Below are 57,671 nucleotides of genomic sequence, written 5' to 3' on the forward strand. Positions count from 1 at the left end.
GAGATGACCAAATGGTTCGACACCAATTATCACTTTCTGGTGCCCGAACTACATGCCGGGCAGAAACTTGCGCTCGGCCGGCTGACGATCGTCGATGCCTGGCGCGAGGCGAAGGCGCAGGGGTTCGAAACCCGGCCGGTGATCGTCGGGCCGGTGACCTGGCTCAGCCTGGCCAAGGGACAGGATGTCGATCCGTTCGATTATCTGGACGAAGTGCTTGGGCTGTATTCGGTAATCCTTGGCCATCTGCGCGAAGCCGGCGCTGAATGGGTGCAGATCGACGAGCCTATCCTTGTCACCGACCTGTCCGATCAGCAGCGCAGCGCGCTTACCCGTGCCTATGCCCGGCTTTCGCGCTCGGGGCCGAAATTGATGCTGACCACCTATTTCGGCGGACTGGGCGATAATCTGTCGTTTGCCGCATCGCTTCCCGTGGCGGGCCTGCACATTGATTGCGTCCGCGCGCCCGAACAGCTCGACCGGCTGCTGAAGGTCGCGCCCAAATCGCTGCTGCTGTCGCTGGGCGTGGTCGACGGGCGCAATATCTGGCGCGCCGACCTTGAAGCGTTGCTCGACCGGCTCGAACCGGTGGCGGCGCTTCGCGATCTCGTGCTCGCCCCGTCCTGTTCGCTGCTCCATGTGCCGGTCGATCTCGATCTTGAACGCAAGCTCGATGGCGAGGTGAAGCAGTGGCTCGCCTTCGCGGTGCAGAAAATCGCCGAACTGACGACGCTGAAGGTCGCGCTCAACCACGGCGGCGATTCGGTGCGCGAGGAACTGGCCGCTTCGGCGAAAGCGGTCGCTTCGCGCAAGCATTCGCCGCGAATCCACGATCCGAAGGTTGCCGAACGGGTCCGGGCGGTGACCGACGATATGCGCCGCCGCAAATCGGGGCATGCCGAGCGCAGCCGCGTGCAAGCCGACGCGTTGGACCTGCCGTTGTTCCCCACCACCACCATCGGTTCGTTTCCGCAGACCGAGGCGATCCGGAAAGCGCGCGCGGCGCATAATCGCGGTGATATGTGCGCATCGACCTATGACGCGTTTCTGCGCGCCGAAACCGAACGCGCGATCCGCTGGCAGGAAGCGGCGGGCCTCGACATGCTGGTCCATGGCGAATTCGAACGCAACGACATGGTACAGTATTTCGGCGAACAGCTTTCGGGATTCGCGTTCACCACCACCGGCTGGGTGCAATCCTATGGTTCGCGCTGCGTGCGTCCGCCGATCCTGTTCGGCGACGTTTCGCGGCCCGCGCCGATGACGGTCGAATGGTGGCGCTATGCCCAGTCGCTGACGGAAAAGCCGGTAAAGGGCATGCTCACCGGCCCGGTTACGATCCTCAACTGGAGCTTCGTTCGCGACGACCAGCCGCGCGAGGACAGCTGCCGCCAGATCGCGCTCGCCATCCGCGACGAAGTGCAGGACCTGGAGGAAGCCGGGTGCAGGGCGATCCAGATCGACGAGGCGGCGCTTCGCGAAGGCCTGCCGCTGCGGCGTGCCGACTGGCAGCCGTATCTGGACTGGGCGGTCGATTGCTTCCGTCTCGCCGCGAGCGGGGTGGAGGACGCGACGCAGATACACACCCATATGTGCTATTCGGAATTCAACGACATCCTTGCCGATATCGGCGCGATGGATGCCGACGTGATCTCGATCGAAACCGCCCGTTCGCAGATGGAACTGCTCGAAGGCTTTGCCCGCTATGAATATCCCGCCGCGATCGGGCCGGGCGTCTATGACATCCACACCCCGCGCGTGCCCGATGAAGCGGAAATGGTGAACCTGATACGACTGGCGCAGCTCCACCTTTCGCCCAAGCAACTGTGGGTCAATCCCGATTGCGGGCTGAAGACGCGCAAATGGGAAGAGGTAAAGCCGTCGATCAATGCGATGGTCGCGGCGGCGCAAACGCTTCGCGCCGAACATATGGCAGAGGCCTGACGCGATGACGACGAAGGCCGAAAGCGGCATCGTCCGGCTGATCGACATGATCTTTCCCGGCGATGCCAATCATCACGGCACGCTGTTCGGCGGCGTGGCACTCGCGCATATGGACAAGGTGGCGTTCCTCGCCGCCTCGCGCCATGGCCGGGCGCCCTTCGTCACCGCCTCTTCGGAAAAAATCGATTTCGCCGCGCCGGCGCGGATCGGCGAAATGGTGGAGGCGACAGGGCGCGTTACCCGCGTCGGGCGAAGCTCGCTCGACGTGACGGTGGAACTGATCGCGGAAGTGCCGACCAGCGGCGAGCGGCGGTTGTGCACGCGGGGGCTTTTCACGCTGGTGGCGGTCAAGGGGCCTGAGACCGAACTGCCGCTGCCGCCGCTCGGCACGCGGGCGGCAGTGGAAACCGACGCCGCGCTGCGCTTTGTCGACATGGTCTTTCCGCAACAGACCAGCCATTATGGCACGCTGTATGGCGGCGATGCGCTCAAAATGATGGGCAAGGCGGCGTTCCTTGCCGCGACGCGTCATGCCCGTGCGTCGATCGTCATGGCGGCGTGCGACCGGATCGATTTCAAATCGCAGATCGGTGAAGGCGAAATGGTCGAACTGGTCGCGCGGGTAAAGATGACGGGCCGCAGTTCGATCCGTATCGACGTCGAACTATGGGCCGAACATCTGATTGCGGGTGAACGCAGGCAGGCAGCGCAATCCACCTTTACGATGTTAGCGGTCGACGAGAAGGGAAAGCCGATGCCGATCGGCGTCGCATCCGCCCCTTGATGCCGCCGGTTACCGCACGGCGGTGCGGTGGGTCAGCGCAGTTGCGCGGCGAGACTCTCTGCCGCCAGCACATAGGCGGGGCCGCCGCATACCGTCCATGCCTGCGGCACTTCGAGCCGGGGAATCGGATCGAGCAAGGGATGGTGCAGCATTTCGGTGCCGCGGTCGCGCACCTTTTCAGCATCCGATTCGACGATGAGATAATCAGGCCGTGCGAGCGCGATTTCTTCGAGGCCGATACGCGCAAGCGCCGGCTTTTCCAGCTTGGCGGCCAGATTGACGAGGCCCAGCTGGTGCATCAGGTCATCGACCAGCGTGCCGGTGCCGGTCAGGAACCCGCGGCGCTGATAATAGGCGGCGACTCGCCCCTTTCCGACATCGTGCGGAAGCCGCGCCAGCCGCGCGTTCATATCGGCGATCAGCCGTTCGCCGCGCGCCTTATGTCCGACTGCGGCCGCAACGGTGCGGATTTGCGCGACGATATCGGCATAGCTGTTGGCAATCGGCAGATCGAGGCGCGCGATGCCGCGATCCTGCAGCATCGCGACGGTCTCGCGACGCTGCCACGGACTGGCGATGATAAGATCGGGGCGCAGCGCGATCACATCCTCCGCCGAGCCCTTCGATACCGGTACGTCGCGCGCTTTCGCCGCGGCGGCCGACATTTGCGGATCGCGAGCCAGATCGGTCAGTGCAGCGATCTGCTCGCGATCGGCGAGCGCGAGCAGATACTGGTCGGCGCACAGGTTAAGCGAAACGATCCGGTGCGGGGCGGGTGATGGCGCGGCCTTCGCACCGATCAGAAGCGGCAGGGCCAGGGCTGCAAGCCAGCGGTTCATGCTTCGCCTTTGCCAAAGCGCGCCGCGCTGCGCTAGGGGCGTCTGCCAACCGGGGCACAGCGGGTGATGGCGTGACGATCATGAAGGCAGGGCGTTGACCGCATCCAGACCATGGCTCGTGCCGCTGCTGATCGCGCTCGCCGGTGTATCGGCGGTGCTGTCGGTTGGTATCGGCAGTGCATCGCTGTCTCCCCAGGCGATGCTGGCGGCGCTCTTTGGCCATGGCGATCCCGTCATCCGGTCGATCCTGATCGACCTTCGCCTGCCGCGCGCGATCCTCAGCATCGCGATCGGCGCGATGCTCGGCCTGTCGGGGGCGGCGCTGCAGGGCTATCTGCGCAATCCGCTCGCCGAGCCGGCGGTGCTCGGCACATCGAACGGCGCTGCGCTGGGGGCGGTCGTGGCGTTCTATTTCGGGTTCGCCGATCTCTGGCCCGCCGCGCTGCCGCTGATGGCGATTGCCGGGGCGGTGGTCAGCCTCGCGCTGCTGTTCCTGCTCGCGGGCCGGTCCGAAAGCTCGCTGACGCTGATCCTTGCGGGGATTGCTGTGGCGACGCTGGCGGGTGCGGGGATCAGCCTCGCGCTCAACCTCTCCCCCAATCCGTTCGCGGGGATGGAGATCATGATCTGGCTGATGGGAAGCCTGGAGGACCGGTCGTTTCACCATGTCGCGGTGGCGCTTCCCTGCATCGCGATCGGGATGGCGCTGCTCGCATGGGACGGGCCGGCGCTCGACGCCCTTACCCTGGGGGAAGACGGCGCGGCGGCGCTGGGGGCGGACCTGAAGCGCACGCGCCTTCGCCTGTTGCTGGGTGTCGCAATCGGTGTCGGCGGCGCGGTGGCGGTATCGGGCGCTATCGGCTTTGTCGGCCTGATCGTCCCGCATCTGGTCCGGCCGCTCACCGACCGCAGTCCGTCCTCGCTCCTCCTGCCGAGCGCGCTTGCGGGCGCGTCGCTGCTGACCTTGTCGGACATATTGGTGCGAATCATCCCGGCGACGACCGAGCTTCGCCTCGGCGTGGTCACCGCGTTTCTGGGCGTGCCCTTCTTCCTCTTCCATCTGATGCGTGAGCGGCGGCTATGGTGAGCATCGTTGCGGAGCATGTCGGCGTTGAACTGGCTGGTCGGCCGGTGGTCCGCGACGTTTCGGCCGCGTTCCGGCCTGGAAGTTTTGTCGGCATCCTCGGCCCCAACGGCGCGGGCAAATCGACGCTGGTGCGCGCCCTGCTGGGGCTCGTCCCGGCCAGCGGCCTTGTCCGCATCGGCGAAGCGCCACTGAACGATCTGACGCGCAGGCAGATTGCCCGGAAGGTCGCCTATCTGCCGCAAGGACAGGCACTGCACTGGCCGCTCAGCGTCGAGCGGCTGGTCGCGCTGGGCCGGTTGCCGCACCTTACCCCCTATTCGCGGATCGGCGCGGATGACCGCGAAGCGATCGCGCGTGCGATGGCGCTGGCCGAGGTCGATATGCTTGCCGGGCGGATCGCGACCGAACTTTCGGGCGGCGAACGGGCGCGGGTCCTGCTCGCCCGCGCGCTTGCGGTGGAGGCGAGCGCCCTGATCGCCGACGAACCGCTGGCCAGCCTCGATCCCGCGCATCAGCTTCAGGGCATGGAGATTCTGCGTGGTCAGGCGGATTCGGGAAAGCTGGTGCTGGCGGTGTTCCACGACCTCAACCTCGCGATGCGCTTTTGCGACCGGCTGCTCGTGCTCGACGCGGGGAGGCTGGTCGCCGACGGCCCGCCGGAAACGGTGCTGACGCCGCAATTGCTTGCCGATGTCTATGGCATCACCGCTGCCTTTGGCGGAGCGGGGCAGCGGCTCGTCGTGCCGCTCGAACGCATGCGTTGACGAAGGGCGCGCCGCGGTTCTAAGGGACCGCGCAGCGACAGGTTCCCCGGCGACGGGGATGAAAATGGGAACGGGGTGAAATACCCCGGCTGCCCCTGCAACTGTAAGCGGCGAGCCACCGCGCCACATGCCATTGGGACTTTTTGGTCCCGAGAAGGCGGCGCGGACGGATTCCCGGCAAAGGAGTACTTTGCCGGGTTCCCGGATAACCGGCACCGACCCGCGAGCCAGGAGACCTGCCCGTCGCCGTCGTCCATCGGCCGGCCAGGGTGTGTCGGGCGGACGGGGGCAACCCGAGTGACGGCAATGTGAACTTCGGCGCAATCGCGCGCCGGGGACGTGTCGTCATGGGGGAAGAAGTGAAGATTGCCCAGTTGCTCGCCGGTATCGCGCTGATCGCGCCGGCAACCGTACATGCCCAACAGACCGGCGAAACCGTTCAGGCCCCGCAACCCGACGCCGCCGGCGCGACCGATTCCGCGGCGACGGGGGGCACCGACGCCGACAGCGGCGAAATCCTGGTAACCGCCACCCGCACCCCGACCGCGATCGACCGGATCGCATCGTCGGTGACCGTGCTCGATAAGGATGCGATCGATCGTGCGGGCGATCTGACCGTCGCCGATCTGCTGCTGCGCACGCCGGGGGTCAGCCTGTCGCGCAACGGCGGATACGGCACCGCGACTTCGCTGCGCATCCGCGGCGCGGAAACCGACCAGACCGTGGTCGTCATTGACGGGGTGAAGCTCAACGATCCGTCCTCGACCGGCGGCGGCTATAATTTCGGCAATTTGCTCATCGGCGATGCCGCACGGATCGAGGTGTTGCGCGGACCGCAATCGACGCTGTGGGGCAGTCAGGCGATCGGCGGCGTCGTCAACATCGTCACGCCTATGCCCCAAAAATCGCTTGAAGGCAGCTTCGACGTTTCTGCGGGGAGCCGCAATACGGTCAGCGGGCGCGCCGCGATCGGGGGGCGCACCGGCCCGCTGTCCTGGCGCGTGGGCGGTCAGACCTTCACAACCGACGGCATCTCAGCGATCGCGCCCGAATATGGCGGTTCGGAAAAGGACGGCTATACCAACCGCTCCGCCTCCGGCCGCGCGGTGCTCGACATCACCGATGGAATCAGCGCGGATGTGCGCGGCTATTACGGCCATGGCCGGACGGAGATCGACGGATTCAGCGGCGATACCGACGAATATTCGCTCAACGACGAATTTGTTGGCTATGCCGGGCTGAACATCGCGCTGTTCGACGGGCGGCTGCGCAACCGTATCGGCTATGCCTATACCGACACCGATCGCGACAATTACGATCCGGCGCGCGAGCGGAAAAACACCTTCGACGCAGCGGGCAAGAACGAACGGATCGAATATCAGGGCAGCCTCGCCATCACCCGGCGGATCGATGCGACGTTCGGCGCGGAGCATGAAATCAGCCGTTTCCGCAGCGTATCGCCCGCCGCCAGCCTGTCGACCCCGATCCCCGAACCGGCGCGCGGTCGGGCGGAGGTCAACAGCTTTTACGGGCAGGTGAATGCCGAAGTGATCGACGGGCTGACGCTGACCGGCGGCGTGCGCAATGACGATCACAACAGCTATGGCGACAAGACGCTGTTCGCAGGCGGCGCGGTGTGGAAGCTGCCAAGCAACACCATCCTGCGCGCCAGCTATTCGGAAGGGTTCAAGGCGCCCTCGCTTTACCAGCTCTATTCGGAATATGGCAATCAGACGCTCGATCCCGAACGCGCGAAGGGATGGGAAGCGGGCGTGGAACAGCGCTTGCTGGGCGGACTTGCCGCGATCGGCGCGACCTATTTCGAACGCCGCTCGCACGATCTGATCGATTATTCTAGCTGTTCGACGGACTCCGACGATCCGATGTGCGTCATTCCCGGAACGACGACGCCGCGATACGGCTATTATCGCAACGTCGATCGCGCCTTTGCCCAGGGGATCGAGGCGGCGGGACGGTTGCGCTTCGGCGGGCTGCTGATCGACGGCAATTATACATGGACGCTGTCGGAGGACCGGTCGCCCGATTCGGGAACCTATGGCAATCAGCTCGGCCGCCGGCCGCGCCATAGCTGGAACGCGTCGGCCACCTACACCCTTCCGGCGGGCATATCTCTGGGCGGCGCCGTGCGCTGGAGCGGGGCGAGCTATGACAGCGTGTATAACAGCACTCGGCTCGACTCCTACACGCTGGTCGATCTGCGCCTCGACGTGCCGCTTTCCGATGACGTGACCTTGTTCATGCGCGGCGACAATGTGTTCGACGAGGACTATCGCACCGCCGCGCGCTACAGCACGTTGGGGCGCAGCATTCGCGCGGGCCTGCGGGGGCGGTTCTGATGGTGATGGCGACCGGTATTTCCGCCCGGCGTGCATCGACGCTCTGGATCATGCTGCTAACCATCGCGAGCACGCTCGGCACACTGGCGCTTGCCTGTGCCACGCCGTTCACAGCGCTTGCGGCACTGGCGGCGACGCAGATGCGCCTGCGCGACGGCGTGTTGCTGATGCTTGCCAGTTGGGTCGCCAGTCAGGCGGTGGGATTCTGCGTGCTTGGCTATCCGCACACCACCAGCACGTTTCTATGGGGTATCGCGCTCGGTATGGCAGCGGTGGTGGGGGTGATCGCGGCACGGTTCGCGGCGAAGCGTTTCGGCCGCAATCGACCGCTGTTTGGAATCGCGACGGCCTTTCTGGCGGCAACGCTGGCGTTTCAGGGTGTGATCCTCCTCTGGGCGTTCGGCCTTGGCGGGGTTGCAACCACCTTGTCGCCCGCGATCAACGCGACACAGTTGGCGCGGAACGGGGCGATCCTGATCGTGCTAATGCTGTTGTATCGCGGTCTGGTCGCGCTGGGGATGCCGGCGGCGGGCAAGCGGCGGCTGGCGACATGATTGCGGTTTCGGGCGGCACGGCGGAAAGCGCGCGATGCTGAAGCGAAGCGCCGATGGGGTGGCAGTGGTGGCATGCAACACGTGCCGCCATTCTCCGGACGCGCGCGCGGATGAGCAAGGGCAACGCGGCGGCGCGAAGCTGGTAGAGGCACTTCGCCGCGTCAAGGCGTCCGATCCCGCCTATGACGGCGTCGCGGTGGAGGAGATGCCCTGCCTGTTCACCTGTTCCGAATTCTGCACCGTTCACCTTCGCAGCCCCCGAAAGGTCGGCTATGTCATGGGCCGGTTCGCACCCGATGACGATGCGGCACGCGCCATTCTCGACTATGCGCGCGCCTATGCGCAGAGTGATTGGGGGAGCGTGCCCTTTCGCGACTGGCCCGAAGGCGTCAAAGGCCATTTCATCACCCGCACGCCGCCGGAAGGATATGTCGTCGAATGATCCGTTTCGATAGCGCCCGGGATTTCCACGCGAGGCTGGTCGATCTTCCCGTGCCCGATCAAGGGGCGCGCGCCGCAGCGAGCAAGCGGCAGGGGCAGCTCACCAAGCCGCCGGGGTCGCTGGGGCGGCTGGAGGAACTCGCGATCTTCCTTGCCGGATGGCAGGGGCGGGAACGTCCGATGATCGAGCATGGACGCGCGGTGGTCTTCGCCGGCAATCACGGCGTCGTTGCGCGCGGGGTCAGCGCCTTTCCCGCCGATGTCACCGTGCAGATGGTCGCCAATTTCCGGGCGGGCGGCGCGGCGATCAACGCGCTGGCGAAGGCCGCGAACCTGACGCTCGATGTGGTGCCGCTCGATCTCGACCGGCCGACCGCCGATTTCACGCAAGCGCCCGCGATGGGCGAGGCCGAATGCCTCGCCGCGCTCAACGCCGGTGCGGCATCGGTGATGGATGCCGACCTGCTCGTGCTCGGCGAAATGGGTATCGGCAACACCACCGCCGCCGCCGCGCTGGCCGCTGCCAGCTTCGGGGCGCGCGCGGCCGACTGGGTGGGGCCGGGCACCGGCGTCGATGCGCAGGGTATCGCGCGCAAGGTCGAAACGGTTGAGGCGGGGCTTGTGCTGCATCGCGAACATCTTGATGCCCCCTTCGAAATTCTTCGCAGGCTCGGCGGTCGGGAGATTGTCGCAATTGCCGGTGCACTGCTCGCGTCGCGGCTGGGGCGGGTGCCGGTAGTGCTCGACGGTTTCATCGCGACCAGCGCGATCACGCCGCTGACGCTGCTCAATCCGGCAATCGGCGATCATTGTATCGCTGGTCATTGCTCGGCCGAACCGGGGCATATCCGGTTGCTCGACCGGTTGGGGCTGGAGCCGTTGCTCGCGCTCGACATGCGGCTTGGCGAAGGCAGCGGCGCGGCGGTTGCCGTACAGATCATTCGCGCCGCGCTTGCCGCGCATAACGGTATGGCGACATTTGCCGAAGCGGGTGTCGCGGGCGGGTGAGCAGCTTCCGGCTCTACCTGATGCGGCATGGCGAAACCGCGCTTGCCGGAAAGCTGGTCGGGCATCACGATTGCGAAGCGCTGCCGCATGGCATCAGCGCCTGCGCCAATCGGGCACGCGCGCTTGGGCTTGGCAAGGTACGGCTGATCTCGTCGGATCTGAAACGCGCAAGCGCCTGTGCAGCGGCGATCGGCACGCCGACCCTCGACCCGCGCTGGCGCGAACTGGATTTCGGGCAATGGGACGGGCTGGCGACTTCGCAGATCAATGCGGAGCGGTTGACCCACTTCTGGGATGACCCGGACGCAAGTCCCCCGCCTGGCGGCGAGCGCTGGTCGGCGCTTGTCGCGCGGGTGGCCGAGGCTATCGCCGCGCTTTCGAGCGAACCCACGCTGGTCGTCACCCATGGCGGCGCAATGCGTGCCGCGCTGCACTGTCTGTGCGGCTTTTCGATTGCGCAGACATGGGCGTTCGATCTGCCCTGCGCCTCGGTGCTGGCCCTCTCCGTCTGGCACGGTGGTCCGCGCCGCGCACAGGTGACGGGGCTGTGGGCATGAGGCGGCTTGCGGTCGCGATCCGGTTTCTGACTCGCCTGCCGACGCCGCGCGTTGCGATGCGCGAAGGCGACTTCGCGGCCGCGATCCGGCTTTACCCGCTGGTCGGGATGGTCATTGGTGCGCTTGTCGCCGCTGCGGGCTGGGGCGCGGCGCAAGTCGATCCGTGGTTGGGTGCATTGGCGGCGCTTGGCGTTTGGGTAGGGGTGACGGGCGCGCTGCATCTCGACGGGCTGGGCGATGTCGCCGATGGGCTGGGTGCGGCGCATGGCGACAGGACGCGAATGCTCGACGTGATGCGCGATCCGCATATCGGCAGTTTCGGTGTGATCGCGATCGTGCTGCAACTCGCCACCAAACTGGTGCTGCTCCATTTGCTGCTGCCGGGCGACTGGCCCGCGCTGATCGCGATTCCCGCAGCGGCGCGGCTTGCCCCGCTGGTATGGGCGCGAATGCTCCCCTCGCTGCGCAGCGAAGGGCTGGGCGCGAGCATTACCGGCGCGACGCGCGCGCGCGACCTTATCGGCTGGGCGCTGGTACTGGCGGGCGGCTGCGCGTTCCTGCCGCTGCTGCTCGCCACCCCGCTGCTGCTGATCGCCCTTGGCTGGTGGTTCCGGGTGAGAATCGGCGGAATGACCGGCGACGTTCACGGCGCGGGCATAGAACTGTTCGAAACCGGGCTGCTGGTAACGGCGGTGCTGGCATAGGGTGCCGCCGCGCCGCTTCAGCAGGACTTCTTTCACCAAAGCTGCCGGAGGATGAAATGACCGACCGCACCAATGAAGAGCACAATGTCCGGATGGCGAAGAAAAAGGCCGCGCATGACCGGATCGTTGCCTCAAAAACGATCGAGAAGGGGCTGCTGATCGTCCATACGGGCAAGGGAAGGGCAAGACCAGCGCGGCGCTGGGTATGGTGGTTCGCGCGATCGGCCATGGCATGAAGGTCGGCGTCGTCCAGTTCGTCAAGGGCGCGATGACGACGGGTGAGGCGGCAGTCTTCGCGCAGTTCGACAATGTCGAGTTCAAGCCGATGGGGGAGGGTTTCACCTGGGATACGCAGGACCGCGCTCGCGATATCGAAGTGACTCGCATCGCCTGGCAGGAGGTAAAGCGGATGATCGCCGATCCCGCCTATGACATGATCGTGGTCGACGAACTGAATATCGTGTTGCGCTACGGCTATCTGCCGGTCGACGAAGTACTCGACACCCTGCGGACCAAAAACGCGCACGCGCATGTGATCATCACCGGCCGCAACGCGCCGCAATCGTTGATCGATGCGGCCGACCTCGTCACCGAAATGACGCTTGTCAAACACCCGTTCCGCGAACAGGGGGTTAAGGCGCAGGCGGGAATCGAATTCTAGGTCTGCTGGCCTGCGGCGTCTGATAGCCTGGCAACAAAAATATCGTCGCGCTTTCCAGTCGGATGCGTGCAATTCCGCCAATCGTTGCTGGTTGGGAAAGCAGCTTTCTAATATCAGGTGTGCATAAAAGCCACAAAATCGGTTTTATCCGATAAATGCTATTGCACTCTCCGTTCGGCTGAAATAAATCAGAAACAAGATTTACAGGGCACGCACCTGAAAAGTCGGGATAGGCCCGCGGATGACGGGCGCTTACGGGGGAGATTCTGATGAAATTGAAAGCATGGTTCTGCTTGTCTGCGTCAAGCGTGGCGAGTTTCGCTGCCTTGATGCCCCTTACGGTTGCGGCCCAGACCACATCGCAGAGCCAATCGACATCGTCGGATACGGATGACGAGGCGGTTGACGATAGCGGCGCGTCGGCTGCGACGACTACGCCCGCCGCGCAGGATAGCGCTGGTCAGCAAGCTGTCGCCGGGGAAGATATCGTTGTCACCGGATATCGTCGCAGCCTTGAATCCGCGCAGGAAATCAAGAGAAATTCCGATGGCATCGTCGATGCCGTCGTGGCGGAGGATATCGGCAAGCTGCCCGACACGTTCGCATCGTCCGCGCTGCAGCGCGTGACCGGCGTTACGGTGACGCGCGGCGGTGGTGAAGCTGCCGGTGTTACGGTTCGCGGCCTTCCCGACCTTACCACCACCTATAACGGGCGTGAGATTTTCACCGCCGAAGGCCGCTTCGTCGCGATACAGGATTTTCCCGCAGGCACCGTTGCGGCGCTGGAAGTCTATAAATCCGGCACCGCCGACATGATCGAGGCGGGCATCGCCGGTGAGGTGAACGTTCGCGGGCGACGGCCTTTCGATTTCAAGGGGTTCGAACTTTCAGGATCGCTAAACGGCGTCGTCTGGGATCAGTCGGGTAAGACGTCGTGGAACGGCAATCTGCTCATCAGCGACCGCTGGGATACCGGCATCGGTGAAATCGGCGTTTTGGTGAACGCGTCCTATGTCGGGCTGAACTATCAGGATTCGACCCGCGAACAATCGCTCGTCATCCAGACCGCGACGGAAGACAATGCACCCGGTACGGGCGGCGGGTTTCGCTATCCCGATGCGCAGGCGCTGTATTACGGCACCGGCCATCGCTGGCGTCCCTCGGCGAATGCCGCCATCCAGTGGCGGCCGAACAGCGAACTCGAATTCTATGTCGACGGGCTGTTTCAGGGTTTCCGCAGCGAAGACGCGAACCAGTATATGTTCGTGCCGATCTTTGGCGAAGGCATTCAGCTTTCGGACGTCACCTATCGCGGCGACGGGCAGGATCAGGCGCAAAGCATGACCGTCACCAACGCCTATCGTCCCGATGGCTATTGGGGCGCCACCAATGCAAAGACCGATACCTATCAGGTCGGTGGCGGCGCCAAGTGGGAGCATGACCGCTGGAAGGTATCGGCCGACCTTGCCTATACCGACAGCACCTATACGCTGAACGCGCGCAACATCGATTATCTGTTCGCCAGTTCGCCGGTGCGCAATGTCAATTTCGACGGCGGCAGCGATGGCGGCCCGCTATACACTTTTCAGGATTTCGATCTGACCGACCCCGCGAACTATCTCAGTCGCGGATTCTATCAGGCGTATCTTTCGGTGGGAGGCAAGGACTGGCAGACGCGAAGCGACGTCGAATATGATGTCAGCGATACCGGCCTTTTGCGGCGCTTGCAGCTTGGCGTGCGCTACAGCGACCGCGATGCGCGTCGGGACCGCGGCGCCCCGTATATCTATAATGGCGATGACCGTATTCCGATCACCGATCTGCCCGTGACGATCGGCACGGTACATCCCGGCTTCCGGTTCGGCGGCGGTTTCGAACCGCGCACCTTTGTCGGCCTGTCCAATTCGGACATCGTCGACAATCTCGACGCGCTGCGTGCCTTTTACGGGGCGCCCGAAGGCCTCCCCGAATTCAGTCCAACGGAAAATTTCACCGCAAACGAAAAATCCTACGCCATCTACGGTCAGGCGAAATACGGGTTCGATCTGGGCGGTATCACCGTGGACGGGCTGATCGGTCTGCGCGTGGTGAAGACGAAATTGCACACCACCGGCTTTTCGCGCTTTCTGGATGAAGATAATGTGGAGAGCTTTTCGGCGGTAACCGGCAGCAGCGAATATACCGACTATCTGCCCAATGTCAGCGCGCGGATCGGCCTGACCGACAAGCTGCAGTTGCGGCTTGCCTTCACCCAGACGCGAACCCGGCCGAATTTCTTCGACCTGCGGCCTTCGCTGAACCTGAATTCGCCGCCGGTCATCGAACCAGGCAGCCAATGCGACCTTGATCCCGACGCGGAGCAGTGCCTTCGGACGGGGTCGCGCGGTAACCCGGACCTGAAGCCGCTATATTCGGACAATTACGACGCCAGCCTTGAATATTATTTCTCGCGAACCGGATCGGCCACGCTGGCCCTGTTCCGCCGCGAAGCGAACGGCTTCGTTTCGTCGATTCCGGTGGATTCAACCGATCCGGTATATGGCGGACTGCGCATCCAGACGCCGCTGAACCTTGGCGACACCACGTTGCAGGGGGCCGAACTGGCTTTCACCAGCTTCCTCGACATCGATGGCCTGCCCGAATGGGCGAAGGGGTTTGGTATTCAGGCGAACCTTACCTATGTCGATGCCAAGGGCGACCTGCCTCCCTCGCTCGCCGCTACGGTGGATAACAAACAACAGGCGTTTCCGGGCGTTTCGAAATGGGCGTACAATGTCATCGCCTTGTACGAACGGCCGTTCTTCTCGGCGCGGTTGGCCTATAATTACCGCTCGAAATTCGTGCAATCCTACGGCCTCGTGAACCTCGATCCGACCGCCCATGCAGTGATCGAGAAGGGGCGGGGGCAGCTCGATTTCTCGACCAGCGTGACGCCGGTCAAAAATATCACGATCGCGTTCGATGTGGTCAATCTGCTGGGCAATCCGCTCAAGCGCTATCGCCAATATGACGATGCGGGCGACACTTATCCGCGCCAGATACTCTATCTCGAACGGACCTATTCACTGGGCGTTCGCTTCGCCTTTTGATCGATCGGGGAGGCGACGCGATGCCTGAACGCTCACGTTGCGCCCGGCGTCCCGCCGCCTCTCCTGCCGACCGCGAACAGCCGGCCCCCTTACCCGGCTGACCTTGATGCCGGCGCTGTTCCTGGCGCCGGCATCCTTTCCCGTCACTCGCGGGTGTCGTCGCAGTATAAGGGAGGAAGCATAGCATGGGCCGAACCGGACATTTGCTGGCGATGCTGTTCGCCATGATCGCCATCACGCCGCAGGCCTATGCGCAAAAGGTGCCGCCCGGCGCGCCGGAAACGCCAGCGGTCGATCCGCATAAAGCGTATCTATTCGCGCACATGATGAAGGGCGATTACGGCACGCTCTATTATTCGGCGAGCATCGACGGCCTGCACTGGAGCGCCCTCAATCACGGCCGGCCGGTGTCGAGTGACTATCACGGCCATGCCTCGATCGCGAAGGGACCCGATGGGCGCTATTATCTGGTCGGCAACAAAAGCGATTCGGACCCCTTTATCCGCTTCTGGGTATCGGACGACCTGATCAAATGGATTCCATTCGGGACCTATCGCCCGGATCTTTCCAACATTCCGGGCCATCCCCACACATTGCAGCGTATAGGCGCGCCGAAGCTGTATTTCGATACGCCGTCGGGACAATTTCTTTTGACTTGGCACACGCCGAATCGTGACGGATCGCCGCAGGACCCCGAACGCTATTGGGCGAGCCAGCGTACGCTTTATGTCCTGTCACCCGATCTGAAACGCTTTGCCGAACCGCCGCGGAAGCTGTTCGATTGGGACATGGCGACGATCGATACAATCGTACGGCCGAACGATGCGGGAAAAGGCTATTGCGCGATCGTCAAGGATGAACGCTATCCATATTATGACTGGCCGACGGGTAAGACGATCCGGATTAGCTGCGGTCCGTCGCTGACCGGTCCCTATCCGTCGCCGGGTCCATCGCTCAGCCCCAATTTCCGTGAAGCACCGACGGTCATCCGTTCACCCGACAATAGCGAATGGTTTCTCTATTACGAACAATATGCGGGCACCAGCTATGGCCTGACCAAAGGGCGCACACTGGAAGGTCCGTGGTATCAGGTTTCAGGAAACAGTGGCGTTCCCGCATGGAACCGGTACGAAATGGTGCCCGGCGCGCGTCATGGATCAATGCTTCCGATCAGCCGCAGGGAATATGATGCGCTGGTCTCAGCATATCCCCCTGACGCTCAGCCCGCGAAGGATCGGGCCGCGGCCGCGACCTTCACCAATCCGCTGCTTGCATCCGGGCCAGACCCGTATGTCGTGCGCGATGGCGACACCTATTATTACATGCACACCATGGGTGACCGACTGGATATCTGGAAGACGAAGGATATCACTGACCTTGCCCATGCCGAGCGTCGCACGGTGTGGCGTCCCTCGCCGCACACGCCGAACGGTCGGTCGATCTGGGCGCCCGAGCTGCACCGGATCGCCGGGAAATGGTACATCTATTACACCGCGGCCGACAGTGCGCATGACGATGACGATCATCGCGGCGTCTTTGTTCTGGAAAATGCATCCGCCGATCCGATGACTGGCGAATGGAAGGATCTGGGACGGGTGAATACTGCGCATCCGGGGATTGACGGCACAACCTTCGCCTATCGGGGCAAACGCTATTTCGTCTATTCGCCCTATGTCGGGCCGGACAGCGACCTTGCCATCGCCGAAATGCGCGATCCGGTTACGCTGGCCGGCCCGGAAGTCATCATCGCGCGCCCCGACAAGGAGTGGGAACAGCAGGGTGGCCGACAAATTCTGGAAGGCCCGGCCTTTCTGCCATCGCCCGGCGGCGATCTGTATCTCGCCTATTCGGGCAGCGCCTGCTGGTCGGACGATTATGCCATCGGATTGCTGCATGCCGGCGCGGGAAGCGATCCGTTAAACCCCGCTTCGTGGCGCAAATCGCCTCGGCCGGTTTTGAAGAACTCCGCCGCGGGACACGTCTTCGCGCCGGGCCATAACGGATTTTTCACCACGCCTTCGGGTGAAACATGGATCGTCTATCACGCCAACCCCGCCGCCGATATGGGATGCACTTCCAGGCGCGCGCCGCACATCCAGCAGGTGCGCTGGCAGGGCGGCAAGCCGGTTTTCCCGATGCCTGATGCAACGCATCCGCTGGAGCGTCCGCAATGACCGTCGCCACCAGGCAAAACCGGTTCTTTCGCTTACGGGTACGACCGGCGCTCTTATTCCAAAATATTTTGAACGACATATGAGGATGATCATGATTCGCAAACTGGCGCTCGCCGCGCTTCCCGCCATCGCCTTGTTCGCTGCGCCCGCCGATGCGCGCGATATCTGGACAAAGCCGCAGGCGCAGAAATGGTATGATGCGCAGCCCTGGCTGGTCGGCGCGAATTACACGCCGCGCACGGCGATCAATCAGCTTGAAATGTGGCAGGCCGAAAGCTGGGACCCTAAAACGATCGATCAGGAGCTCGGCTGGGCTCAGGCGATCGGCATGAACACCATGCGCGTATACCTCCATAATCTGCTTTGGGAGAATGATCCCGAGGGGCTGAAGAAGCGGATGGACGAATTTCTCACCATCGCATCGAAACACGGCATTCGCCCCGTATTCGTCCTGTTCGACAGCTGCTGGGACCCGAACCCGGTTGTCGGGCAACAGCACCCGCCGATTCCGGGCGTGCATAATTCGGGCTGGGTTCAGGCGCCCGGCGCCGCGCGGCTCGCCGACAAGACGCAGTACGACAAGCTGGAAAATTACGTGAAGGACATCGTCGGCACGTTCGCGAACGACAAGCGCGTCCTTGCCTGGGACGTGTGGAACGAACCCAACAACGAAGGAGGCGGCAATTATACGCCGACTCCCAACAAGAAGGCGCTGGTCGCAGGATTGCTGACCCAGGTGTTCGATTGGGCGCAGTCGGTCGATCCCGTTCAGCCGCTGACGTCGGGAGTCTGGATCGGTGAACATTGGGACAAGCCCGAAACGCTCGACGCGGTGGAGAAAGTCCAGCTTTCGCGTTCGGACGTAAACAGTTTCCATGACTATAACTGGCCTGAAAGCTTCAAACGGCGCGCGAACCAGATGCTCAGCTATGGCCGACCGGTAATCTGCACCGAATATATGGCACGCGGCAACGGTTCGACGTTCGACGGCGACCTGCCGATTGCGAAGAAGATGAATATCGGCATGATAAACTGGGGGCTGGTCGACGGCAAAACCCAGACCCGGCTGCCATGGGACAGCTGGAAAAAGCCCTACACCTATGACGAACCGACGGTCTGGTTTCACGAGGTGTTCCATGCCGACGGAACCCCCTATCGCAAGGCGGAGACCGATCTGATCAGGGCAATGTCTGCCGCCCCGAAAGGCGTCGTCCCCGCCGCCGAATATTAAAACAAGGTGCGCCGCGCCGGTCACGGGCGCGGCGCAATCCCCGCAAAATCCCGACCCACATATCCCGCACCGTCACATCCGCAACCAATTGTTAGCCATCGCTAAATCTGTTAGATGATGCTCTGTTTCATGGTGGGAACGAACCAATCAACCGATGGTTGTGATGTTCAGTGCCGGGAGAAAGGCTGTGGGTGAAAGCGCGGAAAAACAGGCGATGCTCGCCGTTATCGACGGAATGATCCAGCGCCGGGGCAGGGTCGGCATAAGCGAGTTGGCGCGGGAAACCGGTCTGAGCTTCGGCAAGGCGTGTATCGTCACCGCGCAGCTCAAGCGTCAGCATCTCGTCCGCCATATTCCGCATAGCGGCATATTCGTGACGGATCAGGGACGTGAACTGCTTGCCCGCCATGCGCGCTGAGCCCGCAGGCGAATACAGCGCTCCGACCAAGCGCCCCGCCGAACAAGCGGGGCTTTTCAGTTGGAGCTGTGATAACGGATCGCAGCTTCCATCATCGGGTTCGAATAGTGACATGAGCAGCAACACCGCGCGGCGCGCCGCTGCATTTCGCAAGACGCGCGAGGCGCACCTTACCGAGGTCGCGGAAGATTATGTCGAGCTGATCGGCGACCTGATCAACGAATTCGGCGAGGCTCGCCTGACCGACATCGCCGAAAATATGGCGGTGAGCCAGGCGACGGCGTCCAAGATCGTGTCGCGGCTGAAGCGCGAAGGGCTGGTTGAGAACCGGCCCTATCGTTCGATTTTCCTCACCGATACCGGCGAGGCAATGGCGAACGAAGCTCGTCGCAAACACCGGATCGTGCTCGCATTCCTTCAGGCGCTTGGTATCGACGACGCCACGGCGCAGGCCGATTCGGAAGGCATGGAGCACCATGTCAGTGACGTTACGCTAACGGCGCTCGATGCGCTCACACGCCGTCTGAACCGGCAAGCGGATTCCTAGTGCGGACAAATCGCCGCGCCCGGCCGATGCGGCAGGTTCAAAGCCTCGCGATCCCGTGCGGAAGGGCGTCGTGAATCCGGACAATAGCCCCGCAACGGACAGACGGGGTTGGCGCAGCAGCGAGGGTGCCGCATCGCTGCCTGAGGTATTCCGCACTATTGCGGTGCCGACGGGCGGCGGTTCGTGGCGCAAATTCGCCGCTTTCGCCGGACCGGGATTTCTGGTCGCGGTCGGTTATATGGACCCTGGAAACTGGGCGACCGATCTCGCCGGCGGGTCGGCCTTCGGCTATACGCTGCTCAGCGTCATCCTGCTGTCCAACCTCATGGCGATCGTGCTTCAGGCGCTTGCCGCACGGCTCGGTATCGCGACGGGCAGGGATCTCGCCTCGGCATGTCGCGATGCCTATAGCAAGCCTGTTTCGGTCGCCTTGTGGCTATTGTGCGAAATCGCGATCGTCGCCTGCGACCTTGCCGAGGTGATCGGCACCGCGATCGGTCTCAATCTTCTGTTCGGAATTCCATTGGTCTGGGGCGTGTGCCTGACCGGGCTGGACGTGCTGCTTATCCTGATGCTGCAACGGCATGGCTTTCGCAGGATCGAAGCCTTTGTGATGGCGCTGATCACGATCATCGCGCTGTGTTTTCTGTATGAACTGGTCGCTTCGCGGCCGGCGATCGGCGACATGCTCGCCGGGTTCGTTCCGCAGGCGCAGATCGTGCATGATCCGGCGATGCTGTACATCGCGATCGGCATTATCGGCGCGACGGTGATGCCGCACAACCTGTATCTCCACTCCGCAACGGTGCAGACCCGCGCCTTCGACCAGACGAGCGAAGGCAAGCGCGACGCTGCCAAATGGGCGACGCTCGACAGTACGGTCGCGCTGATGCTGGCCTTGTTCGTCAACGCCGCCATCCTGATCCTCGCCGCCGCAGCCTTTCACACGATCGGGCGAACTGACGTCGCGGAAATCCAGGACGCCTATCAACTGCTCACCCCCACGCTGGGCGCGGCACTGGCGAGCACGCTGTTCGCGGTCGCATTGCTGGCATCGGGACAGAATTCGACGGTCACCGCAACGCTTGCCGGGCAGATCGTGATGGAAGGTTTTATCCGGTTGCGGTTGCAGCCATGGCTCCGCCGCCTGATCACGCGTGGTCTGGCGATCGTGCCGACGGTCATCGTCGCGGCGATCTATGGCCAAAGCGGCACTGCGCGGTTGCTGATTTTGAGCCAGGTTATTCTTTCGATGCAATTGCCCTTTGCGGTCGTGCCGCTGGTCGCCTTCACCTCCGACAGGAAAAAGATGGGCGATCTTGCCAGCCCGGTCTGGTTGCGCGTCCTTGCCTGGACGATCGCGGCGATCATCATCGTCCTCAATATCAAGCTGCTGATCGACACGATCGGGATGTGAGCAGGGCATCTGCGGGCGAACGCAAGGATGGCCCGCCAGTCGCAGCCGGGCCAATTCACGCCATCAGATGCTGCCCGCTGTCCACCGGAATTACCGTCCCGGTGATGTGCCTTGCCGCGTCGCTCACCAGAAATGCCGCCAGCGCGCCGACATCGCGCGTTTCGACCAGATGCCGTTCGGGCACGCGCTTCGCCGCGCTTTCCAGCATTTCGTCGAACCGGTCGATGCCGCTTGCCGCGCGCGTGGCGATCGGGCCGGGAGAGATGGCGTGCGCGCGGATACCCTTCGGCCCCAGTTCCGCCGCGACATAGCGGGTCGCGCTTTCGAGCGCCGCCTTGACCGGACCCATCAGGTTATAATTCTCGACCACGCGCTCCGAACCGTAAAAGGTGACGGTAAGCAGGCAGCCGCCATCGGGCATCAACGGTTCGGCATGGCGCGCCATTTCCAGGAAGGAATGGCAGGAAACGTCCATCGCCATCGCAAAGCCGTCCGCCGAACAATCGACCACTCGGCCGTGCAGATCGTCGCGCGGCGCGAACGCGATCGAATGAAGCAGAAAATCCAGCCCGCCCCATTCTTCACCAATGCGCCTGAACAGAGCTTCGGTCTGGCCGGGAATGCGAACGTCGCAGGGCGTTACCCATTCGACACCCAGCGCATCGGTGGTCGGCTGCACGAACGGGAGCGCCTTGTCGTTGAGATAGGTTGCGCAAAGCCGCGCGCCGCTGCCGCGAAACGCCTGCGCGCATCCGGTGGCGATGCTGTGTTCATTGGCAATCCCGACGACCAGCCCGCGCTTGCCCGAAAGGTCGAAAAGCTTGTTCATGGTCGTCATCCTTTCAGTAAATCAGCGGTGTGCATTGCGATCATCCGCTCTTCGTCGGTGGCGACCACGCAAAGCTGAACCCGGCTGGCGGGCGTGCTGATGATCTGCGCGCCGCGCGCATTGGCGTCGGGGTCGATCTCGGCGCCCAGCCAGCCCAGCCCGGCGGCCACGCGGGCGCGAATCTCGGCGGCATTTTCGCCGATGCCGCCCGTAAATACGAACCGGTCCAGCCCGCCCAGCGATGCTGCCAGCCCGCCGGTTTCGCGAACGATGCGATAGACGAACAGCGCCACTGCCTCCGCAGCGTGGGGATCGTCGCTGGCAAGCAGCGTACGCATGTCGTTCGACAGGCCCGACACGCCCAGAAGGCCGGACTGCGAATATAGCAGATGTTCGATTGCCGCATCGTCCATCCCCTGCTGCATCAGATACAGGAGAACGCCAGCGTCGATGGTGCCGCAGCGCGTGCCCATGACCAGCCCGTCAAGCGCGGTGAACCCCATCGTGGTGTCCATGCTGCGCCCGTCCCGCATCGCGCACAGGCTTGCGCCGTTGCCAAGATGCGCGGCGATCACCCGGCCGGCCGCCGCCTGCCGCTCATCCGATCGAAGCTGACGGACGATATATTCGTACGACAGTCCGTGAAAACCGTACCGGCGGACGCCTTGCGCCTCGAACCGGCGGGGCAGGGCGAAGCGACGCGCCGTTTCGGACTGGGTCTGGTGAAAAGCGGTGTCGAAACAGGCGATCTGCGGCAGGCCCGGCCGGTGTAGCGCCACGGCACGGATACCGGCCAGATTATGCGGTTGATGCAGCGGGGCGAGCGGGCACAGCGTGTCGAGATCCTTCAACACCGCCGCATCCACCGTCACGGGGGCGGTATATCGATCGCCGCCGTGCACCACGCGATGTCCGACGCCCGAAAGGTCCGCCCCCAGCTCGCCCTCGAGCATTTCCAGTAACGCGCCGAGCAGGGTTTCGTGTGTCTGCGTCCCTGTTTCCCAGCGCCGTTCGAGCGTCAGCCGGTTCGATCCGTCCCACGCGAGCAGGTGGGGGGTGTCGCCGATATTCTCTATCTTGCCATGGCCGTGCAGCGTAATTTCGGCGTCAGCTGCAAACATGGCGAATTTCAGGCTGGAGGAGCCTGCGTTCAGACAAAGGATCGTCATATCAGTTGCTCGCTGGTGCGCCCGGCGTCGCCTTGGTCGCGGCGCGTGCGAGCAGAAGCGCGACGGCGCAGGAGGCAAGACGGGTTCGCACGCTGTCCGCGCGGCTGGTAAGAATGATCGGCACGCGTGCGCCCAGCACCACGCCCGCCGCGTCGGCCCCGCCAAGGAAAGTGAGCTGTTTGGCGAGCATGTTGCCCGCCTCCAGATCGGGCACCATCAGGATGTCGGCCTGCCCGCATACCGGCGAGACGATGCCCTTTTCGGCCGCCGCCTGCGCGCTGATGGCATTGTCGAACGCCAGCGGCCCGTCAACGATCGCTCCCGTAATCTGACCGCGATCGGCCATCTTGCACAGCGCCGCGGCGTCCAGCGTGGTGCGCATTTTCGGATTCACGGTCTCGACGGCGGCAAGGATGGCGACATGCGGTCGATCGATTCCGATGACATGGGCGAGGTCGATCGCGTTGCGCAGGATGTCCGCCTTGTCGGCCAGGGTCGGTTCGATATTGATTGCGGCGTCGGTGATGATCATCGGCCGCGCATTGCCCGGCACGTCCATGATATAGGCATGGCTGATGCGCCGTTCGGTACGAAGCCCGGCATCGGGCGAAAGCACCGCGCCCATAAGCTCGTCGGTATGAAGCGAACCTTTCATCAACAGCTTCGCCTCGCCCGTGGCGACCAGTTCCACCGCACGCGCTGCCGCGGCGTGGCTGTGCGGGGCATCGACGATGTGGAAGCCGGCGATGTCGCGTTGCGCTGCATCCGCGCTGGCGCGAATGCGCGTCTCCGGCCCGACCAGAATAGGCGTGATCAGCCCGGCCTCCGCCGCATCGACGGCAGCGATCAGTGAATCCGGGCTGCACGGATGCACGATCGCGGTTTCGATCGCGCCCTTGCCCTTCACCTGATCGAGCAGGCGGTGATAGCCGGCATGGCCGATCACGCGCACTTCCGGCAGCGGCATGCGCGGGCGCACGACCTTTTCACGCGGCGCCTTCACCTCCGCCGTGCCGGTGATGACGTCCTTCCCCTCGGCATTGGTGCACCGGCATTCGAGCACCACCAGATGATGCGCCTCCGATTTTTCGGTGACGGTGACGCTGGCGGTGATCTCGTCGCCCACGCCGACCGGCGCGACGAAGCGAAGCGACTGGCCGAGATAGATCGCGCCGGGGCCGGGAAGCTCGGTGCCCAGCACCGCCGAAATCAGCCCCGCGCCCCACATGCCATGGGCGATGATCCGGTGAAACATATCGGACGACGCGAATTCTGGATCGACATGCGCCGGGTTCACATCGCCCGAAACGGCCGCGAACAACGCGATGTCGTTGGCGGTCAGCGTCCGGGTGATGCTTGCGCTCTCGCCAATTGCGATTTCGTCGAAGGTGCGGTTTTCGATCGTCTTTTCTGGCATGTCAGCGTTCCATCACATAGCGGCCGGGGGCATTTTCGATCGGCGCATAGCCACGATCGGGTGCGCCCATCGGTGGCGGGTCGACCGGCTCGCCCGAATGCCCGTCGAGCCAGTCTTTCCAGGCGAGCCACCACGAACCGTCCCGCGGCTGCGCCGAATCCGCCCATTCTTCGACGTCCAGCGCCGCGCCGTCTTCGGGCCGCGTGGCGATGCGATAGCGGCGGCGCGGGTGACCGGGTTCCGAAACGATCCCGGTATTGTGGCCGCTGCTGGCAAGCGCGAAGGTGATCTGCGCACCCGTCAGCATGTGGATTTTATAGACCGATCGCCATGGCGCGATATGGTCATGTTCGGTGCCCACGACGAACATCGGCGCGCGAAGCGCGGACAGCGATATCGTGTGTGCGCCGACGCGATAATGACCGCCGGCAAGATCGTTTTCCAGGAAAAGCTGGCGAAGATATTGCGAGTGCATGGCATAGGGCATTCGCGTGCCATCGGCATTCCACGCGACGAGATCGGTGACCAGCGGCCGCTCGCCCATCAGATAGGTGGTAAGGATGCGCGACCAGATCAGGTCGTTGGAACGCAGCATCTGAAACGCGCCGCCCATTCGCGCCGTGCCCAGATAGCCGCTGTTCCACATGATGCCGTCGAGCAGGTTGAGCTGCGAATCATCGATGAACAGTCCGATTTCGCCCGGTTCGGTAAAGTCGGTTTGCGACGCGAGCAGGGTGAGCGATGCGATCCTGTCATCGCCGTCGCGCGCCATTGTCGCCGCCGCAATCGACAGCAGCGTTCCGCCCAGACAATAGCCCGCGCAATGCACCTTTTGCGCCCCGGTGATCGCGGTCACCGCGTCAAGCGCGGCCATCGGCCCTTTCAGCCGGTAATCCTCCATATCGAGGTTGCGATCCGCAGCATCCGGGTTGTGCCACGAAATCATGAACACGGTATAGCCCTGATCCACCAGCCAGCGGACCAGCGAATCCCGGGGCGAAAGGTCGAGGATGTAATATTTCATGATCCAGGCGGGCACGATCAGGATCGGTTCGGCCCGCACCTTTTCGGTGGTGGGCGAATATTGGATCAGCTCGATCAGTTCATTGCGGAACACGACCTTGCCGGGCGTGACCGCAACCTCCTTTCCGGCCTGATAGGCCTCGACGCCCGCCTCCGGCTGTCCCTGGGCAAGACGCAGGAGGTCTTCGACGAAAAGCTGCGTTCCCTCAATCAGACAGCGACCGTCGGTTTCCGCGATACGTTGCTGCAATACCGGATTAGTGGCGATGAAATTGGACGGGGCAAGCATGTCGAGAAGCTGGCGCGCGACGAAGGATACCACCGCTTCATGATGCCTGCTGACCCCGCCGATGCCCGTCGTCGCCGCGTGCCACCATTGCTGGGTGAGCAGAAACCCCTGGGAGATCAGATCGAAGGGCGGTTCCTTCCACGCGGGATCGCCGAAGCGATGGTCCTGCGGCAGCGGTTGTATGGCGGGTTCGCGATCGGCGTTCGCGCTCGACGCGATATAGCTTCCCAAACGCAGCGCGTTATGCGCCGCTCGCGCGCCGAGCTGCATCTGTCTGCCAGGCGCGGTGGCAAGATGCAGCGCCCAGTCCGACATTGACTGGATCAGCGTTACGGGGGACAGGCCACCGGTCATCTGCCCGGTTGCCGCCGACATCATCCGATTAAGCGTCTCCGCGATGCCGTCCAGCGGGTCTCCGGCGTTGCTGTGATCGTGCGACATGGCTTGTCCTCATGCTTGCAATAGGCTGCGGTTGTGCGACCGCAGGCGGGTTGAAATATGGTTTCCCCTCCCGAAAAGCGCCGTGAACCGGTTCTTGTTCATGCTTGCCGGTTCCGCATGCGCGAGCGCGATCCCGCCGCCAGTTCGACGACTTCGGCGGTAATTTCCTCCTGACGGGTCAGGCGCTCTTCGGCACGAAGCGCGTCGAGCTTTCCGTCGATATGCGTTTTCGCAGCCGCCATCGTCTTCATCCGCGCTTCGTTCTCCGCTGCGAAAGCGTCGAGCGCCGCTTCGCAGAGCATGGCGAAGACATATTCCTCCACCAGCCGAGCGATCAGGTCACGGGCCGGAAGGTTGGTCAGCGGCGGCAGCGGCCGGGGCTCGTCAGCCACCGTTTCGATGGCGAAGGGAAGCAGCGGCCGACGGACGATCTGCGCGCCATGCCCGCTCTGCCATACGGGATACACCATGACGATCGGTACGGGGCCTGCGTCCAGAAGATAGGCGTAAACCGCGTCGAGGATTTCCATCGCCAGCCGCGGAACGGCGTTCGCCTTGCCCGGAAGCTGGGTCTGCCATGCGACCGCATGGCCGCGTTCGGCCGTCAGTGCCGCTGCGCGGGTGCCGACAAGGAAGACATGGCTGTGCGCGAAATCGTCCTGCGCCGCCTGTACGGCCTGTTCTGGAAACGCGCCGGCAAATCCCTGCTCCGCGCCGAACAGAACCAGCCCCGGCGGTGCATTGCTTGTCGAAACGGGCATGGGTTCGCTTTCGCTATCCAGTGTTCGTGCCTGAGCGATGCCCCGCGTTGCGGTGTGCGCATAGGCGCGGACGGCGGGGAGCAGGGTGCGGCTCTGTTGCGCACGTGCTCCGGCGATGCCGCGCATCGCGTTCACGACCGCGCCCAGTTGATGCACCGTTTCGATCCGGTGACCGACATCGGCAAGCCTGTTGCTCATGCCCCGCCGCTCCGGCTGCGGATGAGGCGGCTGGTCGCGTCGATCAGCGCCGCCTTCTGGTCCTGATCCATCGTTCCGCTTTTTTCCACTGCGGCGACCAGATCGGGAAGCTGCGTGTTCAGCCAGTCGGGGAGCGCCGCGCGGATGGTGCCGACCGCATCAACGGCAACCGGATCGAACAGCCCTTCGTTCAGCGCAAGCGCAAGCGCCACCTGATCCACCACGCGAAGCGGCCGGTATTGCGGCTGGCCAAGCAACGCGCGAAGGCGATGGCCGCGCTCTATCTGCGCTTTTACGCGCGCTTCCGGCTGTTCGCCAAAGCGGGTGAACATCTCCAGTTCCAGGAACTGGGCATATTCCAGCCGCATCGAACCGGTCGCGTCGCGCAGCGCGCGGGCCTGAGTCTTTCCGCCGACGCGGCTGACGCTCGTACCGGCATCGACCGCCGGCTTTTGCCCCTGCGCGAACAGCTTGGCATCGAGTACGATCTGCCCATCGGTGATCGAGATCAGGTTGGTCGGGATATACGCGCTGAGATTGCCGGCATCGGTTTCCGCGATCGGCAGCGCGGTCAGCGATCCGCCGCCTTTTTCCGGCGATAATTTTGCGGCGCGCTCTAGCAGGCGCGAATGGAGGTAGAAGACATCGCCCGGATAGGCTTCGCGCCCCGGCGGCTGCCCGGTCAGCAGCGCGATTTCGCGATGGGTTGCGGCATGCTTGGTCAGATCGTCGACCACCACCAGCACATGCATGCCGCGATCGCGGAAATATTCGGCGATGGTGAACCCGGCAAAGGGCGCGATCCATTGCAGGCCGGGTGCCGATGCCGGCGCTGCGACCACGAAGATGCATCGTTCCGGGGCGCCATGGCGGCGCACCTGATCGATGACACGCGCGACGCTCGACGATTTCTGGCCGATCGCGACATAGACGCAGAGGATGTCGCTCGACCGCTGATTGATGATCGCGTCGACGGCGAGCGAGGTCTTGCCGGTCGCCCGGTCGCCCAGGATCAGTTCACGCTGGCCGCGCCCCAGCGCGAACATTGCATCAACCACCAGCGTCCCGGTCTGCACCGGCTGGGTAACCAGATCGCGATCGATGATCGCGGGCGCTGGCCGTTCGATCGGTTCGCGACCCTCCGCCGCCACCGCGCCATTGCCATCGAGCGGGCGGCCGAGCGGATCGACTACCCGGCCCAGCAGGCCGGGCCCGACGGGAACGCGCACGACCTGATCGGTTCGGGTCACCAGATCGCCCGCCTTCACCTGCGCCGCATCGTCCAGTAGCACGCAGCCGATATGACGATCGTCGAGCGTCTGGACGAATCCCGCTTCGCCGCCCGCGAAATGGAGCAACTCGTCGAGCCGGGCATCGGGCAGACCGGTGATCATCGCAACGCCGTCGCCGATCGATTCGACACGCCCCACCTGTTGCACGTCGGGGCCGACCGGGGTCCGCGCGACCCGCGCTTGCGACCGGGCGAGCCATTCGTCAGCGCCGCTCGCCATGATCGTCCTCCTGTATGTTCGCGATCATCGCGTCGAGATCGGCGCGCCAGCTGTTGCGTACCAGGCTGTGCGGGCCGTGCAGTTCGACGCCCGCGATCAGCGCCGGATCGACGGCGAAGGTGATTTGTGGATGCCCCGGCGCCACTGCGGCGATCGCGGCGCTGCACCGCTCGCGTTCCGGCGCGCGAAGCGGCGCGGGGGTGGTGATCGTCAACGGATCATCGCCGAGCAGCCGGGCGCGATCGGCGTCGTCCAGTTTTTCCAGCCGTGCGGTCAGCGCGGCAAGCATGGTTTCGAACGTCGCGCCGGTATCGATACGGGCAAGCAGCTTTTCGGTCATCTGCCCGGCAAGCTCGCCTGCTTTTGCTTCCAGCTGCTTCGCCATATGCGATCGTTCGGCGTCGGCCGCCGCCTGCGCCTGCTCGATCCGTGCCGATGCTTCGGCTCGCGCCTGTTCCAGCAACCGGCCCCTTTCGACATCCGCCGCGGCGCGCGCTTCGGCGTGCAGCCGTTCGGCGTCGGCGCTCAGCGCTTCGTTCTGCTGCTTAAGTGCCGAGTTCTGCCGCTCCGCGTCGCTTTTGGCGGACGCGGCATCGGCGAGCAGGCGGTCAGCCATTTCCTGACGCCGTTCGATCACGTCGAGAACGGGCCGATACAGGAAGCGGGTGAGCAGCCAGATAAGGACAAGGACATTGATCGCCTGAAGCGCCAGCGTCCACCAGTTGATCTGCATTGCGGCTTCACGCGAAAGGGTTGGCGAACAGCAACAGCAATGCGATGACAAGGCAGTAGATCGCCATCGTCTCGATCATCGCAAGCCCGACGAACAGTGCGCGCGACACCGTGTTCGCGGCCTCTGGCTGGCGTGCGATCGCGTCCATCGCCGCGGCGACCGAACGGCCCTGGCCTAGCGCCGGGCCGACCGAACCGATGGCGATGGCGATGGCTGCGCCAAGGATGCTGGCGATGTGAATCCAGTTCATGCGGGGGTTCCTTGCTGATTGTCGGATGCTTCGCTGATGGCGCTGCCGATGAAGACCATCGCGAGCGCGCCGAAAATATAGGCCTGGACCGCGCCGGTGAGCATCTCCAGCGCCATCAGCGGAATGGGGACGAACAGGCCGGCAAGGCTGAGCACCACGCCGATCATGAACGCGCCGCTCATCACATTTCCGAACAGCCGCACCGTCAGCGAAAAGCTGCGCGTGAACAGTTCGACCAGATTGATCGGAAGCATGAAGGCGGAAGGCATCGCAAAGGTCGCCAGATAGCGGCGAAGCCCCAGCGCGCGGACGCCGAACCACAATGTCGCGGCGAATACGATCAGCGCAAGCGCCGCATCGGTTTCCAGCGTGGCGGTCGGTGGCTCGACACCGGGGAGGAGTGACGACCAGTTCGCGACCAGCAGGAAAATAAAAAGAGTGCCGATCAGCGGCAGATAGGGTTTGGGGGCGCCGCCGATCGTCTCCCGAATCTGGACCGTCACCGTCTCCACGATCATTTCCAGCGCCGCCTGAACGCGCGAGGGATGTTCTACCCGCAACCGGCGAGTGGCCCACCAGCTACCGGTCACGAGCGCCGCCATGATCGCCCAGGTGGTGATGACCGGCTGCGCGACCGGCACGGAACCGATCGTGAAAACGATATGGCTTTCAAGCGGAGAATTGATCGTCACCACGCCGCTCCCCGCCGTTTCAGCACGACGAAGCGGGCAAGAGTGAAACCGATCGTCGCGGCTGCAAGCGCGGTCCAGCCCTGAAGCGCGGCGCAAACCATCACCGCCAGCGTACTGGTCAGTCGGCCCAGCCGCATGCCGATGATCGCGGCCGATGATCCGCCGTGCACCAGCAGATCGGCATCGCGTGCGATGGCGAGGAAGTGGAGGTAGCCGGCCACGCCGCCGAGCATCAGAAAAAGCAAAGGAACAAGCAGTATCATTGCCGATGCATCCACTTCCATGCCGACCGGCAGCCGAGCGCAAGTCCCGCAAGCATCAGCGGCGCCGTCCAGAAAATCCCGCTTTCCAGACGATGGTCGAGCCACCGGCCGATCGCCAGCCCGGCCAGTGCGGGGATTACGATCTGCCAGCCCAGAATGCCGATCTGGCCAAGATTCCGCGCGACCGAGGGAAGCCGCTGTGCCCGCCGCGCCCGATCGGCGCGCAAGCGCACGGCCGTCGCCAGCTTCTCCTGCGAAGGCGGCGTATCGCGGTTCATCGAACGATTCCCGCCCCGCTGCCCTGCAACGCCTCGACCATGCGGCGGATCGCCCGCATGCGCAGCCTGGCAGAACCGGTGCGTTCGGTGCGTTCGGCCTCAACCTGTTCGCGATAGCGCGCCAGTACGACCGATTGCAGCGTGTCGAGATCGTCGCCGACATGCCCCTCGCGTGTGGCGATTTCGATGGTGTCGCCGCCACGCACGGTGAAAATGCCGTTGCGAACGGCGCAATACCCGGCCGCACCCGCGTCATCGCGCCAGGAAACGACCGAAATTTCAAGTGCCGTCAGGAAATCGGCATGGCCGGGAAGAATGCCGAAGCTGCCGCTGGCGTCTTCGGCCCGAACTGCCGCGACGTCCCGATCGACCAGAATTTCTATCGGATCGGCAATGCGAAGCTTCATTTCGATGCCCCGGCCTTCGCCCGCGCCTCATCCAGATCGCCGACCATGTAGAGCGCGCTTTCGGGCCAGTCGTCGGTTTCGCCGTCGAGGATCGCGCGCACGCCCGTCAGCGTCCGGGCGAGCGGAACCGAGCGTCCTTCCTTTCCGGTAAAGCTCTGCGTGACCATGAAGGGCTGCGTCAGAAAGCGCTGCAGCCGCCGGGCACGGGTAACCGCCAACCGGTCTTCGCGGCCAAGCTCCTCCATGCCGAGCAGCGAAATAATGTCCTGCAGCTCACGGTAATGCGCGATGGTTTCGCGAACCCGCTGCGCCAATACGTAATGCTCTTCGCCGACGACCAGCGGATCGAGCAGGATCGACGAGGAACCGAGCGGATCGACCGCCGGGTACATCCCCTCCGCCGCCATTGCGCGCGAAAGCACCACAGTGCTGTCGAGATGGTCCGAAATCGCGGTCACCGCCGGATCGGTGAAATCGTCAGCGGGCACATATACCGCCTCGATCGCGGTTACCGATGCGCCTTCGACCGACGCGATCCGCTCCTGCAGCGCGGCGACCTCACTCGCCAGCGTCGGCTGGTACCCGACGCGCGAGGGCAGCCGGCCGAGCAATCCCGAAACCTCGCTTCCCGCCTGAACGAAGCGGAAGACATTATCCATCAGCAGCAGGACGTTCTTCTTCTGCTCGTCCCGGAAATATTCGGCGATGGTGAGCGCGGTGAGCCCGACCCGCCAGCGCGCACCGGGCGGTTCGTTCATCTGCCCGAAGACCAGAACCGTCTTGTCGATCACGCCGGATCCGCGCATGTCGGTGAGTAGTTCGTGCCCCTCGCGCGATCGCTCCCCGATGCCGGCAAACACCGAAACGCCTTCATATTGCGCGACCATGGCGTTGATGAGTTCCATGACGAGCACGGTCTTGCCGACGCCCGCCCCGCCGAACATCGCTGCCTTTCCACCGCGCGCAAGCGGCGCCAGCAGATCGATGACCTTCAACCCCGTTTCAAAGATTTGCGTCGCCGCGTTTTGTGCTTCCAGCGGCGGCGGCGGGCGGTGGATCGGGCGCAGCGGCACGGCATCGGGCAGGGCCGCGCCGCCATCGCCGACATGTCCGGTCGGCGTCAAAAGCCTGCCCAGCACCGCATCGCCGACCGGCACCGATACCGGAGCACCGGTCGCATCGACTTTTACGCCGCGGGCAAGCCCGTGCGTCGCCTGCAACGCCACCGCGCGCACCGTATGCGCATCTTCATGGCTTTGCACTTCGGCGATCAGATTTCCGGTCGGGGCATGCACTGCAAGCGCTTCGTTGACCGGCGGCAATTCGCCTTCGGGAAACGCCACCTCGATCACCGGGCCGCGAATCGCGACCACGCGCCCCGCCATCGACTTTGGCACCGTGTTATTGTTGGGGGGCGGAGCAGGGGAGGACATTGCGCCCACTATTTTGGATGCAGCCTGAAAATGCCTATAGGTAATCTCCACAGTTGAAATTGCAGTCGCTTAAATAGAGCTGTCAATTCATAGGGTTGAAGCACCACAGTTCACTTTGGAAAACGTGGTAAAATGCGGAGATCGCGTTGGATTTGAATTGAATCGGGGTCATGCCAAGGTGCAGTGAGCGTGACTCAACTGGTCACGTCGTCATCGCGAGGAGCGCAGCGACGCGGAAATCCATCAACCGTCGTTTATGCGCGCGTAGCTGGATTGCCGCAGCCCTTCGGGTTTCGCGATGACAATATTGTTAGGGGTTCAGGCCAATGCAGCCTGGCAGGGTCCGTCATTCCACGTTGCCGGATGCTGATTTGCGGCGGCCGCGTTTTTCACACTGACGAAGCAGTGCCCGGCATATCTTTGTGCGCCGATGTTTCCGCTTCTCGCCTTGTCGCGTCGCATCGCACGCGCCAGACTGACCGGCATGTCCGGTGTCCCGCCCCCGTCGATAGAAAATGCCCGCATGGCCGTGGGCAAAGGCAGGCTGGAAGAGGCGCTGCGCATTGCCGATGCACTGCTGACCCGCGATGCGACGCATATCGACGCGCTGGAAATTCGTGCGATCGTCCACACCCGGCGGGGTGAACGCCAACGGGCCGAACAAACGCTGCGCGCCGCGATCGCGGCCGCGCCCGATCGCTGCTGGCACTATGCCGACCTTGCCCGCCTGCTGTCCGCCGAGGGGCGGCGCGGCGATGCCGAGGCGGTGACGCGCGAGGCACTTGCGGCCGATCCCGACAATCCGGACGCGCATGCAATGCTCGGCAACCTTCTGGTCGAGCGTGCGGCACCGGTTCCGGGCGCGGTGCATCTTCGCCGCGCCATCGCCCTGGTCGGCAAGCATCCGGTGCTGATCGGGGCGCTTGGGCATGCGCTGCTGCGGCAAGGGCGGCTGGACGAGGCGCTGCCATTGCTGGAACAGGCGGTCGCCGCCACGCCCGATGCCCTGCTTCCCGCCGCGCACCTTGCCGAACTGCAGGAGCGGGCGGGGCGCTTTGCCGAGGCCGACCGGCATCTGCAGCGTGCTGATGCGATTGCTCGTCGCGCGGGCCGTGACATGCTGCTCCAGCGCACGACGCTGATGGTCCGCATGGGCCGGTGGCAGGAGGCGTTGGCTTTACTCGACGCGCAGGACGGAATGGCCGGCCCGGCGCTTTTGCAACGCGGCCGGTTGCGCGATCGCGCCGGGCGGCACGCCGCAGCATGGGCGGACTGGACCGCGGGCAAGGCGGCGATCGCGCGGGCGAGCGGACGGCGCTATCCGGCAGAGAAGGTTGCGGATCAAGCAAGCGCGCTGACCCGCTTCTTCACCGCCGACCGGATGGCGACGCTGCCCCGCGCCCCGGTTCGCGGCGATGCGCCGCAGCCTATTTTCATCATCGGGTTCCCGCGATCAGGAACCACGCTGGTCGAGCAGATTCTGGCCAGCCATTCGGCGGTGCGCGCGGGGGGCGAATTGCCGTTCGGGCGTGAATTGCGCGCGGTGGCGGCAAACATGGCGGGTGGTGAAGAACGCTTCCCGGAAGGCCTCGCTTCCGCAGGCGGCGACTGGTCGGCGAAGCTGCGCGATCTGTATCTTGCCCGGGCGGACCAGTTCGGGCTGCTGCGTTCCGGCGCGCGGTTCTTCACCGACAAGATGCCGCTAAACGATCTGTGGCTGCCGCTCCTGCGGCTCGCCTTTCCCCAATCGCCTGTCGTGTTCGCGCAGCGTCATCCGCTCGACATTCTGACATCGGTCATGGCGCATGACATGACGCATGGCTTTGACTGCGGATACCGCGTGGCGGATGCGGCGCGTCATTTCGCGTTGGTGGAGCGGGTGCGCGCGGCCTATGGAATCGCGGGTATCGCTATGCACACGCTGCGATACGAAGCGCTGATCGCTGACCAGCGCGCCGAAACCCATGCGCTGATGGCATATATCGGAATCGAGATGGAGGCGGCGCAGCTTCGCTTTCACGAACGCGAAACCGTTTCGCCCACGCCCAGCTATGCGCAGGTTCGTGAACCGCTCAACGCCCGGTCGCTCGACCGGTGGCGCGACCATGAAGCGGCATGGCAGCCGTTCCTGCCGATCCTTGAACCCGCGATCGTCGATGCGGGCTATGCGCTTTAGGACGGATCGGCATTCGGCTGGTCATCTTCTGAATTTCGATCCGTCCTAGGCGGCAAGGCCGCGCTGGATCGCGTTCGCCTCGGCAACGATCAGGTGCACCGATCCGGCTCCCGGCCGCGCCACCATCCGCACGCCCAGCCTTGCCAGCGCGTCTTCATCGATCAGCATATTGTCGGACAGGCTGAGCCAGAGCCGGGTATCGGCAGCGCCCGATTCGGTCACGTTCGCCGCACCGCCCAGCGCGGCAAACCATGGAGCGGGATCGATCGCTGGCGCAGACGTTTCACGCATGGTCCCGGTTTCGGCCGCGACTGGCGACAAAGGCCCGGCGGCGGCGCGCATCTCCATCGCCACTGTGTCGGCAATTGGCCCCAACACGACCTGCAACCCGGTTTGCGATGGACGAAGCATCCCGCGCGACCCCAGCGCCTTCAGCCGCTTTTCATCCACCTTTGCCTGATCGTGCACCACCAGTCGAAGCCGCGTCGTGCACGCATCGATGCTGGCGAGGTTGCCCGCGCCGCCAAGCGCGATGACGAACGCACCGCCGCGCCCGCCCGTGCTTTCGCTCAGCTCGGCGATCTCCTCACCCACCGGATCGTCCTCGCGCCCCGGCGTTTTCAGGTCGAAGCGCACAATCGCGAAGCGGAACACGCCGTAATACAGCGCGAAATAGAATGCGCCGATCGGCAACAGCAGCAACGGCCGCGTCGCCTTTGAATAGTTCAGCGCATAGTCGAGGAACCCGGCCGAAAAGCCGAAGCCCAGCTTTACGCCCAGCATGTCCATCATCGCCATTGAAACGCCGGTCAGTACCGCGTGCAGCGCATAAAGCGCGGGGGCGAGGAACATGAAGCTGAATTCGATCGGTTCGGTCACGCCGGTCAGGAACGCGGTCAGCGCCATCGACAACAGCATACCGCCCACCGCCTTGCGCCGGTCGGGCAGCGCCGAACGATACATGGCAAGGCACGCGGCGGGCAGGCCGAACATCATCACCGGGAAGAATCCCGACATGAAAGCGCCCGCCTTCGGATCACCCGCAAAAAACCGGTTCAGATCGCCTGTCGTGCCGTGAAAGTCGCCGACGATGAACCAGGCGACATTGTTGAGGATATGGTGCAGCCCGGTGACGATCAGCAGGCGGTTGAGGACGCCGTAGAAGAACAGCCCGACCTCGCCCGATCCGATCACCGCGCCCGACAGCGTATCCATCCCGCTGGCGATCGGCGCATAGGCCCCGCCCACCGCCGCCGCCAGCGCCAGTCCCGCCAGTCCGGACAGGATCGGCACGAACCGCCGCCCGCCGAAAAAGGCGAGATATTCGGGCAGGCGAATATTGGCATAGCGATTGTAGAATCCGCCCGCGACCAGCCCCGAAATAATTCCGATCGGCACCGAAAGCTTCGCCATCGCCTTTGCGCGCCATGCCGCATCGGCCAGCACGGCGACGTCCTTCGTCATGCCCGAAAGCGCGTCGGCGGGCACATGGAGCAGCGTTTGCGCACCGCGCACCGCGACGAGGAAGCAGACAAGCCCGGCAAGCCCCGCCGCACCATTATTGTCGCGCGCCAGCCCGACCCCGATGCCAAGCGCGAACAACAGCCCCAGATTATCGAAGATCGCGCTTCCCGCCGCCGCGACGAAGGGAATGTCGAGAAGGTCGGGATTACCCAGCCGAAGCAGAAGCCCGGCAATGGGCAACACCGCGATCGGCAGCATGAGCGCACGGCCGAGTGGCTGAAGCGATTGCAGCGAAATTTTCATGCGGCTTCCTCCATCAGCGGGCGGATTAGCGCGCGAACTGAATCGGCATCGCGCGCGGTCAGCGCCTGTCGCGCCAGATCACTGCATTGCGCGGCGTTGAGTGTGCGCACCATCGCCTTGATTTCGGCGATGCTTGCGACCGGCACCGACAATTCGCTGACCCCCAACCCGACGAGCAGCGGCACCGCTTCCGGTATCGCCGCGATACCGCCGCACACGCCGGTCCAGACACCATGCGACGCGCCGCCGCGCACCGTGGCGTCGATCAGTTGCAACACCGCAGGGTGCAGCGCGTCCAGCCCTGCGGCGACCGCAGGATTGGTGCGGTCGCGCGCAAGCGCATATTGGGTCAGATCGTTGCTGCCGATCGAAAAGAACGCCGCGCTTTGGGCCAGCGTCGCGGCGGTGAGGGCGGCTGCGGGCGTTTCGACCATGATGCCCAGTGGCGGCGGCGCGCGTCCGGCTTCGTGCGCCAGTGTTTCGAGCATCGCTTTCGCTTGTTCCAGTTCCCCGGCATCGCACACCATCGGCAGCATGATGCGAAGCGCATGCGCCTCGACCGCCAGCAGCGCGCGCAGTTGCGTTTCGAGCAACTCCGTTCGGGCAAGCTGCAAGCGAATGCCGCGCAATCCCAGCGCGGGATTTTCCTCGGCATCCATCGGCAGCCACGGCGCCGGCTTGTCCGCTCCGATGTCGAGCGTTCGCACGATCAGCGGTCGGTTGCCCAGCGCGTCGGCCACCGCCTGACAGGCGGCGCGCTGTTCTTCCATATCGGGCGGCGCGGCGCGATCGAGGAACAGGAATTCGGTGCGCAGCAGCCCGCATCCCTCGCCGCCCTCCGCTATCGCGGCGCGGGCTTCGCCCGCCGACCCGCAATTCGCGACGAGTTCGATCCGGGTGCCGTCTATGGTAATCGCGGGTTCGTGCGCGCTTGCTCGTGCCGCTTCGCGCCGCCGCTCGCGAAGCGCCGCATCGGCGCGCGCGGCGTGCAGCTGGGACGGATCGGGATCGATCCGCACCGTTCCGGCGCCGAGGATCAGCGCGGTTCCGGCCTCCACGCGGTTTAACGACTCCCCCGTACCCGCCAGCATCGGCACCCCGATACCCGCAGCGATGATCGCCACATGAGAGGTCGCGCCGCCCTTCGCGGTCACGATCCCCGCCAGACCTGCCCCGGCAAGTGCCATCAGCTGCGAGGGGTACAGGGTATCGGCGATCAGGATCGCGCCATCCGGCGGCGATGGCGGTGCGATCGCATCGCCATAGAGTTCTGTGAGCACGCGCTGTTCGAGGTCGGCGAAATCGTCGATGCGTTCGGCAAAGCGTTTATCGCCGGTCTGGCGAAGCGGCTCGCTGGCCGCTGCGATCGCTTCACGCCAGGCAGCGCCAGCGCTTTTTCCGCGTGCGATCTGCCGCGCTGCGGCTTCCTCCAGCATCGGATCGTCGATCAGCGCCAGATGCGCTGCGGCGATTTCGCCCGCTGCGCCCTCCGCATCGGCCGCTTCGGCCAGCCGCTTGCGAACCGCCGCGCGCGCGGCGTGCAGACGCGCCCGCTCGACAGTTTCGTCCGCTCCGGCTTCGGGAACCGCGCTTGCCATATCGGGGATACGCCATGCCGGGCCGATCGCCATGCCCGGCACCGCAACCACGCCGTTCAGTCGGACAGGCATCGTTTCCGACGCGACCGGATGGGCAGGAGCATCCGGGACCGGCACATATTCGCCCATCCCGCTTTCGATCAGTGCGGTGAGGGCATCGACCGCCGCATCCGCCTGCGGTCCTGCACCGCGCAGCGTGACGGTTGCGCCATGCCCCAGTGCAAGTCCCAGCATCGCGACCGATGATCGCGCCGACACGCTGCGCGCGCCCGCCTCCAGTTCGATGCGCGCGTCATATTCGCCCGCCAGCGTGGCGATGCGGGCGGCGGGGCGGGCGTGCAGCCCATGCGCGAGCGGCAGCGACAAGGTGCGCGCCACCGATAGGGCCCGTGCGTCGATCGCCTCAGCCGCAAGATCGGCAGCCACCGCTTCCAGAAACATCAGGGGAGCACCGCTCGCAATTGCCCCTTCATCGGCACGGTTCGCAATCGCGAACGCGTCGCCATTAGTGACGATGACCGGGGTGATCAGGCTTCGCGCGGTCCGCGCCAGCTGGTCGAGGTCGAAGTCGATCAGGGTATCGCCCGCCGCCACCCGGTCGCCCTCCGCCACGCGCGGGGCAAAGCCCTTGCCGCCCAGCCCGACCGTGTCGAGGCCGATATGCATCAGCAGCACCGCCCCGCTATCGAGCGCCAGCGTGACTGCATGGCCGGCCGGGTGCACATTTTCCACCCGGCCTGCCCCCGGCGCGACGAGGCGTCCTTCGACAGGGTCGATGGCAATCCCATCGCCCAGCATCGCATCGGCGAAGACAGGGTCGGCAACCTTGCCGATCGGCGTCGCCCATCCGGCAAGCGGGCTGAGGATCGCCGCGCTCATGGCGTCAGCGTCAGCCGGTCGACTACCCAATAGGGGTCCGGCCCCTTCTGGGTGAAGGTGATGCACAGGTCATGCGTGCCCGTTTGCGGTTTCAGGTCGTCGTTCACGCGCGATACGCCGCTGTTCGCTACGGCGGATGCCAGCGGAACATTTGCAACAACAGGCCCGTCGCACGAATCGCGACGCACGACCATTTCGCCCGCCTTCGTTGCTGGCGGATCGAACACCAGCTTTTCGATATCCTTGCCGATCGCGAAGTTGAACGGCAGCCGGCCGACATCGGCGCGAATGGTGCGCATGCCGTCCATTGGCGCGCCGCGCCAGATCCAGCACGGGTGCATTACATCGACGGGATGCACCGCGCGCACGCCGTCGGTTTCGCCGTCATCTTCCACCCGCAGAGGAATTGCGCTGCCGCAAAGCTCCATGCTGCTGGTATCGATCGTGCGCACCCGGTCGGGCGTGGCAAGCCAGCGACGCGGTGTGCCCAAGGGCGTGTCGCCGTCAAATGCCTGCGCGACGAGTTCGGCGCCATAAGGAACGCTGATCGGCTGCGAATAAGCGGGCGAGGCCGCACCGGGTGCGGCTCCGATCATCGTATAGCGGATCGTCCCGATCCCTGCGGGCTGGCGAAGTGTCGCGGTCAGCGCATCCTTTCCGGGCGTGAAGCGTGCCATCGGCTCCAGCGGCGCAACATCATAGCCAAGCCCCATCCGGTCCCAGCGGTGCATCGCGGTGACGAGCCGCTGCGAAAAGTCCGGCCAGTTCCGTTTCGGATTACGCCAGCCGATTTCCGCGATGATCGCCGCGCGGGGCCACAGCATCTTCGTTGCATAGTCGGTGGTGCGGACATGTTCGGTCCATAAATTGCCCTGCACGCCCAATATATGCCGCCGCTGTTCAGGCGTGAGTTCGGCAGGCGACGGATCGAACGCGTAGACATGTTGCCAGTCGATCGTCTGGCCGCGCCCCGGCGGCTCGTCGGCGGCGTCGCTTTGCCGGTTGTCGAGATAGAGGATCGGTGCGGGCGAAAGCACCGTGTCATGGCCCGCCTTCGCAGCGGTTACGGCGCCGTCGATGCCGCGCCACGACATGACGGTCGCATCGGCGGGCACCTTTCCCTCCAATATTTCGTCCCAGCCGATCAGCCGCCGTCCATGCGCCTTCAGATACGCGCCAAGCTGCGCCATGAACCAGCCTTGGAGCGCGTTTTCATCGCGCAGCCCAAGTCGCCTGATCCGCGCCTGGATTGCCGGGTTCGCCTTCCATTGATCCTTGACCGCCTCGTCACCGCCGACATGGATATAGGTGCCGGGAAACAGCTCGATGACTTCATCCAGCACATGCTCGACAAAGGTCAGCGTCGCTTCATCCGGATTCAGCAAATTGGGCAGGATGCCCCATTCATTGCTGGGTTCGCGCGGTGGATTGGGGGTCGAGGCAAGGTCGGGATAGGCGGCGATGATCGCGGTCGCGTGGCCCGGCATGTCGATTTCCGGCACGATCGTGACGTGTCGCGACTTCGCATAGGCGACGACGTCGCGAATCTCGTCCTTGGTATAGAAACCGCCATAGCGCACCGGCTTTCCGGTCTTCGGATCGGTGCCCGCCGCACCCGCCGGACGGCGCCAGGCGCCGATGCTGGTCAGACGCGGATAGCGGTCGATCGCGATCCGCCACCCCTGATCGTCCGACAAATGCCAGTGCAGCGTGTTGAGCTTCGCCATCGCCATTCGGTCGATCAGCGATTTTACATAGGAAACGGGCTGAAAATGCCGCGCCGAATCGAGCATGACGCCACGCCAGCCAAATGCCGGCGCATCGTCGATGACCACCGCATCGATCCGGCCGTCCTGGCTCGCGGCAATGATCTGCCACAGCGTTTCCGCGCCGTAGAACAGCCCGGCATCATCGCGTGCGCTGACCACCGCCCCCTTGGGAGTGACGGTCAGCCGATACGCGCCCATCTGCTTAAGCGAAGGATCGCGGCGAAAGCGGATCGCGCCCTTCGTGCTCAGCGCAAGCGCGGGGCCGCCGCTGCGCGCGACAAGATCGCGAAGCCGCCGTGCGGCGGCGCGCGCGCCCGCATCTTCCGCCATGATTTGCGTGCCAGACACGTCGAAGACGCCCGGCGCAGGCGTAACCTTTTGCGGGGAAGGGAGCAGGGCGGGCGTCCCGGCCATTGCCGCCTGCGCCATGCTGAACGACATGACGGCGGCGGCAATGGCGAGGCGCATTTTCATCTTTCCCCCAGCAAACGCGATTATGGTCAGAATTTCAGCTTCGCGCCAAGCCAGAAGGTTCGCCCATTGTCGTAATAGGCGCGCGGGATCGAAGGATCGCCGACGAAATAATACAGCTTTTCATTGGTCAGGTTCTGCGCATCGAAGCTGAGCGCCACATGCGGCGTGATATTGACCAGCAGCGATCCGTCGAGCGATCCGAAATCATCCTGCCACATCGGCGTCGCGCGATCGATGCCGCTGCGGAATTTCGACCGGAAGGTATAGGCAAGCCGCGCCGACAACAGGTCGTTTTCGAAATAGCCGGTGATGTTGAACGTGTGCTTGGAATTGCCGTCCATTACCTCGCCGTCCGACGATTTGGCATCGGCATAGGTATAGTTGGCGATGAACCCGAAGCCTGCGCCTATGGGTTGCTGGAGGTTGATTTCGACCCCCTTGTTCGACCCGCCCGGTCCGTTGACCGGTCCGGTCACCAGGAAGTTCGCGCCATCGGGATGCTGTTGCGTGACGAGGAAAATCGTGCTGCTCGCCGTGGTGATGTACGACGTGATGTCGAGATAGAACAGGTTTACCGACAACAGCGATTGCGGGCCGTAATACCATTCGGCCGCGACGTTGAAGTTCCAGGCACGATACGGGTCGAGATTGGGATTGCCGCCCGCCGTCGCGGTCAGCGCCAGATCGCTTGCGGTGAACGCCCCGGCAAGCTGGGCAAAGCCGGGCCGCGACATCACCTTTGCCACGCCGCCGCGCAGCAGCAGGTCGGGCTGAAGCGAGAAGGTGACATTGGCGCTGGGCAGCCAGTCCCAATACCCGCGTGAGGTGGTGACGGTGCCGCAGGTGGAGCAGAACATCGTGACGGCATTGGCTTCGGCCGCATTGGGCGAATATTGCAGCGCGTCGAGATCGGTATGCACCGCGCGCAGGCCGATATTGCCGCGCCAGCGCGAATCATCGTCAAACTTCGCCATGGCATAGAACGCTTCGGTCTTTTCCTTTACCGAAAAGCTCGCCTGCGGGTAGAAATCGAAGACCCGCCCGCCATTGGTGCCGTCAAGCTGATCCAGCACCAGATCCTGATCGGCGAAGGAATAGCCCGGAAGCCCGCTCACCCGGTCGTTGTAATCGTCGGGCGTCACGCCGCCGTCGAACACCGTATCCAGCCCGACATCGCTGGTTCCCGAATAGGCCCCGTTGCCTGCCCAGGAATATGCGTCATAGATCAGCTCACGTTTGTGATCGGTATAGCGTGCGCCGACCTTGACCGATTTCAGCAAACTGTCGTCGAAGGCATATTCGACATCGGTTTTGGCGTAGTATTCGCGATCGGGCGAGATAATCCGCCCACCCCATGACCAGCTGTAATAATTGTCGAGATAGCCGGCCGAGGTCACGTCGTCGGGCAGGTCGGGATAGTCCACTGACGCGCCCTTGCCGTCGATCTGATAATCGACGCCGGTATGCCAATAGGTTTCCCAGGCATAGGTATCGGTCGTCGCGCCCTTGCCCTTGGTATAGCCGATCTGGCCGGTGACGGTGACATGGTCGCCCGCATGCCAGGTCGCATCGGCGTTGATGTCCCAGGTCGACGAATAGGAATCGCGGAAGATATCGTCTTGCACCCGGCCGTTGACCGGCGAACCATCGGCGGTGGTCCCGGCAAAGCTTGCGGCAGTCAGATAGCCGTTGGTGACGGTATAATCCTGCAGTGCATAGCCATCGGTTCCCGGCGTCGAATTTGCGCCGATGACGTTGCTGATCCACGCCATCGAATTGCGATTGACGTTGTTCGCGTCGAGCCGGCTGTACAGCCCGTTTATGTCGAGTTCGAAATCGCTGTTCGGTTTGAACTGCAACGCCAGCGTGCCGCCCTTGCGCTCACGCTTCTGGGTGAAATAGCTCGCGCCGATCAGATTGGGCGCGGCCACCGTTTCGCCGCTTCCGGCGAAATCGTCATAGCTGGTATAGCCCAGAAATTCCTGGCCATCGCGGCGGAAGAAGCGTTCCTGATAAAAGCCGGTGGCAAGGATGCCAAAGGTTTCGGCCTTGTTCTTCCAGCTGAACAGTCCCGATACCTGCGGCGCCAGCTTGTCGGAAAGGTCGTTGTAATTGGCCTGCACGGTCAGGCTGGCGCTATAGGCGGGAAGGTCGAGCGGCATTCGGCTGTGCACGTTGATCGTGCCGCCCACCCCGCCTTCGGGAATGTCCGCCTGGCTTGACTTGTAAACTTCCAGGCTGCCGACGATTTCGGAAGGCAACAGCGAGAAATCCAAGCTGCGCCCGCCCGCCTGCTGATCGAGCACGAACCAGTCGCCGCTGGCGATGCCGTGCCCGTCGAGCAGCGTCAGGTTCAGCGCGGGATCGGTGCCGCGGATCGATACCGACTGGTTTTCGCCGAAACCGCCCGCCGCCGCCGAACCGGTGACCACGTTCACCCCGGTCAGGCGGCCAAGCGAATCGGCGACGTTCTTGTCGGGGAATTTGCCGATATCCTGCGCGGTCACGACTTCGGAGATCAGGTCCGAATCGCGCTTCTGGGTCAGCGCCGCCTGAATCGAGGCGCGAATGCCGGTGACGACGATATCCTCGTCCTGCGTCGCGCTATCGTCCTGGCCATAGCTATCCTTTGGCGCGGTCTGCGCAGCGGCGGGCATTGCCGCCATCAACGCGATCGCGCTTGCCGTCGCGGTGAACAGCGCCTTGGGCGCCGTGGTCGGAGCATAGATCATAACCGGTCCCCCTCTGGTTGATATGCTTTGGACCATACCAAAGCATTACCGATGCACCCGCGACCAACCAGAAACCCCACCTATGGCCACGGAAATCTTGGTTCCGGCACAAATTAATCTTCATTCGCCATAAATTTGCAATACCAAAATTGATGCCAATATGATTTTTCGCAATTTTGGTATTGAAAAGGACTTTCTTTTAGCCGTAAGGCTTGGCGATCGAGAGGGGGCCAATGTTCATCGAACGTATCGGAAAACTGGAAGATGGCGGCAGCGCGCCGCTCTATCTTCAGTTGCAGCGCGTCCTGCGTTCGGCGATCGAACGGCACGTCCTCGCGCCCGATGAGGCGCTTCCGCCCGAACGCGATCTGGCCGAAGCATACAATATATCGCGTGTGACGGTGCGCAAGGCGCTGGACGGGCTGGTCGATGCGCATCTGCTTACCCGCCGTCGCGGTGCAGGTACATTTGTCGCGGCGCGCGTGGAAAAGAATTTCGCGACCATCTCTTCGTTTACCGAGGATATGCTCGCACGCGGACGCCAGCCGGGCAGCCGCTGGGTTTCGCGAAGCAAGGGGCAGGTTTCGCCCGAAGAGGCGATGGCGCTCGGCCTTGGTCCGGGTAGCCCGGTCTATCGCTTCGTGCGCATCCGCTATGCCGATGGGCAGTCGATGGCGCTGGAACAGGCGACGGTGCCCGAAGGCATGCTTACCTCGCTCGATGCGGTCGGCGATTCGTTGTACGAGGCACTGGGCGATGCGCGGCCGGTGCGCGTGTTGCAACGGTTGCGCGCGGTATTGTTCGCGCCCGAACATGCCGAAATGCTGGGCATCGATCCGACCGCGCCGGGGCTGGAGATCGAACGCCGCGGCTTTGCCGCCGATGGGCGGACGTCGGAATTCACCAAATCCTATTATCGCGGCGACGCCTATGACTTCGTGTCTGAACTCAGCACCGCGCCGCGCTGACCGGCGCAAAGGGGGACCAATCATCGTGCCGATCACAGCCGAAACCACGTTGATGTTTCGCGAAGCGAGCGAAGCCGGACAGGTCGCCCGGCGGCAACGCGCCGCGAATGCTGGAGTGCTCGATGCGCTGGGCAAGCGGCTGCGCGGTGATTCCCCGCGTGCTGTGGTGACGCTGGCACGCGGAAGTTCCGACTGTGCGGCAACCTTCGCGCGCTATCTGATCGAGCGCCGGGCAGGCGTGCTGACGAGTTCCGCCTCGCCATCGGTCGCGTCGGTCTATGATTCGGTGCCTGATATGCATGGCGCTCTGGTGATCGCCATTTCGCAATCGGGTCGCAGTCCGGACCTGTGCACCGCGGCGGCGCGCGCGAAACGGCAGGGGGCAACGATCCTCGCGCTGGTTAATGATGCCGGCTCGCCGCTCGCGCGCGATGCGGATATCTGCCTGCCGCTTCATGCCGGGCCGGAACGCAGCGTTGCGGCAACCAAGAGTTTCATCGCCAGCCTGACCGCGGCGCTGGATCTGATCGCGCACTGGACCGAAGACGTGGGCCTGTCGGCCGCGCTGGATGCGCTTCCCGATCAGCTGGACGCGGCGTGGCAATGCGACTGGACGCCCGCCTTGCCCCTGCTGGAATCGGTGCGCAGCCTGTATGTTGCCGGGCGCGGTCACGGCTTCGGGATCGCGCAGGAAGCGGCTTTGAAATTCAAGGAAACGTGCGGGTTTCACGCCGAAGCCTATAGCGCCGCCGAAATCCGCCATGGTCCGATGGCGATCGTCGGCAAGGGCTTTCCGGTCCTGATGTTCGGTCAGTCCGATGCGAGTCTGGAAAGCATTGCAGACCTGGCGCGCGATTTCACCGCGCGCGGCGCCACTGTCCTGCGCGCCGGGGTCCCGGGCGAAGGCGGTGTCGTGCTTCCGGTCATCACCGCCGATCCGCTGACCGCGCCGGTGCTTGCCATCGCCAGCTTCTACCGCATGGTCAATGCGCTTGCGGTGCGGCGCGGGCTGGATCCCGATTCGCCGCCGCATTTGCGCAAAGTGACCGAGACCGTCTGATGCCAACCGCGCTTTGCAATGGTCGCATCATGGTTCCGGCTGGCCTGCGCGATGATGTCTGCGTCGTTATCGACGGCACGGATATTCGCACAGTATCTTCCGGTCCGCCGCCTGATGCGGAGATCGTCGATCTGGGCGGCAAGCTGCTGCTGCCTGGATTCGTCGATGTGCAGGTCAATGGCGGCGGCGGCCGGTTGTTCAACGACGATCCGAGCGTGGAGACGATCGCGGCGATCGCCGCCGCACATCGCCGGTTCGGCACGACGGGTCTGCTGCCCACGCTGATCAGCGATGATCTGAACGTGGTGGAAAAGGGGATAGCTGCCGTCGACGCCGCGATCGCGGCGGGCGTTCCGGGAATATTGGGTATCCATGTCGAAGGCCCGTTCCTCAGCCCCGCGCGGCACGGCATCCACCTGACCTCCAAGCTGCGGCGGCTGGAGGACGATTTCATCGCGGTTCTCGGCGGCGCGAAGCATGGCCGCACCCTCGTCACCATCGCGCCGGAAATCGTTAGGCCTGATCAGGTCGCGCGGCTCACCGCCGCCGGGGTGATTGTCTCGGCGGGCCATTCGGACGCCGGTTACGATCAGGTGCGCGCCGCAATCGATTCGGGCGTCACCGGATTCACCCATTTGTTCAACGCCATGTCGCAGCTTCGCAATCGCGCGCCGGGCATGGTGGGCGCGGCGCTGGAGGATGAAAGCGTCTATTGCGGTGTCATTGTCGACGGTCACCATATTCACCCGGCCAGCCTTCGCGTGGCACTCCGTGCGAAGGGCCCCGAACATATGATGCTGGTCACCGACGCGATGCCCAGCGTCGGATGTGAGAATGGCGATTTCCTGCTGCAGGGCCGCGCGATCACGCGCAGCGACGATCGGCTTCTGGACGCCGAAGGGACGCTTGCCGGTTCGACGCTCAGCATGGCGCGCGCCGTTGCCAATGTCATCGATATGGGCAGGGTGACGCTGCACCAGGCATCAAGGATGGCATCGACCACTCCGGCGGAATTTCTGGGATTGGGCGACCGGCTGGGTGCGATCGTGGCGGGCCTGCGCGCCGATCTGGTCGCGCTGAACGACGATTATACGGTCGCGCAAAGCTGGATCGGCGGCGTTCCGGATCGCGACTGAGGTATCGTTAAAGCATCTCACTGGTCTGCGAATGCGTCGTCTGATCGCGCGTCATCGATCAAGCCTTTTGCGGTAGGGTGTGTATGCCGGAAGCATGGGGGAGCGGCCTCGCCTGCCGGGGTGTTCGATGCGTTTTATGCATGCTTCGATCCACGCCCCGCCGAATCCGCGCAGGAAAGAATATTCAATCAATATAAAGCTGGTATCGTCAATTATACCGATGTCGTCTCCACCGCTCAGCGCGCGGCAGGCCTGGATTCAGGCGCAGGTGGACCGCCAGACGGCGGCAATTGCGCTATCCAGGCGATCGGAGGCGGCTGGGAAGGCCTTGGAAAGCGGGTGGGACCATAACCGAAGAAGGAAGTGAATAGTGAAGAAGACAGCCATTATCATCGCGGCGATAGGAGCGCTCACCACGACGGCGGTTCCGGCATTCGCGCAATCGCATCAGGAACGCCGGCCTGCCGCCCGGCACGACGATCATTCCGGTCGTAACGACGATACGCCGCCGCCCGCCCACTGGAACCGCGGCAAGAATGAATGGAGCCATCATGTCGCCGCCTGCAAGGCGCGGTATCACACCTATAATGCGCGTACGGACATGTTCTATGCGCGACCCGGCGTGAAAAAACGCTGCCGTCTGTAACGACGCGCCGCAAAAACCGGCCCGGCCCCGCTGGACGGGCCGGTATTGCGCGTTACACTGGGCAATGCCTCTCCGCTTTGCCGGGGCAAGTCCAGTGCGGCAAGTGTGCGTGTCTCCAAGAGAGACCTGTATTCAGGGTAGCGCTCCGGTTAGCTATGCTCCATGACCAAGCCGCCTGCAAATGCCATCCGATCCAAAGGACGTCCGCTGCGCGCCGATGCGCAACGCAATATGGAAGCGATCCTTTCCGCAGCCAAAGCGGTTTTTGAAACAGAAGGTGTAGACGCTCCGGTGCGCGACATCGCTGCTGCGGCCGGTGTCGGGATGGGTACGCTCTATCGTCATTTTCCGCAGCGCGCCGACCTTATCTCCGGCGTGCTTCGCTCCGAAATCGATGCCTGTGCCGACGCGGCGGCGACGTTGGCTGCCGAACATGATCCTATCGAGGCCTTGCACGCCTGGATACTGCGCTATGCCTTTTTCATCGGCACCAAGCGCGGTTTGTCGTCCGTCCTGCATTCCGGCGATCCGGCATATAAGACGCTCCCGGATTATTTCGAACAACGCTTCAAACCGGTGCTTCGATCGCTCCTTGCCGCTGCGGCGGAAGCGGGCGAGGCGCGCTCTGGCGTCGACCCGGACGATCTTCTGAATGCGATCGGCTGTCTGGGCATGCGGACAAGTGCAGGCAGCAGCGAACAGACGGCGCGCATGGTCAGCCTTCTGGTCGACGGCCTACGATACAAACCCGACCGCTGATTTTTTACAACGATGTGGTTGTAAGCGGAGCTTTGCTCCGAATATATAGCGGAGCAACGTTCCGCTTATTGCATCCCAATCGTCAAGGAGACTCAGCTGTGAAAACTTTCGATCGCGACGCGACGACCGAGGAGGTTCTCGCCGGCCATGACCTGTGCGGTAAACGCGTTTTCATCACAGGCATTTCCGCCGGTCTCGGCCTTGAGACTGCCCGCGCGCTCGCCAGCCATGGTGCTGAGGTGATCGGGACCGCACGCGACGTCGCTAAAGGCGATGCCGCTTTGAAAAGCGTGCGGGAAGAAATCGCTCGTAGCGGCGGAAGCATACGGCTCGTCCCGATGGACCTTGCCGATCTCGCCTCGGTCCGGTCCGTGGCAGATGCTCTCGTCACGGCGGATGAACCGCTGGACCTCGTCATCGCCAACGCGGGCATCATGGCGACGCCCGCCCTGGAACATACGAAGGAAGGTTTCGAACTTCAGTTCGGCACCAACTTCCTTGGTCACTTCGTATTGGCGCAGCGGCTTGCCCCGCTGATGCGCGAGGGGGGGCGGCTCATCGTCCTGTCCTCGAACGCTCATCGGATGGCGGACGTCGATCTTGTCGATTACAATTTCGAAAGCACGCCTTACGACCCGTGGACCGCCTATGGCCGCTCAAAGACCGCCGACGCCCTGCTTGCAATCGCCTTTGACGCCCGGCATCGCGACCGCGGCGTTCGGGCCGCCAGCGTCCATCCCGGCGGCATACAGACCGAATTGACGCGCAGCCTGGAACCGGACGCGTTCATGGCAGCGTTTCAGGCCATGCATGAGGAACATCTGAAGCAAGGCAACCCTCCGTTCGAGGGCAAGACGATTCCGCAAGGCGCCGCCACTACCATATGGGCGGCTATCGCTGCGGATGCCGACGAGATAGGCGGTCACTATTGCGAGGATTGTCACGTGGCGGAAGTGCTTGCCGACAATGTGGAGACAAGCGCCTTCAATCCCGGTGTACGGCGCTACGCTAACGATTTGGATCATGCAGAGGCGTTGTGGGCCAAGGCTGCCGAGCTAACCGGCGAGAAGCCCTGACCACGGCTGAAACGCGTGGGGTGGGGCATCGACGCCTGTCCCATCCCACGCAGTGCAGGATATCACCATGTTCCAAAAACCCGGTCGCTCGTGCCGCCGGTGCCGATCAGGGGAAACGGGCTGTTAAGTTCGTGCGCGATCGTGCCGCGCAAGGCGTTATGACGCTCGCCAGACCAGGTGCTTTGGGTGCTTTGGCCGGGGAATAGTCGCTGCAGCGACAACACCGCTTTCATTGCCACCGCCACCGACCGCATCGGTCACCGTGTGATATGCCAGGACCATCTGCCATCCAAATGCCGGCTGCGTCGCCCTGCGCGCGCGATAACGGCATGTGCCCAAAGCGGCACCCGTCTTCGACCGGAAATGGTGCGCTTACAGGACTCGAATTGGGTTCATACAGCATTGTAAAAGATAGGGTTTTTAAAGCCGGCGCTATTTGTGGTCCATCCATGGTCCGCCCCTAAAATCGTTCCCTGTTCAGAACCCGAACCGGCGCCATCAAACAACTTTCGGAAGTCGATTCGCGGTGCATAGGTCAAAATTCAATCAGCGTTTTGATTGCCGCGGATCGGAGCTGGGGAACGGAGAACCGCATTGTGGCGCCCGCATGGTCGCAACCCGCGCGAAAGCGGCTGATCTTTTCCGACGGAATGGACGTTGACACGATTGAGCGCGTTTATCGTCATTTTCACGGCCGGTTACGGATGGGCTTTCGGGGCAACCTCACCAGCGATTTTCGCAATTGCGATCCGGGCGGAAGCAAAGCGCTGGTGCAGATATCGCTGGTCACCAAGGCGACCAGCGCGACTGCCAGCCGGCAGTGAGGCTTCCCGGCAATCCCGAAAAGGCGAGCGGGGATGTGGCTGAGATCGAACGCTATCTGCGTATTTTTGGCGGCAAGGGCAGGGTTGCCCATCCGGTGGCGGTGCAACACAAGCTTTCCCGAGCTATCTTAAGAGATTGTCGCGAAAGTGGCTCATGACAAGCTTGCGCTTAGGGTCGGTGATGTTGGCCAATGAAATCACAAAGGTTGCTTCAAACAGGCTTTCCTGCCGCTCGATTCTTGGTTCTTTTCGCAAGCCATCGACTGGTCCCGATTTCGTAATTCTCTAAATTTCTAATTTTTCTCGACTTATTTGTCGCGCCTATCTAGCTTACCTGTTCAAACGGGGGAATATTAATGAACATTGGTAGTGCGCTGCGCAGGCGGCGGTTGCGGACGTATGCGCTGGGCACGAGCGCGATCGCGCTGGGTATGGTATTGGGTGGGTCGGCCGCTGCGCAGTGCGCGCCCGACCCCACAGTCGAGAACGGGACGACCAATTGTACCGGTACCGATAATGACGGGCTGACCATTACCACCTACAATACCCAGGTCACCGTTGCCGCTGATGCCGTGGTAAACGCAGGTTCGTCCGGTGCCGCCATCACTGCGCAGGCCCCGGGCACCTCAATAAGCGTAGCGGGCACGGTCAATGGTGCGAGCCAACCGGGTATTTTCATAACTACGGGTCCGGCACGGACAGAGCCGTGCGATCCATATGCTGGCGCCAGCATCGGCAGTTGTGCCCCTGGCTCGACCGTAACCGTATATCCCTCTGTCGACGCTTCGATCTCGGTGAAGGAAGGCGGGACGGTAACCGGTGCGCAAGCAATCCTGATCCGCCGCGCATCCGACGCATCGAACAGCGCCAGCGCTTTTATACAGAATGCCGGCACCATTACCGGAACGAACGGCGAAGCAATCTTGGCGGATGATACCGGCTTCGGCGCGGTTTCTCTCTCCAACGCAGGCACCGGTCTGATTAGCGGCGGTGTTGCCGGCGCGATTTCCTATGTCGACAATGTAGGCACGATCAATGGCACGTCGCGCGCCGCGATCGCGGCTACCTCGACAGTCACTGTTACGAACCGCGGAGCGATCCTGTCGGACGGCACTGCAGCGACGCTTAGCGCAACGGGCAATCTGACCGTGTCGAATGGCGAAGGCGCAACGATCGGGGGAAGCGCGATCGCGATACGTACAAGCGGTGCGCTGTCGCTGACCAACGCCGGGACGATTGACGGATCCGTGATATCGACAGCCTCGGCGGACCAGTCGAGCACCGTCGATACACGTACCGGCATCATTGATGGCGATCTGCTGTTGGGCGCGGGAGATGACACGCTGCTCGCGCTCTACGATCCGGACACCGGCGGCATCGCATCGATCACCGGGATGATTGATGGCGGTGCCGGCATCGATACGATCACGATCGGTATCGATGCCGATGCGACAATCACGCAGGCGGTGCTACCGGGCAATTTCGAACGGTTCGGGCTCGACCTGTCGAATAATGCAATTGTGACGATTGCTGCCGAATTCACGTCTGCCAGCGGCCTTTCGCTTTCGGGTAGCGGAACCGTCATCAACCGGGCAACGCTGGTGACGAACGGGGCGGCAATTACATCTAACGGCCTTGGCGGGCTGACATTTACCAATCAGGGATCGGTTTCCGCGACGCTGGACGATTCATTCCTGTTTGCCGTCGATGCGCCGAACACGGTCAACAACAGGGGAACCGTTACAGCAACGGGCGGCGGCGGCATCAGCGCAGCTTCGCTGCTTGATAACAGCGGCACGATCATCGCTTCCGATACCGCTGCTGCGGTCGCGTATGGCACGCTGACCAACAGCGGCATGATACGTTCGACCGCCGGAATCGGAGCCACGCTGTTTTCGGCCGGTATCGAATCGACCAACAGCGGCACCATCGCGGGCGCAACTACTGGTCTGTCATTGTTTAACGGGACGTTGGCCAACAGCGGCACGATTTCAGGCGGCGATACCGGAGTGTTGCTGGGCGGTACGCTGATCAACACCGAGCAGGGAACTGTTACAGGCTCGGGCGCCGCCGTTGCGGTCAACGGCTCATCCGCCCGGGTCGTAAATGCTGGCACGATTAACGGGGATGTCGATCTCGCGTTTCCGTCCAGTTACGATTCGAACGAGGGTCTGTTTGTTGATGAAGGCGGCACCGTAAACGGTGCGATCCGGCTCGGCGGCGGTGATGACGAACTGGTTGTCACGCTTGGCGACGATGCCGGACGGCCCCTTGCCGGTGCGACCGGTGGCGTGGATGCAGGTGATGGCTATGATACGCTGCGCTACCGGGTGAATGCAGATGCCGATGCGGCGATTGCGTTGACTGGCGGGTTCGAGGGGCTGGCCTATGAGTTATCAAATGATGCCGCGCTTACCCTAACCGCGTCCAAACCGATTGCCACCACCATTGGTCTTGCAGGCAACGGCACAGTAATTCTGAATGGTGCGGTCTCAACCACCGACCGGCAGTTGATTGATGCATCCATCCCGACCGTGGCGCAGCTTGCCGAGGGAACATCGGGACCGGAGCGCGATCTCGCGATCATCAACAATGGCAAGCTGCAGCTTGCCACCACGTCACAGAGTTACAACTACGGTCTCGCCGCTATCTATGCCTATGACGCGGACATAACCAACAATGGCACGATTGCCGTCAGCAACGAGGAAGGCGGCTATTACCCCGCCGCCGGAATTTTTGGCGGAACGAACGTCACCAATGCGGGCGAAATTGCGCTGTCGGGCGGCGGCATTGCGGTCTACGTGGCGCAGAATGTCGTCAACAGCGGCACGATCACAGCGTCGGGGGCGGGCGCGGTCGGCGTTTCCGGGGTTGGCGAATTGGTCAACAGCGGCATCATTCGCGCCGATGGTACGGCAGTGCAGGGAGGATATGCATCGCAGTCGCAGATATCCAATAGTGGTACGATCGAAAGCCGCCTGGGCACCGCCATCGTTCTTAGCGGTTATGATTCACAACTGGTCAACGAGACGACAGGCAAAATCAACGGCGCGGTCGCGATCGACATTTCGAGCGGCGGCACGATCGTCAACCGCGGCACGATAATGGGCGATGTCTCCGCGTATGCCTATTCCTATACTTCGACAAGATATGTCGCCGATGGCGGCAGCCTTAAGGGAAATCTGATCTTCGGCGCGGGGCAGGACATGCTGGTGCTGTTCGGTGAGGATACGGGCGTCACCGGAATGATCGATGGTGGCGATGGCAGCGACATGCTGGTCCATGCCCGGCGGGAGGATGCCACCGTTGCACTGGGCGTGACGCAGATCACAGGGTTCGAACGCGAAGGCGTCAGCGCTATCGGTGTCGATACGCAAGTGACAGTGGAGGCGGATTTTCCCTTTGAGGACGACCTGATGCTGTCGGGCAATGGCAAGATCATCAATACTGCCTCCATTACGGGCGCGGTCACGACCTCAACCTATGCCCTCGCCGCTGCGTTACCCGAAAGTGCGGGACTGCTCGCGGCGTTCACCAATCAGGGCATGATCGACGGGGGCTTTTCTGGAACGGTGGGCCGCTTCACCAACAGCGGTACCGTCGGCGGTACCGCTCTGAGCGGTCAGGCAGTAGGAATATACACTGGTGATGCACTCGTGTTCGGCAATAGCGGCACGATCGGCAATGATGAATCGAAGGTCGCTGTCAGCCTCCGGGGAGATGGCGCAAGCACGATTTCCGCAACCAACAGCGGTGACATCAGCGGTGGCGTATCTGTCGCAATGCGTAATCAAACCTACGAGCCGGTGGAAACGGTCAGTCTTGTAACGGCATCGCTGATTAATAGCGGTTCGATTGGTGTCGCGAGTAACGACACGGCGGCGGTTTCGATCAATCTTGATCTGTCGAACGACAGCGCGGGCAGTGTGGTGCTCACCAATTCAGGTACGATCGAAGCTTCCGGAACAGGCGGTGTCGGCGCATCGATTGCGGTTGACGGCTATGCGGGCGAACCTGGCGCGGCGGGAATCGAGGTAACCAATAGCGGCACGATCAGCGCCAATGGCGGTGGCCGAGAGACGGTATTCGATTGGGGCAGCCAGACATTTCGCTACACCGACCCGGCTGTCGGCCTAGCGCTCAGCGCACCTGACGGTACGACCACCGCGACGGTGGCAAATAGCGGCACGATCGAGGCGACGGGCGAACGCTCTGTGGCGATACTGGCGCAGGGCACAGCACTCGACCTTACCAACTCAGGAACCATTCGCGGTGGCGGGGACACCCAGCTTTCCGGGAACGATCAACTTGCCTATACGATCGGCACGCCCTATCTTGCCAGCGCGATCCAGACCATAGGTTCGGCGGACGACCGGGTCGTCAATACCGGATCCATCATCGGCTCGGTGGCGTTGGGCGCGGGCGATGACCGCGTGGAAAATTATGGCAGCATCGAAGGCGATGTATTTCTGGGCGAAGGCGACGACAGCTTCGTTCAGCTTGCAAGCGCGTTGTTGACCGGCACTGTCGACGGCGGCTCGGGCGATGACAGTCTGATCATCGACGCCACCGGCGGGGGCGCGGTCAATGGCGACCAGTTCGTCAATTTCGACCGCTTTTCGCAGATCGGTGAGGGCGATGTCGAATATTCCGGCGACTTCACTTTCGACACCATCGGTCTCTCGGGAGGTACGATCAGCGTAGCGGCGGGTGAAACTCTGGCCAGCGCGGGCGATACCACGATAACCGGCAGCGATGGGGCCGAAACGCTCGACAATCGCGGAACGATCATGGGCGGCGTGGCGCTGGGCGGCGGTGCCGATCGCATCGACAATCGCGGTGCGATCCTCGGCCCGGTGTCCCTCGGCAGCGGCGACGATGTTTTTGTCGATTATGCCGGCAGCAGCGCAGGCAGCGTGGACGGCGGATCGGGTATCGACCTGTATCAGGTCCCCCTGTCGGGCGATCGTAGCGGCATCGGTCAGCGCACCAATTTCGAACGTCTGGCGGTGGAGGGACGCGGCACGCTGTCGCTGGTGCTCGATCAGCGGTTCGACCAGATTTCGCTCTCCGGTACGGGATTGAACCTTTCGCTCGACGAATGGAGCGTGGGCCGGGTTACGGGCAGCGATGCGGCAGAAACGCTGGCGGTTGATGGCGATATCGCCACCGTCCGGCTCGGTGGCGGCGACGACGATTTGGCGCTGGGGGGCGTCCGGGGCGCGGGAAGCTATGATGGGGGTGAAGGCAGCGATACCTTGCGCTTCACAGCCGAAGAGCCGGTGCTGCTGACCGGCACGGCGACCGGGTTTGAACAGGTGGTGCTCGCCGGACATGCGCTCACCGTCACCGGCACGTTGGGCAGCGTGGGCGCGCAGATTGGCTTCGGCGATGATGCGCAACAAATTACGGTCGCCGATGGTGGTGCCCTCGCTGGAGTGATCGACCTGGGCGGGGGAGACGACGCATTCGTTCTCGCCGCCGGATCGGTGCTGGACGGCACCGTTTCAGGCGGTGCGGGCACCGACAGCATCACGCTGGAACTTGCCGGTGACAGCGCTTTGTCGGACAGTGTGCTGAGCAATTTCGAACTGCTCACCAGCACGGGTGAGGGCACTCTGACATTTACCGGCACCCACGCCTATCAGAGTGTGACTGCGGGTACCGATCTTTCGGTCGCACTTGAAGCGGTGCTCAGCGCTGAGCAGGTCACATTCGGCGCTCGCGACGACAGCCTGACGATTGCAGGTCGCTTTAACGGCAGCGTCGATGGCGGTGCCGGAAGCGATACCGTCACGGTGTCGGGCGGGAGCGCAAGCGCGCCGGTTGCCTTCGCGAATGTAACAAACATAGAGGCTTTCGCCCAGACGGGTGGGTTTGTAACGCTTTCCGGCAACGCTTTGCTTGGCACGCTAGCCATGTCCGGCGGTCGGTTCGTAGGACTGGCGGGGTCGACGCTTTCCGCCCGGCAGATCGTGGTTGAGCGGGAAGCTACTTTCGGCTCGGCAGGAACAGTCAACGGAGATATTGCGGTTGCCGGTACGCTCAGTCCTGGTGCGAGCGTTGCGACGATGACGGTTAATGGCAATGTCGAACTGGCTTCCGGATCGGTTTCGCTGTTCGAAGTCGATTCAGTCGGTGCCGACCAGCTGCAGGTAAACGGATCGGTGGCGATTGATCAGGGCGCGACGTTGCAGCTTGTCAATAACGGAGAGGTACAGCCCGGTACCTCTTATGACCTGATCGTGGCGACTGATGGAATTACGGGCAGCTACAGCACCATCATGAAGCCCGACTCGCTTTTCGGTTTTGTCGTTCAGCGAGCGGACCGGATTCAGTTACTAGGCGAATTTCTCGGCGATGCCGGTTTCTCGCCGCAAGTCTCTCGCTCGATCGACTATGCCAATGAGACGCTTCAGGTACAGTCGGCGACAAGCAGCCTGTTCGACGCGCTTCCCGCGCTGGTCGACGAGAACGGTGCGTCCGATCCGCAGGCGTTTGCCCGGCTGACGCCGGAGGCCTACGCCACGGCGACGCAGGCGGGGATCGACAATGCCCTGACGCTTGTGGGGGCTGCGCGCGGACCCGCCTTTACGACGGAGAACGATGCGCCCGGCCTCTTCATCTTCGGACAAGCGCTTGGGCAATGGCATACGCTTGGCGCCGATCAGGTCCAGGGGACCGCGAAGGCGCAGACACATGGCTACGGCTTTCTCGGCGGCATCGGCTATGGCGATGCGACGTTCGCGGTCGGTGCGTTCGGCGGATATCTCAACACACGTCAGATGATCGACACACTGGGCACGCGGACGAAGAATGACGGTTTCGTGGCAGGCATTCACGTCCGTTATGCATCGAACGGATTCGGTCTTGCCGCCTCGATCCTCTATGATGGCGGTGATGCCCGAACGACGCGCGCGCTGCCCGACCGCACTAGCGCGACCGGACGCTATGGCCTGCATAGCTGGGTGAGCGACCTGTCGGGTAATTATGCGATCGGTATGGGGAAGGAATGGGCGCTTAACGCACGCGCTGGGGTCAATTACATGCGCACGAACCGCGGCAGCGTAGCAGAGGCGGGCGGTCCATTCGCTCTTGATGTTGCGAGCGACAGCCACACCGCCGGTTTTGTGGATGGCGGAATCATGGTCGCGCGCAACGATACCTCGCCCTCGCCGTTCCGGCCATTTGTCGCTCTGGGCGTGCGCTATCAGTTTGATGGGCGCCGCACCGATGCGCTGGCGAGCTATGCTGGCGGTCCCTTTTCGCTCGAAGCACTCGGTGCCGGCCGTGCCCGAGCTGTGGGAACGGCGTCGGCCGGTCTGTCCTATCGCCTGACGAGCGGTGTAGACCTGTTCAGCACCGCTTCCGCTCAGATCGGCCGTGACGATCAGCAGGAAACTATTTCCACGGGTTTCCGGGTACGGTTCTGAACGACGGTGCCGGCAGAAATGTCGGCACCGCCATGGCATCGGAAGGATTTCGCCCAGAGCAGGGAAAGCTATCATCATGTGGCAGCTGCCACACAGCTTCGGTC

Annotated in this window: 45 protein-coding genes, 1 pseudogene and 1 riboswitch (1 of these 47 running past the window's edge); of the genes and pseudogenes, 26 read left to right on the top strand and 20 right to left on the bottom strand. The window is 63.4% G+C overall.

Annotated elements, in window-relative coordinates:
- Positions 1-1,944: the 3' portion of a 5-methyltetrahydropteroyltriglutamate--homocysteine S-methyltransferase gene (gene metE / locus KY084_RS04845; RefSeq protein ID WP_219237304.1), read on the top strand. Its footprint begins 342 nt before the window's first position; the window shows 1,944 of its 2,286 coding nt (coding positions 343-2,286); the start codon falls outside the window, past its left edge; it ends in the stop codon at positions 1,942-1,944.
- A 4-nt stretch (positions 1,945-1,948) separates the two neighbouring features.
- Positions 1,949-2,728 carry an acyl-CoA thioesterase gene (locus tag KY084_RS04850; protein WP_219237305.1) on the top strand — a complete coding sequence of 260 codons (780 nt, stop codon included), beginning with the start codon at positions 1,949-1,951 and terminating at the stop codon, positions 2,726-2,728.
- Positions 2,729-2,760: 32 nt separating this feature from the next.
- Here KY084_RS04850 and KY084_RS04855 read toward each other — a convergent pair whose 3' ends face one another.
- Complete coding sequence (locus KY084_RS04855; RefSeq protein WP_219237306.1) at positions 2,761-3,567, bottom strand: ABC transporter substrate-binding protein; 807 nt, start codon at positions 3,565-3,567, stop codon at positions 2,761-2,763.
- Between the two features lie 94 nt (positions 3,568-3,661).
- Here KY084_RS04855 and KY084_RS04860 point away from each other — a divergent pair, with 94 nt between their 5' ends.
- The 12 genes and pseudogenes from KY084_RS04860 (at position 3,662) to KY084_RS04915 (ending at position 18,194) form a co-directional block, all read left to right on the top strand.
- On the top strand, positions 3,662-4,654 hold the full coding sequence (locus tag KY084_RS04860; RefSeq protein ID WP_219237307.1) for a FecCD family ABC transporter permease: 993 nt from the start codon (positions 3,662-3,664) through the stop codon (positions 4,652-4,654).
- Entirely contained in the window at positions 4,648-5,418 is a 771-nt protein-coding gene (locus tag KY084_RS04865; RefSeq protein WP_219237308.1) for an ABC transporter ATP-binding protein, read from the top strand. The genes KY084_RS04860 and KY084_RS04865 overlap by 7 nt, the downstream gene beginning before the upstream one ends.
- A gap of 22 nt (positions 5,419-5,440) precedes the next feature.
- A riboswitch (cobalamin riboswitch) is annotated at positions 5,441-5,676 on the top strand.
- An 89-nt stretch (positions 5,677-5,765) separates the two neighbouring features.
- The gene (locus KY084_RS04870) at positions 5,766-7,775 is read left to right on the top strand and encodes a TonB-dependent receptor plug domain-containing protein (protein WP_219237404.1); all 2,010 of its coding nucleotides are present in this window, start codon (positions 5,766-5,768) and stop codon (positions 7,773-7,775) included.
- Positions 7,775-8,329 carry a hypothetical protein gene (locus KY084_RS04875; protein ID WP_219237309.1) on the top strand — a complete coding sequence of 185 codons (555 nt, stop codon included), beginning with the start codon at positions 7,775-7,777 and terminating at the stop codon, positions 8,327-8,329. The genes KY084_RS04870 and KY084_RS04875 overlap by 1 nt, the downstream gene beginning before the upstream one ends.
- A 34-nt stretch (positions 8,330-8,363) precedes the next feature.
- Positions 8,364-8,771 (top strand): DUF1636 domain-containing protein, encoded by a 408-nt coding sequence (locus KY084_RS04880; RefSeq protein WP_219237310.1) that lies wholly within the window; start codon positions 8,364-8,366, stop codon positions 8,769-8,771.
- A complete protein-coding gene (cobT, locus tag KY084_RS04885) occupies positions 8,768-9,778 on the top strand; it encodes a nicotinate-nucleotide--dimethylbenzimidazole phosphoribosyltransferase (RefSeq protein WP_219237311.1) in 1,011 nt (336 codons plus the stop codon). The genes KY084_RS04880 and cobT overlap by 4 nt, the downstream gene beginning before the upstream one ends.
- Complete coding sequence (locus KY084_RS04890; RefSeq protein ID WP_219237312.1) at positions 9,775-10,335, top strand: histidine phosphatase family protein; 561 nt, start codon at positions 9,775-9,777, stop codon at positions 10,333-10,335. Before cobT ends, KY084_RS04890 begins: the two co-directional genes overlap by 4 nt.
- On the top strand, positions 10,332-11,039 hold the full coding sequence (cobS, locus tag KY084_RS04895) for an adenosylcobinamide-GDP ribazoletransferase (RefSeq protein WP_219237313.1): 708 nt from the start codon (positions 10,332-10,334) through the stop codon (positions 11,037-11,039). Before KY084_RS04890 ends, cobS begins: the two co-directional genes overlap by 4 nt.
- Before the next feature lie 56 nt (positions 11,040-11,095).
- A pseudogene (cobO, locus tag KY084_RS04900) lies at positions 11,096-11,700 on the top strand (cob(I)yrinic acid a,c-diamide adenosyltransferase).
- 329 nt (positions 11,701-12,029) lie between these two features.
- The gene (locus tag KY084_RS04905) at positions 12,030-14,789 is read left to right on the top strand and encodes a TonB-dependent receptor (RefSeq protein WP_219237314.1); all 2,760 of its coding nucleotides are present in this window, start codon (positions 12,030-12,032) and stop codon (positions 14,787-14,789) included.
- A gap of 185 nt (positions 14,790-14,974) precedes the next feature.
- Positions 14,975-16,963, top strand: coding sequence for a family 43 glycosylhydrolase (locus KY084_RS16280; protein ID WP_246586877.1), 1,989 nt, complete (start codon positions 14,975-14,977; stop codon positions 16,961-16,963).
- Positions 16,964-17,054: 91 nt separating this feature from the next.
- Positions 17,055-18,194: a cellulase family glycosylhydrolase gene (locus KY084_RS04915; protein WP_219237315.1), complete on the top strand. Its 1,140-nt coding sequence runs from the start codon at positions 17,055-17,057 to the stop codon at positions 18,192-18,194.
- Between the two features lie 127 nt (positions 18,195-18,321).
- Here KY084_RS04915 and KY084_RS04920 read toward each other — a convergent pair whose 3' ends face one another.
- The gene (locus KY084_RS04920) at positions 18,322-18,603 is read right to left on the bottom strand and encodes a hypothetical protein (protein WP_219237316.1); all 282 of its coding nucleotides are present in this window, start codon (positions 18,601-18,603) and stop codon (positions 18,322-18,324) included.
- Between the two features lie 121 nt (positions 18,604-18,724).
- Between KY084_RS04920 and mntR the strand changes: the two genes are divergently transcribed.
- Both mntR and KY084_RS04930 read left to right on the top strand, forming a co-directional pair.
- On the top strand, positions 18,725-19,159 hold the full coding sequence (gene mntR / locus KY084_RS04925) for a manganese-binding transcriptional regulator MntR (RefSeq protein WP_219237317.1): 435 nt from the start codon (positions 18,725-18,727) through the stop codon (positions 19,157-19,159).
- Between the two features lie 70 nt (positions 19,160-19,229).
- Complete coding sequence (locus KY084_RS04930) at positions 19,230-20,576, top strand: Nramp family divalent metal transporter (RefSeq protein WP_219237318.1); 1,347 nt, start codon at positions 19,230-19,232, stop codon at positions 20,574-20,576.
- Between the two features lie 55 nt (positions 20,577-20,631).
- Here KY084_RS04930 and fabI read toward each other — a convergent pair whose 3' ends face one another.
- From fabI to atpD, 13 genes are all read right to left on the bottom strand, one after another.
- A complete protein-coding gene (gene fabI, locus KY084_RS04935) occupies positions 20,632-21,405 on the bottom strand; it encodes an enoyl-ACP reductase FabI (protein WP_219237319.1) in 774 nt (257 codons plus the stop codon).
- Between the two features lie 5 nt (positions 21,406-21,410).
- The gene (locus tag KY084_RS04940) at positions 21,411-22,574 is read right to left on the bottom strand and encodes an acetate/propionate family kinase (RefSeq protein WP_219237320.1); all 1,164 of its coding nucleotides are present in this window, start codon (positions 22,572-22,574) and stop codon (positions 21,411-21,413) included.
- A 1-nt stretch (position 22,575) separates the two neighbouring features.
- Positions 22,576-23,991, bottom strand: a complete 1,416-nt coding sequence (locus KY084_RS04945) for a bifunctional enoyl-CoA hydratase/phosphate acetyltransferase (protein WP_219237321.1) — start codon at positions 23,989-23,991, stop codon at positions 22,576-22,578.
- Position 23,992: 1 nt separating this feature from the next.
- A complete protein-coding gene (locus tag KY084_RS04950; RefSeq protein WP_219237322.1) occupies positions 23,993-25,744 on the bottom strand; it encodes a PHA/PHB synthase family protein in 1,752 nt (583 codons plus the stop codon).
- 98 nt (positions 25,745-25,842) lie between these two features.
- Positions 25,843-26,703, bottom strand: coding sequence for a F0F1 ATP synthase subunit gamma (locus KY084_RS04955; protein ID WP_219237323.1), 861 nt, complete (start codon positions 26,701-26,703; stop codon positions 25,843-25,845).
- Positions 26,700-28,214, bottom strand: coding sequence for a F0F1 ATP synthase subunit alpha (locus KY084_RS04960; protein WP_219237324.1), 1,515 nt, complete (start codon positions 28,212-28,214; stop codon positions 26,700-26,702). The genes KY084_RS04955 and KY084_RS04960 overlap by 4 nt, the downstream gene beginning before the upstream one ends.
- On the bottom strand, positions 28,198-28,947 hold the full coding sequence (locus KY084_RS04965) for a F0F1 ATP synthase subunit B family protein (protein ID WP_219237325.1): 750 nt from the start codon (positions 28,945-28,947) through the stop codon (positions 28,198-28,200). Before KY084_RS04965 ends, KY084_RS04960 begins: the two co-directional genes overlap by 17 nt.
- A 7-nt stretch (positions 28,948-28,954) precedes the next feature.
- Entirely contained in the window at positions 28,955-29,197 is a 243-nt protein-coding gene (locus KY084_RS04970) for a F0F1 ATP synthase subunit C (protein WP_219237326.1), read from the bottom strand.
- Positions 29,194-29,889, bottom strand: a complete 696-nt coding sequence (locus KY084_RS04975) for a F0F1 ATP synthase subunit A (RefSeq protein WP_343227952.1) — start codon at positions 29,887-29,889, stop codon at positions 29,194-29,196. Before KY084_RS04975 ends, KY084_RS04970 begins: the two co-directional genes overlap by 4 nt.
- Positions 29,886-30,152, bottom strand: a complete 267-nt coding sequence (locus KY084_RS04980; RefSeq protein ID WP_219237327.1) for an N-ATPase subunit AtpR — start codon at positions 30,150-30,152, stop codon at positions 29,886-29,888. Before KY084_RS04980 ends, KY084_RS04975 begins: the two co-directional genes overlap by 4 nt.
- On the bottom strand, positions 30,149-30,430 hold the full coding sequence (locus tag KY084_RS04985; RefSeq protein ID WP_219237328.1) for an AtpZ/AtpI family protein: 282 nt from the start codon (positions 30,428-30,430) through the stop codon (positions 30,149-30,151). Before KY084_RS04985 ends, KY084_RS04980 begins: the two co-directional genes overlap by 4 nt.
- Positions 30,427-30,837: a F0F1 ATP synthase subunit epsilon gene (locus KY084_RS04990; protein ID WP_219237329.1), complete on the bottom strand. Its 411-nt coding sequence runs from the start codon at positions 30,835-30,837 to the stop codon at positions 30,427-30,429. Before KY084_RS04990 ends, KY084_RS04985 begins: the two co-directional genes overlap by 4 nt.
- Positions 30,834-32,270, bottom strand: coding sequence for a F0F1 ATP synthase subunit beta (gene atpD / locus KY084_RS04995; protein WP_485115905.1), 1,437 nt, complete (start codon positions 32,268-32,270; stop codon positions 30,834-30,836). Before atpD ends, KY084_RS04990 begins: the two co-directional genes overlap by 4 nt.
- A gap of 523 nt (positions 32,271-32,793) precedes the next feature.
- On the opposite strand from atpD, the gene KY084_RS05000 reads away from it, so the two are divergent.
- Entirely contained in the window at positions 32,794-34,446 is a 1,653-nt protein-coding gene (locus tag KY084_RS05000; protein WP_219237330.1) for a tetratricopeptide repeat-containing sulfotransferase family protein, read from the top strand.
- A 45-nt stretch (positions 34,447-34,491) separates the two neighbouring features.
- Here the strand turns inward: KY084_RS05000 and nagE are convergent, their stop codons facing one another.
- Genes nagE through KY084_RS05020 form a run of 4 tightly spaced genes read right to left on the bottom strand, consistent with a single transcriptional unit; the run spans position 34,492 to position 43,665 of the window.
- A complete protein-coding gene (gene nagE / locus KY084_RS05005) occupies positions 34,492-36,213 on the bottom strand; it encodes an N-acetylglucosamine-specific PTS transporter subunit IIBC (RefSeq protein WP_219237331.1) in 1,722 nt (573 codons plus the stop codon).
- Positions 36,210-38,690, bottom strand: coding sequence for a phosphoenolpyruvate--protein phosphotransferase (ptsP, locus tag KY084_RS05010; RefSeq protein ID WP_219237332.1), 2,481 nt, complete (start codon positions 38,688-38,690; stop codon positions 36,210-36,212). The genes nagE and ptsP overlap by 4 nt, the downstream gene beginning before the upstream one ends.
- Positions 38,687-40,933 carry a family 20 glycosylhydrolase gene (locus tag KY084_RS05015; protein ID WP_219237333.1) on the bottom strand — a complete coding sequence of 749 codons (2,247 nt, stop codon included), beginning with the start codon at positions 40,931-40,933 and terminating at the stop codon, positions 38,687-38,689. The genes ptsP and KY084_RS05015 overlap by 4 nt, the downstream gene beginning before the upstream one ends.
- A gap of 26 nt (positions 40,934-40,959) precedes the next feature.
- Positions 40,960-43,665 carry a TonB-dependent receptor gene (locus KY084_RS05020; protein ID WP_246586879.1) on the bottom strand — a complete coding sequence of 902 codons (2,706 nt, stop codon included), beginning with the start codon at positions 43,663-43,665 and terminating at the stop codon, positions 40,960-40,962.
- A 233-nt stretch (positions 43,666-43,898) separates the two neighbouring features.
- Here KY084_RS05020 and KY084_RS05025 point away from each other — a divergent pair, with 233 nt between their 5' ends.
- From KY084_RS05025 to KY084_RS05050, 6 genes are all read left to right on the top strand, one after another.
- A complete protein-coding gene (locus tag KY084_RS05025; protein ID WP_219237334.1) occupies positions 43,899-44,633 on the top strand; it encodes a GntR family transcriptional regulator in 735 nt (244 codons plus the stop codon).
- Positions 44,634-44,685: 52 nt separating this feature from the next.
- Positions 44,686-45,693 carry an SIS domain-containing protein gene (locus KY084_RS05030; RefSeq protein ID WP_246586907.1) on the top strand — a complete coding sequence of 336 codons (1,008 nt, stop codon included), beginning with the start codon at positions 44,686-44,688 and terminating at the stop codon, positions 45,691-45,693.
- The gene (nagA, locus tag KY084_RS05035) at positions 45,693-46,829 is read left to right on the top strand and encodes an N-acetylglucosamine-6-phosphate deacetylase (protein ID WP_219237336.1); all 1,137 of its coding nucleotides are present in this window, start codon (positions 45,693-45,695) and stop codon (positions 46,827-46,829) included. Before KY084_RS05030 ends, nagA begins: the two co-directional genes overlap by 1 nt.
- A 370-nt stretch (positions 46,830-47,199) precedes the next feature.
- Positions 47,200-47,475, top strand: a complete 276-nt coding sequence (locus tag KY084_RS16665; RefSeq protein WP_219237337.1) for a BA14K family protein — start codon at positions 47,200-47,202, stop codon at positions 47,473-47,475.
- A 162-nt stretch (positions 47,476-47,637) separates the two neighbouring features.
- Positions 47,638-48,234, top strand: coding sequence for a TetR/AcrR family transcriptional regulator (locus KY084_RS05045; RefSeq protein WP_219237338.1), 597 nt, complete (start codon positions 47,638-47,640; stop codon positions 48,232-48,234).
- Between the two features lie 14 nt (positions 48,235-48,248).
- Positions 48,249-49,310 carry an SDR family NAD(P)-dependent oxidoreductase gene (locus KY084_RS05050; RefSeq protein ID WP_343227953.1) on the top strand — a complete coding sequence of 354 codons (1,062 nt, stop codon included), beginning with the start codon at positions 48,249-48,251 and terminating at the stop codon, positions 49,308-49,310.
- Positions 49,311-49,372: 62 nt separating this feature from the next.
- Here KY084_RS05050 and KY084_RS05055 read toward each other — a convergent pair whose 3' ends face one another.
- Positions 49,373-49,543: a hypothetical protein gene (locus tag KY084_RS05055; protein ID WP_219237339.1), complete on the bottom strand. Its 171-nt coding sequence runs from the start codon at positions 49,541-49,543 to the stop codon at positions 49,373-49,375.
- A gap of 363 nt (positions 49,544-49,906) precedes the next feature.
- On the opposite strand from KY084_RS05055, the gene KY084_RS16670 reads away from it, so the two are divergent.
- The 3 genes from KY084_RS16670 to KY084_RS05065 all read left to right on the top strand — a co-directional run bounded on the left by KY084_RS16670 (position 49,907) and on the right by KY084_RS05065 (position 57,567).
- Positions 49,907-50,134 carry a hypothetical protein gene (locus KY084_RS16670; RefSeq protein ID WP_219237340.1) on the top strand — a complete coding sequence of 76 codons (228 nt, stop codon included), beginning with the start codon at positions 49,907-49,909 and terminating at the stop codon, positions 50,132-50,134.
- Between the two features lie 35 nt (positions 50,135-50,169).
- Positions 50,170-50,292: a hypothetical protein gene (locus tag KY084_RS16675; RefSeq protein WP_343227954.1), complete on the top strand. Its 123-nt coding sequence runs from the start codon at positions 50,170-50,172 to the stop codon at positions 50,290-50,292.
- A gap of 198 nt (positions 50,293-50,490) precedes the next feature.
- Positions 50,491-57,567: an autotransporter outer membrane beta-barrel domain-containing protein gene (locus KY084_RS05065; protein WP_219237341.1), complete on the top strand. Its 7,077-nt coding sequence runs from the start codon at positions 50,491-50,493 to the stop codon at positions 57,565-57,567.
- Positions 57,568-57,671: the final 104 nt, after the last annotated feature.

Origin of the sequence: Stakelama flava (assembly GCF_019351405.1) — a bacterium.
Lineage (GTDB): Bacteria > Pseudomonadota > Alphaproteobacteria > Sphingomonadales > Sphingomonadaceae > Sphingomonas > Sphingomonas flava_A.

Excerpts from the sequence above, each read along its gene's own strand:
- KY084_RS04850 (WP_219237305.1), top strand. The coding sequence starts at position 1,949 with ATGACGACGAAGGCCGAAAGCGGCATCGTCCGGCTGATCGACATGATC.
- KY084_RS04855 (WP_219237306.1), bottom strand. The coding sequence starts at position 3,567 with ATGAACCGCTGGCTTGCAGCCCTGGCCCTGCCGCTTCTGATCGGTGCG.
- KY084_RS04865 (WP_219237308.1), top strand. The coding sequence starts at position 4,648 with ATGGTGAGCATCGTTGCGGAGCATGTCGGCGTTGAACTGGCTGGTCGG.
- KY084_RS04870 (WP_219237404.1), top strand. The coding sequence starts at position 5,766 with ATGGGGGAAGAAGTGAAGATTGCCCAGTTGCTCGCCGGTATCGCGCTG.
- KY084_RS04875 (WP_219237309.1), top strand. The coding sequence starts at position 7,775 with ATGGTGATGGCGACCGGTATTTCCGCCCGGCGTGCATCGACGCTCTGG.
- KY084_RS04880 (WP_219237310.1), top strand. The coding sequence starts at position 8,364 with ATGCTGAAGCGAAGCGCCGATGGGGTGGCAGTGGTGGCATGCAACACG.
- cobT (WP_219237311.1), top strand. The coding sequence starts at position 8,768 with ATGATCCGTTTCGATAGCGCCCGGGATTTCCACGCGAGGCTGGTCGAT.
- cobS (WP_219237313.1), top strand. The coding sequence starts at position 10,332 with ATGAGGCGGCTTGCGGTCGCGATCCGGTTTCTGACTCGCCTGCCGACG.
- KY084_RS04905 (WP_219237314.1), top strand. The coding sequence starts at position 12,030 with ATGCCCCTTACGGTTGCGGCCCAGACCACATCGCAGAGCCAATCGACA.
- KY084_RS16280 (WP_246586877.1), top strand. The coding sequence starts at position 14,975 with ATGGGCCGAACCGGACATTTGCTGGCGATGCTGTTCGCCATGATCGCC.
- KY084_RS04915 (WP_219237315.1), top strand. The coding sequence starts at position 17,055 with ATGATTCGCAAACTGGCGCTCGCCGCGCTTCCCGCCATCGCCTTGTTC.
- KY084_RS04920 (WP_219237316.1), bottom strand. The coding sequence starts at position 18,603 with ATGGCGGGCAAGCAGTTCACGTCCCTGATCCGTCACGAATATGCCGCT.
- mntR (WP_219237317.1), top strand. The coding sequence starts at position 18,725 with ATGAGCAGCAACACCGCGCGGCGCGCCGCTGCATTTCGCAAGACGCGC.
- fabI (WP_219237319.1), bottom strand. The coding sequence starts at position 21,405 with ATGAACAAGCTTTTCGACCTTTCGGGCAAGCGCGGGCTGGTCGTCGGG.
- KY084_RS04940 (WP_219237320.1), bottom strand. The coding sequence starts at position 22,574 with ATGACGATCCTTTGTCTGAACGCAGGCTCCTCCAGCCTGAAATTCGCC.
- KY084_RS04945 (WP_219237321.1), bottom strand. The coding sequence starts at position 23,991 with ATGCCAGAAAAGACGATCGAAAACCGCACCTTCGACGAAATCGCAATT.
- KY084_RS04950 (WP_219237322.1), bottom strand. The coding sequence starts at position 25,744 with ATGTCGCACGATCACAGCAACGCCGGAGACCCGCTGGACGGCATCGCG.
- KY084_RS04955 (WP_219237323.1), bottom strand. The coding sequence starts at position 26,703 with ATGAGCAACAGGCTTGCCGATGTCGGTCACCGGATCGAAACGGTGCAT.
- KY084_RS04960 (WP_219237324.1), bottom strand. The coding sequence starts at position 28,214 with ATGGCGAGCGGCGCTGACGAATGGCTCGCCCGGTCGCAAGCGCGGGTC.
- KY084_RS04965 (WP_219237325.1), bottom strand. The coding sequence starts at position 28,947 with ATGCAGATCAACTGGTGGACGCTGGCGCTTCAGGCGATCAATGTCCTT.
- KY084_RS04970 (WP_219237326.1), bottom strand. The coding sequence starts at position 29,197 with ATGAACTGGATTCACATCGCCAGCATCCTTGGCGCAGCCATCGCCATC.
- KY084_RS04980 (WP_219237327.1), bottom strand. The coding sequence starts at position 30,152 with ATGATACTGCTTGTTCCTTTGCTTTTTCTGATGCTCGGCGGCGTGGCC.
- KY084_RS04985 (WP_219237328.1), bottom strand. The coding sequence starts at position 30,430 with ATGAACCGCGATACGCCGCCTTCGCAGGAGAAGCTGGCGACGGCCGTG.
- KY084_RS04990 (WP_219237329.1), bottom strand. The coding sequence starts at position 30,837 with ATGAAGCTTCGCATTGCCGATCCGATAGAAATTCTGGTCGATCGGGAC.
- atpD (WP_485115905.1), bottom strand. The coding sequence starts at position 32,270 with ATGTCCTCCCCTGCTCCGCCCCCCAACAATAACACGGTGCCAAAGTCG.
- KY084_RS05000 (WP_219237330.1), top strand. The coding sequence starts at position 32,794 with ATGGCCGTGGGCAAAGGCAGGCTGGAAGAGGCGCTGCGCATTGCCGAT.
- nagE (WP_219237331.1), bottom strand. The coding sequence starts at position 36,213 with ATGAAAATTTCGCTGCAATCGCTTCAGCCACTCGGCCGTGCGCTCATG.
- ptsP (WP_219237332.1), bottom strand. The coding sequence starts at position 38,690 with ATGAGCGCGGCGATCCTCAGCCCGCTTGCCGGATGGGCGACGCCGATC.
- KY084_RS05015 (WP_219237333.1), bottom strand. The coding sequence starts at position 40,933 with ATGAAAATGCGCCTCGCCATTGCCGCCGCCGTCATGTCGTTCAGCATG.
- KY084_RS05020 (WP_246586879.1), bottom strand. The coding sequence starts at position 43,665 with ATGATCTATGCTCCGACCACGGCGCCCAAGGCGCTGTTCACCGCGACG.
- KY084_RS05025 (WP_219237334.1), top strand. The coding sequence starts at position 43,899 with ATGTTCATCGAACGTATCGGAAAACTGGAAGATGGCGGCAGCGCGCCG.
- KY084_RS05030 (WP_246586907.1), top strand. The coding sequence starts at position 44,686 with ATGTTTCGCGAAGCGAGCGAAGCCGGACAGGTCGCCCGGCGGCAACGC.
- nagA (WP_219237336.1), top strand. The coding sequence starts at position 45,693 with ATGCCAACCGCGCTTTGCAATGGTCGCATCATGGTTCCGGCTGGCCTG.
- KY084_RS05045 (WP_219237338.1), top strand. The coding sequence starts at position 47,638 with ATGACCAAGCCGCCTGCAAATGCCATCCGATCCAAAGGACGTCCGCTG.
- KY084_RS05055 (WP_219237339.1), bottom strand. The coding sequence starts at position 49,543 with ATGAAAGCGGTGTTGTCGCTGCAGCGACTATTCCCCGGCCAAAGCACC.
- KY084_RS05065 (WP_219237341.1), top strand. The coding sequence starts at position 50,491 with ATGAACATTGGTAGTGCGCTGCGCAGGCGGCGGTTGCGGACGTATGCG.